The sequence below is a fragment of the Micromonospora sp. NPDC050795 genome (genome assembly GCF_044456785.1).
Classification (GTDB): Bacteria; Actinomycetota; Actinomycetes; order Mycobacteriales; family Micromonosporaceae; genus Micromonospora.
On record NZ_JBITGE010000010.1, the window covers coordinates 1 to 57,111 of the forward strand.

General features: G+C 71.8%; 52 protein-coding genes (1 of these 52 only partly in view). 35 read left to right on the forward strand and 17 right to left on the reverse strand.

The genetic code is table 11. From position 1 onward, the window contains the following. Positions 1-338: 338 nt before the first annotated feature. From ACIBEF_RS11050 to ACIBEF_RS11065, 4 genes are read left to right on the forward strand one after another with little or no spacing between them, the layout of a single operon-like run. Positions 339-1,574 carry a cytochrome P450 gene (locus tag ACIBEF_RS11050; RefSeq protein ID WP_396793122.1) on the forward strand — a complete coding sequence of 412 codons (1,236 nt, stop codon included), beginning with the start codon at positions 339-341 and terminating at the stop codon, positions 1,572-1,574. A 28-nt stretch (positions 1,575-1,602) separates the two neighbouring features. After that, a complete protein-coding gene (locus ACIBEF_RS11055; RefSeq protein ID WP_396793124.1) occupies positions 1,603-2,787 on the forward strand; it encodes an acyl-CoA dehydrogenase family protein in 1,185 nt (394 codons plus the stop codon). Between the two features lie 22 nt (positions 2,788-2,809). After that, on the forward strand, positions 2,810-3,220 hold the full coding sequence (locus tag ACIBEF_RS11060) for an SgcJ/EcaC family oxidoreductase (RefSeq protein ID WP_396793126.1): 411 nt from the start codon (positions 2,810-2,812) through the stop codon (positions 3,218-3,220). A gap of 25 nt (positions 3,221-3,245) precedes the next feature. After that, the gene (locus ACIBEF_RS11065; protein ID WP_396793128.1) at positions 3,246-4,628 is read left to right on the forward strand and encodes an FAD-dependent oxidoreductase; all 1,383 of its coding nucleotides are present in this window, start codon (positions 3,246-3,248) and stop codon (positions 4,626-4,628) included. Between the two features lie 61 nt (positions 4,629-4,689). Here the strand turns inward: ACIBEF_RS11065 and ACIBEF_RS11070 are convergent, their stop codons facing one another. Genes ACIBEF_RS11070 through ACIBEF_RS11080 form a run of 3 tightly spaced genes read right to left on the reverse strand, consistent with a single transcriptional unit; the run spans position 4,690 to position 7,982 of the window. Then, positions 4,690-5,778 carry an LLM class flavin-dependent oxidoreductase gene (locus ACIBEF_RS11070; protein WP_355008673.1) on the reverse strand — a complete coding sequence of 363 codons (1,089 nt, stop codon included), beginning with the start codon at positions 5,776-5,778 and terminating at the stop codon, positions 4,690-4,692. 36 nt (positions 5,779-5,814) lie between these two features. After that, positions 5,815-6,819, reverse strand: coding sequence for an acyl-CoA dehydrogenase family protein (locus tag ACIBEF_RS11075; RefSeq protein WP_396793130.1), 1,005 nt, complete (start codon positions 6,817-6,819; stop codon positions 5,815-5,817). 11 nt (positions 6,820-6,830) lie between these two features. Then, positions 6,831-7,982 carry an acyl-CoA dehydrogenase family protein gene (locus tag ACIBEF_RS11080; RefSeq protein ID WP_396793132.1) on the reverse strand — a complete coding sequence of 384 codons (1,152 nt, stop codon included), beginning with the start codon at positions 7,980-7,982 and terminating at the stop codon, positions 6,831-6,833. A 164-nt stretch (positions 7,983-8,146) separates the two neighbouring features. On the opposite strand from ACIBEF_RS11080, the gene ACIBEF_RS11085 reads away from it, so the two are divergent. From ACIBEF_RS11085 to ACIBEF_RS11170, 18 genes are all read left to right on the forward strand, one after another. Beyond that, a complete protein-coding gene (locus tag ACIBEF_RS11085; RefSeq protein ID WP_355008676.1) occupies positions 8,147-8,344 on the forward strand; it encodes a ferredoxin in 198 nt (65 codons plus the stop codon). Positions 8,345-8,370: 26 nt separating this feature from the next. After that, positions 8,371-9,525, forward strand: a complete 1,155-nt coding sequence (locus tag ACIBEF_RS11090) for a steroid 3-ketoacyl-CoA thiolase (protein WP_396793396.1) — start codon at positions 8,371-8,373, stop codon at positions 9,523-9,525. Between the two features lies 1 nt (position 9,526). Beyond that, a complete protein-coding gene (locus ACIBEF_RS11095; protein WP_396793134.1) occupies positions 9,527-10,717 on the forward strand; it encodes a CaiB/BaiF CoA transferase family protein in 1,191 nt (396 codons plus the stop codon). Between the two features lie 117 nt (positions 10,718-10,834). Continuing rightward, positions 10,835-11,575 (forward strand): 3-oxoacyl-[acyl-carrier-protein] reductase, encoded by a 741-nt coding sequence (gene fabG, locus ACIBEF_RS11100; RefSeq protein ID WP_355008678.1) that lies wholly within the window; start codon positions 10,835-10,837, stop codon positions 11,573-11,575. Further along, positions 11,572-11,967 (forward strand): 3-hydroxyacyl-ACP dehydratase FabZ family protein, encoded by a 396-nt coding sequence (locus ACIBEF_RS11105; RefSeq protein ID WP_396793136.1) that lies wholly within the window; start codon positions 11,572-11,574, stop codon positions 11,965-11,967. The genes fabG and ACIBEF_RS11105 overlap by 4 nt, the downstream gene beginning before the upstream one ends. Then, positions 11,960-12,484 (forward strand): 3-hydroxyacyl-ACP dehydratase FabZ family protein, encoded by a 525-nt coding sequence (locus ACIBEF_RS11110; RefSeq protein ID WP_396793138.1) that lies wholly within the window; start codon positions 11,960-11,962, stop codon positions 12,482-12,484. The genes ACIBEF_RS11105 and ACIBEF_RS11110 overlap by 8 nt, the downstream gene beginning before the upstream one ends. Beyond that, the gene (locus ACIBEF_RS11115) at positions 12,481-12,735 is read left to right on the forward strand and encodes an acyl carrier protein (protein ID WP_355008681.1); all 255 of its coding nucleotides are present in this window, start codon (positions 12,481-12,483) and stop codon (positions 12,733-12,735) included. Before ACIBEF_RS11110 ends, ACIBEF_RS11115 begins: the two co-directional genes overlap by 4 nt. A 3-nt stretch (positions 12,736-12,738) precedes the next feature. After that, positions 12,739-13,944, forward strand: a complete 1,206-nt coding sequence (locus ACIBEF_RS11120) for a beta-ketoacyl-[acyl-carrier-protein] synthase family protein (RefSeq protein WP_355008682.1) — start codon at positions 12,739-12,741, stop codon at positions 13,942-13,944. Beyond that, positions 13,941-15,023 carry a beta-ketoacyl synthase N-terminal-like domain-containing protein gene (locus tag ACIBEF_RS11125; protein WP_396793140.1) on the forward strand — a complete coding sequence of 361 codons (1,083 nt, stop codon included), beginning with the start codon at positions 13,941-13,943 and terminating at the stop codon, positions 15,021-15,023. Before ACIBEF_RS11120 ends, ACIBEF_RS11125 begins: the two co-directional genes overlap by 4 nt. After that, entirely contained in the window at positions 15,001-16,113 is a 1,113-nt protein-coding gene (locus ACIBEF_RS11130; RefSeq protein WP_396793142.1) for a beta-ketoacyl synthase N-terminal-like domain-containing protein, read from the forward strand. The genes ACIBEF_RS11125 and ACIBEF_RS11130 overlap by 23 nt, the downstream gene beginning before the upstream one ends. Further along, a complete protein-coding gene (locus tag ACIBEF_RS11135) occupies positions 16,110-16,922 on the forward strand; it encodes a beta-ketoacyl synthase N-terminal-like domain-containing protein (protein ID WP_396793144.1) in 813 nt (270 codons plus the stop codon). The genes ACIBEF_RS11130 and ACIBEF_RS11135 overlap by 4 nt, the downstream gene beginning before the upstream one ends. Next, positions 16,919-17,701 carry an alpha/beta fold hydrolase gene (locus tag ACIBEF_RS11140; protein ID WP_396793145.1) on the forward strand — a complete coding sequence of 261 codons (783 nt, stop codon included), beginning with the start codon at positions 16,919-16,921 and terminating at the stop codon, positions 17,699-17,701. The genes ACIBEF_RS11135 and ACIBEF_RS11140 overlap by 4 nt, the downstream gene beginning before the upstream one ends. 3 nt (positions 17,702-17,704) lie before the next feature. Continuing rightward, positions 17,705-18,640 (forward strand): thioesterase, encoded by a 936-nt coding sequence (locus ACIBEF_RS11145; protein ID WP_396793147.1) that lies wholly within the window; start codon positions 17,705-17,707, stop codon positions 18,638-18,640. Continuing rightward, positions 18,637-19,323 (forward strand): 2-hydroxychromene-2-carboxylate isomerase, encoded by a 687-nt coding sequence (locus tag ACIBEF_RS11150; RefSeq protein WP_396793149.1) that lies wholly within the window; start codon positions 18,637-18,639, stop codon positions 19,321-19,323. Before ACIBEF_RS11145 ends, ACIBEF_RS11150 begins: the two co-directional genes overlap by 4 nt. Next, on the forward strand, positions 19,320-20,060 hold the full coding sequence (locus ACIBEF_RS11155; protein WP_357194112.1) for a class II aldolase/adducin family protein: 741 nt from the start codon (positions 19,320-19,322) through the stop codon (positions 20,058-20,060). Before ACIBEF_RS11150 ends, ACIBEF_RS11155 begins: the two co-directional genes overlap by 4 nt. Positions 20,061-20,068: 8 nt before the next feature. Then, a complete protein-coding gene (locus ACIBEF_RS11160; protein ID WP_396793151.1) occupies positions 20,069-21,664 on the forward strand; it encodes an AMP-binding protein in 1,596 nt (531 codons plus the stop codon). Continuing rightward, positions 21,661-22,917 (forward strand): cytochrome P450, encoded by a 1,257-nt coding sequence (locus ACIBEF_RS11165; RefSeq protein WP_396793153.1) that lies wholly within the window; start codon positions 21,661-21,663, stop codon positions 22,915-22,917. The genes ACIBEF_RS11160 and ACIBEF_RS11165 overlap by 4 nt, the downstream gene beginning before the upstream one ends. Positions 22,918-22,951: 34 nt before the next feature. After that, entirely contained in the window at positions 22,952-24,103 is a 1,152-nt protein-coding gene (locus tag ACIBEF_RS11170; RefSeq protein ID WP_396793155.1) for an epoxide hydrolase family protein, read from the forward strand. Positions 24,104-24,153: 50 nt separating this feature from the next. Here the strand turns inward: ACIBEF_RS11170 and ACIBEF_RS11175 are convergent, their stop codons facing one another. From ACIBEF_RS11175 to ACIBEF_RS11195, 5 genes are read right to left on the reverse strand one after another with little or no spacing between them, the layout of a single operon-like run. Next, the gene (locus tag ACIBEF_RS11175) at positions 24,154-25,533 is read right to left on the reverse strand and encodes an NDP-hexose 2,3-dehydratase family protein (protein ID WP_396793157.1); all 1,380 of its coding nucleotides are present in this window, start codon (positions 25,531-25,533) and stop codon (positions 24,154-24,156) included. Continuing rightward, complete coding sequence (locus ACIBEF_RS11180) at positions 25,530-26,591, reverse strand: glucose-1-phosphate thymidylyltransferase (protein WP_396793159.1); 1,062 nt, start codon at positions 26,589-26,591, stop codon at positions 25,530-25,532. The genes ACIBEF_RS11175 and ACIBEF_RS11180 overlap by 4 nt, the downstream gene beginning before the upstream one ends. Before the next feature lie 40 nt (positions 26,592-26,631). After that, positions 26,632-27,942: a lipopolysaccharide biosynthesis protein RfbH gene (gene rfbH, locus ACIBEF_RS11185; RefSeq protein WP_396793160.1), complete on the reverse strand. Its 1,311-nt coding sequence runs from the start codon at positions 27,940-27,942 to the stop codon at positions 26,632-26,634. Then, positions 27,939-28,868 (reverse strand): NAD-dependent epimerase/dehydratase family protein, encoded by a 930-nt coding sequence (locus tag ACIBEF_RS11190; RefSeq protein ID WP_396793162.1) that lies wholly within the window; start codon positions 28,866-28,868, stop codon positions 27,939-27,941. The genes rfbH and ACIBEF_RS11190 overlap by 4 nt, the downstream gene beginning before the upstream one ends. Continuing rightward, positions 28,865-29,851: a Gfo/Idh/MocA family protein gene (locus ACIBEF_RS11195; protein ID WP_396793164.1), complete on the reverse strand. Its 987-nt coding sequence runs from the start codon at positions 29,849-29,851 to the stop codon at positions 28,865-28,867. The genes ACIBEF_RS11190 and ACIBEF_RS11195 overlap by 4 nt, the downstream gene beginning before the upstream one ends. Positions 29,852-30,163: 312 nt before the next feature. Here ACIBEF_RS11195 and ACIBEF_RS11200 point away from each other — a divergent pair, with 312 nt between their 5' ends. Beyond that, complete coding sequence (locus tag ACIBEF_RS11200; protein ID WP_396793166.1) at positions 30,164-31,765, forward strand: FAD-binding oxidoreductase; 1,602 nt, start codon at positions 30,164-30,166, stop codon at positions 31,763-31,765. 204 nt (positions 31,766-31,969) lie between these two features. Then, the gene (locus ACIBEF_RS11205) at positions 31,970-34,039 is read left to right on the forward strand and encodes a KedN5 family methylcobalamin-dependent radical SAM C-methyltransferase (RefSeq protein ID WP_396793168.1); all 2,070 of its coding nucleotides are present in this window, start codon (positions 31,970-31,972) and stop codon (positions 34,037-34,039) included. A 231-nt stretch (positions 34,040-34,270) separates the two neighbouring features. On the opposite strand, the gene ACIBEF_RS11210 is transcribed toward ACIBEF_RS11205, so the two are convergent. Beyond that, positions 34,271-35,812, reverse strand: coding sequence for a 4-hydroxyphenylacetate 3-hydroxylase family protein (locus tag ACIBEF_RS11210; RefSeq protein WP_396793169.1), 1,542 nt, complete (start codon positions 35,810-35,812; stop codon positions 34,271-34,273). A gap of 174 nt (positions 35,813-35,986) precedes the next feature. Between ACIBEF_RS11210 and ACIBEF_RS11215 the strand changes: the two genes are divergently transcribed. The 11 genes from ACIBEF_RS11215 (at position 35,987) to ACIBEF_RS11265 (ending at position 48,571) form a co-directional block, all read left to right on the forward strand. Then, the gene (locus ACIBEF_RS11215) at positions 35,987-36,988 is read left to right on the forward strand and encodes a methyltransferase (RefSeq protein ID WP_396793171.1); all 1,002 of its coding nucleotides are present in this window, start codon (positions 35,987-35,989) and stop codon (positions 36,986-36,988) included. Positions 36,989-37,040: 52 nt separating this feature from the next. Continuing rightward, a complete protein-coding gene (locus tag ACIBEF_RS11220; RefSeq protein WP_396793173.1) occupies positions 37,041-40,289 on the forward strand; it encodes a BTAD domain-containing putative transcriptional regulator in 3,249 nt (1,082 codons plus the stop codon). 92 nt (positions 40,290-40,381) lie between these two features. After that, entirely contained in the window at positions 40,382-40,630 is a 249-nt protein-coding gene (locus ACIBEF_RS11225; protein WP_396793175.1) for a phosphopantetheine-binding protein, read from the forward strand. A gap of 40 nt (positions 40,631-40,670) precedes the next feature. Continuing rightward, positions 40,671-42,050 carry a condensation domain-containing protein gene (locus tag ACIBEF_RS11230; protein WP_396793177.1) on the forward strand — a complete coding sequence of 460 codons (1,380 nt, stop codon included), beginning with the start codon at positions 40,671-40,673 and terminating at the stop codon, positions 42,048-42,050. Beyond that, positions 42,047-43,312, forward strand: coding sequence for a GNAT family N-acetyltransferase (locus ACIBEF_RS11235; RefSeq protein ID WP_387350500.1), 1,266 nt, complete (start codon positions 42,047-42,049; stop codon positions 43,310-43,312). Before ACIBEF_RS11230 ends, ACIBEF_RS11235 begins: the two co-directional genes overlap by 4 nt. A 10-nt stretch (positions 43,313-43,322) precedes the next feature. Continuing rightward, complete coding sequence (locus ACIBEF_RS11240) at positions 43,323-43,955, forward strand: dTDP-4-dehydrorhamnose 3,5-epimerase family protein (RefSeq protein ID WP_396793179.1); 633 nt, start codon at positions 43,323-43,325, stop codon at positions 43,953-43,955. 34 nt (positions 43,956-43,989) lie between these two features. Further along, positions 43,990-45,237 (forward strand): activator-dependent family glycosyltransferase, encoded by a 1,248-nt coding sequence (locus tag ACIBEF_RS11245; RefSeq protein ID WP_396793181.1) that lies wholly within the window; start codon positions 43,990-43,992, stop codon positions 45,235-45,237. Positions 45,238-45,347: 110 nt separating this feature from the next. After that, a complete protein-coding gene (locus ACIBEF_RS11250; protein ID WP_357206418.1) occupies positions 45,348-45,944 on the forward strand; it encodes an NAD(P)H-dependent oxidoreductase in 597 nt (198 codons plus the stop codon). Beyond that, entirely contained in the window at positions 45,941-47,572 is a 1,632-nt protein-coding gene (locus ACIBEF_RS11255; RefSeq protein ID WP_396793184.1) for an MFS transporter, read from the forward strand. Before ACIBEF_RS11250 ends, ACIBEF_RS11255 begins: the two co-directional genes overlap by 4 nt. Before the next feature lie 50 nt (positions 47,573-47,622). Further along, positions 47,623-48,141 (forward strand): SRPBCC domain-containing protein, encoded by a 519-nt coding sequence (locus ACIBEF_RS11260; RefSeq protein WP_396793186.1) that lies wholly within the window; start codon positions 47,623-47,625, stop codon positions 48,139-48,141. Beyond that, positions 48,134-48,571, forward strand: a complete 438-nt coding sequence (locus ACIBEF_RS11265) for a nitroreductase family deazaflavin-dependent oxidoreductase (protein ID WP_357222115.1) — start codon at positions 48,134-48,136, stop codon at positions 48,569-48,571. Before ACIBEF_RS11260 ends, ACIBEF_RS11265 begins: the two co-directional genes overlap by 8 nt. A 65-nt stretch (positions 48,572-48,636) precedes the next feature. On the opposite strand, the gene ACIBEF_RS11270 is transcribed toward ACIBEF_RS11265, so the two are convergent. The 8 genes in view from ACIBEF_RS11270 to ACIBEF_RS11305 are tightly spaced (at most 27 nt apart) and all read right to left on the reverse strand, a layout consistent with a single transcriptional unit that may run on beyond the window. Further along, positions 48,637-49,911 carry an activator-dependent family glycosyltransferase gene (locus ACIBEF_RS11270; protein ID WP_396793188.1) on the reverse strand — a complete coding sequence of 425 codons (1,275 nt, stop codon included), beginning with the start codon at positions 49,909-49,911 and terminating at the stop codon, positions 48,637-48,639. A 27-nt stretch (positions 49,912-49,938) separates the two neighbouring features. Next, positions 49,939-50,916: an aldo/keto reductase gene (locus ACIBEF_RS11275; RefSeq protein ID WP_396793190.1), complete on the reverse strand. Its 978-nt coding sequence runs from the start codon at positions 50,914-50,916 to the stop codon at positions 49,939-49,941. A gap of 17 nt (positions 50,917-50,933) precedes the next feature. Continuing rightward, the gene (locus tag ACIBEF_RS11280) at positions 50,934-51,647 is read right to left on the reverse strand and encodes a class I SAM-dependent methyltransferase (RefSeq protein WP_396793192.1); all 714 of its coding nucleotides are present in this window, start codon (positions 51,645-51,647) and stop codon (positions 50,934-50,936) included. Continuing rightward, positions 51,644-52,390, reverse strand: a complete 747-nt coding sequence (locus tag ACIBEF_RS11285; protein ID WP_396793194.1) for a class I SAM-dependent methyltransferase — start codon at positions 52,388-52,390, stop codon at positions 51,644-51,646. The genes ACIBEF_RS11280 and ACIBEF_RS11285 overlap by 4 nt, the downstream gene beginning before the upstream one ends. Next, on the reverse strand, positions 52,387-53,556 hold the full coding sequence (locus ACIBEF_RS11290) for a DegT/DnrJ/EryC1/StrS family aminotransferase (protein ID WP_396793195.1): 1,170 nt from the start codon (positions 53,554-53,556) through the stop codon (positions 52,387-52,389). The genes ACIBEF_RS11285 and ACIBEF_RS11290 overlap by 4 nt, the downstream gene beginning before the upstream one ends. A gap of 7 nt (positions 53,557-53,563) precedes the next feature. Continuing rightward, positions 53,564-54,271, reverse strand: a complete 708-nt coding sequence (locus ACIBEF_RS11295) for a DUF899 domain-containing protein (RefSeq protein WP_396793197.1) — start codon at positions 54,269-54,271, stop codon at positions 53,564-53,566. Then, a complete protein-coding gene (cmdF, locus tag ACIBEF_RS11300; RefSeq protein ID WP_357222101.1) occupies positions 54,255-55,862 on the reverse strand; it encodes a tyrosine 2,3-aminomutase in 1,608 nt (535 codons plus the stop codon). Before cmdF ends, ACIBEF_RS11295 begins: the two co-directional genes overlap by 17 nt. Then, positions 55,859-57,111, reverse strand: the 3' portion of a protein-coding gene (locus ACIBEF_RS11305) for an AMP-binding protein (protein WP_396793199.1). Its footprint extends 319 nt past the window's final position; the window shows 1,253 of its 1,572 coding nt (coding positions 320-1,572); its start codon lies beyond the right edge, outside the window; it ends in the stop codon at positions 55,859-55,861. The genes cmdF and ACIBEF_RS11305 overlap by 4 nt, the downstream gene beginning before the upstream one ends.

Genomic DNA, 57,111 nt, shown 5'->3' on the forward strand with positions numbered 1-57,111 from the left:
GCGGCGCCAGCACAGCCCACTCATGGTTCGTCAGATCGCCTCGTGCCACACAGGCCTAACGAGCGAGATTCATGATCCGCGAGACAGAACCTAGGCGGGCTCACCGTCGCCGGCCTGGTTTTCGCGCCCCGACCTCGGCTGCCCTCGCCGAACCTGACATGGCGTTCCCGCTGGCCGCCACCGAGTGCGCACACCGAGAGATGCATCGCCGGATCGGCTGATGACACGCTCGTGCAACGCCACCGGTCGATCCGCTGCGCCCCACGGAACGGGCACATCGGCTTCGCCGGGCGGACCGGCGCGTGGCCGAAACACTCCGCCGAAACTGGGAGTCATCCATGGACAGTTGCCCGTTCTCTCTGGACACCACCGGAAAAGATATCCACGGTGAGGCCGCGAAGCTGCGTTCGCAGGGCGCCGCCACTCAGGTGGTTCTGCCCGGCGGCGTGGTGGCGTGGTCGATCAACAGCTATGCGGTGATCAAGCAACTGCTCACCGATCCGCGGGTGACGAAGAGCGCCCGCAACCACTGGCCGGCGTTCATCAACGGCGAGATCCCGCCGGACTGGGAAATGATCAGCTGGATCGCGATGGACAACATGGTCACCGCGTACGGCAAGGACCATGTGCGGCTGCGCAAGCTGGTCGGCAAGGCCTTCACCCCGCGGCGTACGGAGGCGATCCAGCCGTGGATCGCCAAGATCACTGAGGAGCTTCTCGACGGTCTGGCCGCCGCCGCCCCCGGTGAGGTGGTGGACCTGCGGGAGCGGTTCGCGTACCCGTTGCCGGCCCGCCTGGTGGCCGACCTCATCGGCATGTCCGAGGAGGCTCGCGCCAAGACGGCGAAGGTCATCGACATGATGGTCGACACCACCGTCACCCCGGAGCAGGCGCAGGCCGTGTTGGCCGGGTGGCGCGGCGCGATGGCCGATCTCATCGCCACCAAGCGGGAGAACCCGGGTGAGGACATCACCAGCGACCTCATCGCCGCGCGGGACGAGGACGGTTCCCGGCTCAGCGAGGAGGAGTTGACGGACACCATCTTCGCCATCCTGGGCGCTGGCTCCGAGACCACCATCAACTTCTTCGACAACGCCATCACGGCCCTGCTCAGCAACCCGGAGCAGCGGGATCTCGTGCTGTCCGGCGAGGCCACCTGGAACGACGTCATCGACGAGACGCTGCGGGTCGAGTCCCCGCTGGCGCACCTGCCGCTGCGGTACGCCGTCGAGGACATCGAGCTGGACGGCGTGACGATCCCGCAGGGCGATCCCATCCTGATCAACTACAGCGCGGTGGGTCGCGACCCCGCCCTGCACGGCGACGACTCCGACCGCTTCGACCTGAAGCGCGCCGACAAGGAGCACCTCTCCTTCGGCCACGGACCGCACTACTGCCTGGGCGCCGGGGTGGCCCGGGCGGTCGCGACCACCGGCCTCTCCTCGCTGTTCGAGCGCTTTCCCGACATCGCGCTGGCGGTGCCGGTCGCCGACCTGCAGCCGTTGCCCACCTTCATCATGAACGGCCACCGGACGCTGCCGGTCCGGCTGACCGCCCCCGTGCCCGCCGCCTGACATCCACCGACGACCTCAGGGAGCCGCCGTGCTGACCACCACCGACACACCCAGGCGCGAGGACATCGTCGCGCGCGTCACGGACCTCGCCCCGCTGCTGCGCAGGAACGGCGTACAGGCCGAGCGGGACCGCCGACTGCCCGACGAAACGATCGAGGCCCTGGCCGACGCCGGGGTCTTCAAGCTGCGGGTGCCGAAGCGGTTCGGCGGCTACGAGGCCGACACCCGCACGCTCGCCGACGTCGCGACCGCGCTCGGCCGGGCCGACGGTGCCACCGCGTGGACCGCCTCCGTCTACTGGATCCCGACGTGGATGGCCGGCCTGTTCCCCGAGGCGGTGCAGGAGGAGGTCTTCTCCACGCCGAACGTGCGGATCTGCGGCACCCTGAGCCCGTCCGCCATGGCGGTCCCGGCCGATGGCGGCATCGTCGTCAACGGCAAGTGGGGCTTCATCAGCGGCGCGTTGCACAGCCACTGGCAGGAGATCATCGCGGTGCTGGTCGGCGGCGATGGTCCGCCGATGCCGGTGATGGCGCTGGTGCCGACCTCCGAGTTGCAGATCGTCGACGACTGGCACACGTCCGGCCTGCGCGGCACGGGCAGCGTCAGCACGGTCGCCCAGGACCTGTTCGTGCCGGCGGAGCGGTTCCTGCCGCTGCCGGTGGTGCTCCAGGGCCGGGCCGGACCGGACGCGGCCGGCGCGCCCGCCATGTACCGGGCGCCGCTGCTGCCGGTCGCCTCCGCGTCGTCGGTGGGCACCGTGCTGGGCCTGGCCCGCGCGGCCGGTGAGACGTTCCTCGAGCGGCTGCCCGAGCGCAAGATCACCTACACGGGGTACGAAAAGCAGGCCGAGGCACCGCTGACCCATCGCCAGGTGGCCGAGGCGGAGCTGAAGACCGACGAGGCCGAGTTCCACGTGCACCGCCTCACCGCGCAGGTCGACGACAAGTCGGCCGGCGGCCAGCCGTGGAGCCTGGCGGAGCGCGCCCGTGCCCGGGCCGACCTGGGAGCCGCGTGCCGCCTGGCGAGGGAGGCGGTCGGCATTCTCGCCGGCGCCAGCGGCGGCTCCTCGCTCTACGACGACGTGCCCATCCAGCGCATCGCCCGCGACGTGCAGGCGGTCAACCTGCACGCGCTGATGAACCCGGACACCAACACCGAGCTGTACGGCCGGATCCTGTGCGGCCTCGAACCCGACACCCTCTATCTCTGAGCCGCCGAGAAAGGACACCAGAATGACCACGAGCACCTTCAACGCCGAGGCTCAGGCCGCCGTGGCCGCGGTACCGCGGCACATCGTCACCGCGTGGGCGGAGCACGACGCCGACGCGTTCGCCCGCACGTTCACCGAGGACGCGACCATGATCCTGCCCGGGGTCTTCTGCCGTGGCCGGGACACGATCCGCGGATACATGGAGCAGGCGTTCCAGGGCCAGCTCAAGGGCACCCGGGTCACCGGCACGCCGGTCGACGCCCGCCTCATCGCGCCCGGCGTCGCGGTGCTGACGACCGAGGGTGGTGTTCTGGAGCCCGGCGCCGAGAACGTGTCGCCGGCCCGGGCCATCCGGGCGTCCTGGATCCTCGTCGAGCGCGACGGCGAGTGGCTGCTGGCGGCTTACCAGAACAGCCCGCGCGGCGAGTCGTGAGCAACCAGGCCAGGAAGGGACAGCCGTGAGCGCACAGGTGGGAGAGCGTGCCGTCGTTCTCGGCGGCAGCATGGCGGGCCTGCTCGCGGCGCGGGTGCTGGCCGACGCGTACGCCGAGGTGGTCATCGTCGACCGCGACCGGCTCACCGGCGTCTCCACCGCCCGACGTGGCGTGTCACAGGGCCGGCACGTGCACGGTCTGCTCGCCCGGGGCCAGCAGATCCTCGACGAGCTGTTTCCCGGTTTCACAGCGGAGGCGGTGGCCGCCGGGGTGCCGACCGGCGACCTGGGCGAGCTGCGGTGGTTCTTCAACGGGCGTCCGCTGGCGCCGGCAAGCACCGGGCTGACCTGCGTGTCGGCCGCCCGTCCCGTGTTGGAGCAGCTGGTGCGCCAACGGGTGGCCGAGCTTCCGGCCGTACGCTTCGCCGAAGAGCGTGACATCGTCGGGCTGACCACGACCCCGGACCGCGGGCGGGTCACCGGGGCGCGGGTGCAGGGGCGTGACGGCGCGGCCGAGGAGACGATCACCGCGGATCTGGTGGTCGACGCCACCGGCCGCGGGTCGCGCACCCCGGTCTGGCTGGAGGAACTGGGGTACAGCCGGCCGGACGAGGACCGGATCCGGATCGACCTGACCTACACGACGCGCCTGTATCGCCTGGCCTCGGACGATGTTCTGAAAGGCGACCTGTCGATCAACCCGGTGTCGTCGCCGTCGCACCCCCGTGGCGCGTTCCTGTCCCGTATCGACGGCGGCCGGTGCATCGTCTCGCTGACCGGGGTGCTCGGCGACAGCGCGCCGGCCGACCCGGCCGGATTCCTGGAGTTCGTCAAGTCGCTGCCGGTTCCGGACATCTACCAGGCCATCCAGGACGCCGAGCCGCTGGACGAACCCGTGTCCCTGCGGTACCCGGCCAGCGTCCGTCGCCACTACGAGCGGTTGTCCCGGCTGCCGGACGGCTTCCTGGTCCTCGGCGACGCGGCGTGCAGCTTCAACCCGGTCTACGGCCAGGGCATGACGGTGGCGGCGTTGGAGGCGCTGACCCTGCGCGACCACCTGGCCGGCGGCACGGCACCCCGGCCGACCGACTTCCAACAGGCCGTGTCCGCGGTCACCGACGTGCCCTGGGAGATCTCGGCGGGTGGTGACCTGAGCTTCCCGCAGGTGCAGGGCCCGCGACCGTTGAAGGTGCGGATGGCGAACGCGTACATGGCCAAGATGCAGGCGGCCGCGACCCGCGACCCGCAGGTGACGCGGACCTTCATGCGGGTAGCGGGGCTCGTCGAGCCGCCACAGGCCCTGATGCGGCCCGCGATGATGCTCCGGGTGCTGACCCGCAGCCGCCGTCCGGCACCGGAGGTGCCAGCGTGGCAGCCCGACGCCGTCGGCACCGCCTCGGAGGTCTGATCCAAGAAATTCGGTGCCCCGGCCCTTATGGGCCGGGGCACCGACGGGTCCGGGGCCGGCATCAGCCGGCGAGCACGCCGCGCTTGCGCAGCAGCGGGAGCACGCCCTCCCCGACCACGTAGGCCTCTTCGAGGTGCGGCTGCGCCGACAGGATCAGGTGGTCCAGGCCGAGCCGGTGGTATTCCTCGATCCGGTCCGCCACGTCCTCGTGGCTGCCCACCAGCGCGGTGCCCACGCCCGGACGGACCAGGCCGTACCCGGCCCAGACGTTCGGGTATACCTCCAGATCGTCGGTACGCCCACCGTGCAGCGCCGCCATCCGCTGCTGCCCCTGCGACTCGGTGGACCGGAAGCGCTGCTGCGCCTGCCGGATCCGCGCCGGGTCCATGCCGTCGACCAGTTGTCGCGCCACCTGCCAGGCCTGCGCGGAGGTGTCCCGGGCGATGACGTGGAAGCGGGTGCCGAAGCTCAGCGTGCGTCCGTGCGCGTCGGCGAGTTCGCGGGCCCGGCCCATCGCCTCCGCCATGGCCGCCGGTGGCTCGCCCCAGGCCAGCAGCACGTCGGCGTGCGCGGCGGCCACCTCCCGGGCCGCGTCGGAGGAGCCGCCGACGAAGATCTCCGGAGCGACCGGGTACGGCCGGGTGAGCAGGCCCGCGCGGATGCGGTAGTGCGTGCCGGTGTGGTCGAACCGCTCACCGGTCCAGGCTCGGCGGAACACGTCGAGGAACTCGCCGGTGCGGGCGTACCGTTCGTCGTGCGACAACCAGTCGCCGTAGCGCCGCTGCTCGTCGGCGTCGCCGCCGGTGACCACGTTGAGCTGGAGGCGGCCGCCGGAGAGACGTTGAAGGGTCGCCGCCGACTGCGCGGCCAGCACCGGCGAGATGAGCCCGGGGCGCATCGCCACCATGAAGCGGATCCGCCGGGTGTCCGCGGCGAGCGCGGCCGACACCAGCCACGGGTCCTCGCAGAACATGCCGAACGGCACGAGCATTCCGGTGAACCCGAATCGGTCCGCCGCCAGGGCGACCTGACGCAGGTAGTCCGGGTCGACGTCGCGGCGCGCGCCGGGCGGTGGCGGGCCGGAGGAGGGCTGGGCCACCTCGCGTCCGTCCCCGTGCGTGGGCAGGAACCAGTGCAGCTGCAACGACATGTGTCGTCCTCTCGATTCGGCGGTGAGCGCCGGCGGTCAGCTCAGCAGCAGGGCCGCGAGCACGTCGTGCGGTGGCACGGAGGTGACCCGGTGGGCGTCCAGCCACAGCGCCCGCCGGTAGCGCAAGTGCAGGCCGAACTCCCAGGTCATGGCGATGCCACCGCAGACCTGCAGGGCCACCTCGCAGGCCAGCACGGCCGCGCGCGGACCGGCCACGGCGGCACAGGCCACCGCCTCGACGGCGTCTTCGCCGTTCAACGTCACCGCCGCCCGGTAGGCCAGCGACCGTGCGGTCTCGATCTCCGCGTACGCCTCGGCCAGCTGGTGTGCCACCGCCTGGAACGACCCGATCGGCTGGCCGAACTGGGTCCGGGTCCCGGCGTACCGCACGGCTTCGGCCAGGGCGCCGTCCGCGACACCCACCGCCTCGCAGGCCAGCAGCATGGCGCTTCGCAACCGCAGCGCGGGCAGCAGGTCGGCGGTGCGGGCGGGGTCGGCGAGCAGTCGGGCGGGCGCGTGCAGCAACCGGACGGTGGCGTACCGGCGCAGTGGATCGATGTCGTCCCGCTCGGCGATGGAGACCTCCGAGGGCGCGACGCCGAACAGCGCCACCCCCTGGCGGGTCGTGGCGGCCACCACCAGTTCCGTGGCCAGGTGCGCGTCGACAACGCCGGGTGCGCTCCCGCTGATCCGCCAGTCCGGCGTGTCGTGGGCGGCGCACGTGTCCGAGGAATCGACCAGCGCGGCCGGTCCGGGTAGCGGCATCCCCGCCGACTGGTACACCGGCAGAGCCGATCCGGCCGTGCCGACCCAGGGTTGGGGAAGCAGCGCCCGCCCGCTCTCCTCGGCGAGCAGGGCGAGGTCCACCGGTCCGAGTTCCGCGTCCAGCCAGCCCTGTCGGTCCAGCGCGGCCCAGTCCTCCGGATCGAGGAGGCCGTGATCCGCCGTCGCGGCGAGCCGGGACGGCGGGAAGCGCTCGCTCAGGTGGCGTCGGGCCGCGTCGGCCAGGTCCCGCTGTGTGGTGGTGGTGGCGAAGTCCATGGTGCGCTCTCCTAACGGTGGCGAGGCAGGCCGAGAACACGTTCGGCGACGATCCCGCGCAGGATCTCGGAGGTGCCGCCCTCGACGGTGTTCGCGCGGCTGCGCAGCTGCGCCCGTCGCCAGTACGCCGCCCACTGCCCGGAGTGTCCGACGGTGTCGCCCTGCACCAGCCGCAGTCCCAGCCGGCACATCTGCTGGTGGGTCTGCGACCAGCGCAGCTTGAGCACCGAGCTCTCCGGGCCGGGCTCCCCGCCCCGTTCCAGCTGCGCGAGCGCGCGGTAACCGGTGAAGCGCAACCCCTGGAGCCGCACGTGCAGATCGGCGATCTCCCGGCGCACGGCCTGGTCGGCGGTGGCACCGACGGCGTGCGCGGTGCGGATCAGCCGGTCCAGTTGCACCGCCAGGCGAGCGGTGAGCGTGATGCCGAACGTGCCGCGTTCGTGCGAGAGAGTCGTGAGCGCCACCTTCCAGCCTTCGCCGCGCGCACCCACCACGCTGTCCTCGGGCAGTTCCACGCCGGTCAGCACGATCTCGCTGAAGTCGGTGTCACCGGAGATCTGGCGCAGCGGGCGCACCTCGACGCCGGGGGCGCGCATGTCGAGCAGGAAACAGGTCAGGCCGCGGTGCTTGGGCGCGTCGGGTTCGGTGCGGGCCAGCAGGAGACAGCGGTCGGCGAGATGGGCGTACGAGGACCACACCTTCTCGCCGGTGATCGTCCAGCCGTGCGCGGTCCGCTCCGCCCGGGTGCGCACCGAGGCCAGGTCCGAGCCAGCCTCCGGCTCCGAGAAACCCTGGCAGAAGATGATGTCGCCGGACAGGATCCCCGGGAGGTTGACGGCCTTCTGGGCCGCGGTGCCGTACCGGATCAGCGTGGGACCGACCATGTGCAGGCCGATGACGTTGAGGTGGTCCGGGGCGCCGGCCAGCGTGCTCTCCTCGGCGTGGATCGCCTGGTACAGCGGGGGCAGGCCCCGCCCGCCGTGCTCCCGCGGCCACGTCAGGCCGGCGTACCCGGCCTTGCCGAGGGTGGCGCTCCACTGCCGCATCTCCGGCTCCGGCCACGGCTGTGGCGGACCCGCGGAGGGGGCCGGCACATGCGCGCGCAACCAGGCGCGCAGCTCGGCCCGGAATTCGCCTTCTTCGTCGCTGTCGTCCAGCCGCATAGAGGCACGCTAATGCTCGCGGGGGCCGGCATCGCTATTTGTCGGCGCATTCCGCAACGTGCGAGAAGAAGGGGCACCGGAAATGCGAGGCGGCAATTTTGAAGATGCGCCCGTACGGGCCGGGCGGCGACGATGGCGTCGGACACGGACCCGGGGAGGCACTCGTGCACGTCATCGTCGATTTCGACCAGTGTGACGGCAACGGCCTGTGCGCCGACGCCGCCCCGGAGGTGTTCGAGTTGGGCGAGGACGACGTGCTCCGGGTCCGCGCGGAGCACCCGGCGCCCGCACTGTGGCCGGCGACGGAGATCGCGGCCCGGGGCTGCCCCAAGCTCGCCATCACCCTGCGGACCGACGCGTGACGGCGTCCGGTGAGCGGCTGCCGGTCATGGTCGCGGCCACCCGTACGCCGATCGGGCGGCGGGGCGGCGCGCTGGCCGGTCTCAAGGCGGTGGAGCTGCTGCGGCACGTGCTGCTGGCGGTGTTGGACGAGACCGGCACCGACCCGTCCGACGTGGAACAGATCATCGGCGGGTGCGTCACGCAGTCCGGCGAGCAGAGCCTCAACGTCACCCGCAACGCCTGGCTCAGCACCGGGCACGACCCGGCTGTCGGCTGCACCACCGTGGACGTGTCGTGCGGGTCAGCCCACCAGGCCAATCACCTGGTGGCCGCGCTGATCGCGGCCGGGGAGATCGACGTCGGCATCGCCTGCGGCGTCGAGTCGATGAGCCGGGTGCCGGTCGGCACGAACCTCTACCAGGGCCCCGGGCACTACAAGACAGCCGACTATCCGTGGGACGACCCGCCCCAGGCGCAGTTCGGTGGCGCGGAGCGGATCGCCCGGCGCGAGGGCATCACCCGCGCCGACGCCGACGCGTACGGGTTGGCGTCCCAGCGGCGGGCCGCCGCGGCCTGGGCCGATGGCCGGTTCACCGAGGAGGTGACGCCGGTGCGCGCGCCGGTGCTCAACGGCGACGGCAGCCCCACCGGTGCGTTCCGCCTGGTCGAGCGCGACGAGGGGCTGCGCCCCACGACCGCCGCAGGGCTGGCCGCGCTGACGCCGACCATCGAGGGAGGGGTGCACACCGCCGGGACCACGTCGCAGATCTCCGACGGCGCCTCGGCGGTGTTGTGGATGTCCCAGGGGCGGGCCCGTGCCGCCGGCCTGCGTCCGCGGGCGCGGATCAGCCACCAGGTGGTCACCGGCGCTGACCCGTACTACCTGCTGGACGGTCCGGTCGCCGCCACCGGTCGGCTGCTCGCCCGGGCCGGGCGCAAGATCAACGACATCGACCTGTACGAGGTCAACGAGGCGTTCGCCGGCGTCGTGCTCACCTGGCAGGCGGCGTACGGTGCGGACCCGGAACGCGTCAACCCGAACGGCGGCGCGATAGCCCTCGGCCACCCGCTCGGTTCCACCGGCACCCGGCTGCTGGTGACCGCACTGCACGAACTGGAGCGCTCCGGCCGGGAGTCGGCGCTGATCACCATGTGCTGCGGGGGCTCCCTCGGCACCGCCTCACTGCTGCAGCGGCTCTGACATGCGGGCCGAGGACTTCTACGCCGAAGCGCGGACCGACCTGTCCGGGCCGCTGCACGGCGTCCGCGTGCTCGACGTGACGAAGGTGTGGTCCGGGCCGATGGCCACCTGCGTCCTGGCCGACCTGGGCGCGGACGTGATCCGGGTGGAACTGGCGCACGGCCGCGACGGTGAGGTGCCCCCGGTGATCCCGGGCACCTCGCTGTCCTGGTTCCGCCAGACGGTGCACCGCAACAAGCGCAGCCTCGGCCTCGACCTGCGTACGCCCGAAGGTCGCGCCGAGTTCCTGCGGCTGGTCCAGGTGGCCGACGTGGTGGTCGAGAACTACCGACCGGGCACGCTCGCCAGGTGGGGCGCCGGATACGCCGACTGCCGTGCCGTCCGCCCGGACGTGGTGTTCGTGTCCGTCTCCGGGTGGGGCCAGTACGGTCCCGGCCGGGACCGACCCGCGTACGACCCGGTGGTGCAGGCGGCCGGCGGCTGGATGGCCCTCAACGGGCCGGTCGACGGCGATCCGGTGCGTGCGCCCACCTTCATCGCCGACGAGCTGGCCGGGCTGCACGCCGCGATCGGGGCTCTGGCCGCGCTCGCCCATCGGGACCGGTCCGGCGAGGGTCAGCACGTCGACGTGTCCATGCTGGATGCTCTCCTGTTCGGTAGCAGCGGCCTGCCGACCCTCGCCGCCGCCGGAGCCCCACCCGGCAGGCACGGCAACGAGACCCCGTTCGCGGTGCCGTCGAACGTCTACGCGTGCGCCGACGGGCATCTCTACCTCGCCGTCGCGCTGAACAAGCACTGGCGGGTACTGGCCCGCACGATCGGCCGCCCCGAACTGGCCGACGCCGACGGGTTCCGGACCGGCGACCAGCGGATCGCCAACCGCGACGCGGTCAACCTCGTCGTGGCCGGCTGGTGCGCGGGACGCCCGGTCACCGAGGCGGTCGACGTGCTGACCGGCGCCGGGCTGGTGGCCGCTCCGGTCCGGACGCTGAGCGAGTCGGTCGCCGACCCGCACGTACGGGCCCGCGGGATGCTCCAGGACACCGTGCTGAGCGACGGAACCACCGCGCCGCTCGTCGGCCCGGCGGTGAAATTCTCGCGTACCCCGACCCGGATCCGCCGGTCCGCACCGGCGCCCGGCGCCGACTCGGAGGAGATCCGCAACGAGCTGAAAAGCGATGTCGCAACGTGAGAGAAGGGACCCCGGCCGGTCGGCCGATAAAGTAGGCGAGTAGCGATCTCCACCATTTAAGGCCAATTCATCAATGCGGCTGTTAATGGTTCGCGCGCAAATGACGACGGAGGCGAAATGGCCGAACAGCACCGGGCTCTGATCACCGGGGCGTCGCGCGGCATCGGCCGGGCGGTGGCCTTGCGACTGGCCCGCGAGGGGTACGCCGTCGCCGGCTGTCACCACTCCGGTGACGACGCCGCCCGGCGTACCGAGGAGGACGTCCGGGTGCTCGGCGTGCCGTGCTACTTCGCGCGCTGCGACGTGGCCGACCCCGCCGCCGTCGAGGACTTCGTGCGCGCCGCCGAAGACCAGCTCGGCACGTTCGACCTCGTCGTCAACAACGCCGGCATCACCCGCGACGCGCCCCTGGTGCTGGCCCCCGCGGACGACTGGGACGCCGTGCTGGCCACCAACCTCACCGGAACCCGCAACGTCTGCCGGGCCATGGCTTTCCGCTTCATGAAGCAGCGCAGCGGCGCCATCGTCAACATGTCGTCCGTGGCCGGGGTCTACGGCAACGTCGGCCAGACGGCCTACGCCGCGAGCAAGGCCGGCATCATCGGGTTCAGCAAGTCGCTGGCCAAGGAGGTGGCCCGGCACGGCGTACGGGTCAACGTGGTGGCGCCCGGCTTCATCGAGACCGAGATGACCGACGCGCTCCCGGACCGGCTCCGGGAGCAGGCGCTGGGCCAGATTCCCGTACGGCGGTTCGGCCGGGCCGACGAGGTCGCCGAAATGGTCGCCTTCCTGCTCAGCGAGCGCGCCTCCTACGTCACCGGCCAGGTGTTCCAGGTGGACGGGGGGATCACGCTGTGACCCGGGCGGTGGCATCCCCGTTGTGCGACGCCGACCTGGTGCGCCTGGACTCCTCCGGGGCGGCCTTCACCGTGCGGGTCCCCGTGCGCGGCGACGATCCGTACCTGCGGGGCCACTTTCCCGACCTGGCGGTGTTCCCCGGGGTCTTCGTCGTGGAGGCGCTGTGCCGGGCGATGGCCGGCGCCGCCGGAAACCGCCCGCCCGAGCTGGTCGAGCTGCGCTCGGTGCGGTTTCTCGCGCCGCTGCTCGACGGTGACACGCTCACGCTCACGGTGCGGGCCGAGGAGTCGCCCGGTGGTTGGGACGTGCGCGCGGTGGCGTACCGCGCCGACGGCACCACCACGGCGAACCTGCGCGCCCTCTTCGCCGCCACCGGAGCCGGCGATGGGTGAGCACAACGAGATCCGGGCGGTGCTCCCGCAACGTCATCCGATGCTCCTGGTGGACCGGGTGCTCGCGCTGGAGCCGGGACGCTCCATCCGGACGGTCAAGCTGGTCAGCGCGACCGAGCCCTGCTACGCCGACCTGCCGGAGAGCGCCGAGCCGTGGCAGTTCGCGTACCCGCGGTCGCTGTTGATCGAGTCGTTCGGCCAGAGCGCCGCCCTGCTCTGGCTGGGGGACAGCCCACCGCCGGACGACGACGGCGTGCTGATGTTCGCCGGCGCCCGGGACTGGCACTTCGCCGGCTCGGCGTACCCCGGTGACGTTCTCCGGCACGAGGTCCACCTCGACTCCGTGGTCGCCGACACCGCGTTCGCCCACGGCGAGACCTGGATCGGCGATCGCCGGGTGGCCACCGTGGGCACCCTCATCGCCACCCGCCGCCCCGTCGCCCGGCCGGCGGTCCCGCCGTCCGGCGTCGCACACCCTCATCCAATGGTTTCGGTCAGCACGGAAGGACAGCGATGACGATCAAGGAACAGCAGCTGGAGGAGCTTCGCGAGATCGTCGCGGAGGTGCTGGAGGTCGAGCCGGAGGAGCTCACCGACACCGGCGACTTCATGGACGAGTACGAGGCGGACTCGCTGCGTGCCATCGAGATCCTGGCCCGTATCGACAAGCAGTTCAAGGTGGAGATTCCGCAGGCGGAGCTTCCCGAACTGCGCAACCTGAAGGCCGTGCACGCCGCCCTGACCCGGCACGCCACCGGCCGGGACTGAACCGTGGTCCGCGTCGCGGTGACCGGGCTCGGTCCGGTATCGAGCATCGGGGTCGGCGTGTCGGCGTTCGCCGACTCGCTGCGCTCCGGGCGATCCGGCATATCCCGGATCACCAGCTTCGACACCTCCGGGTTTCCGTTCGTCAAGGCAGGTGAGGTGCACGGGTTCCGGCCCGGTGAGCACCTGTCCAGGCTGGACCCGTCCCGGTGGGGCCGGTCCAGCCTGTTCGCGGCCACCGCGGCGCGGCTCGCGGCCGCCGACGGCGGTCTCGACCCGGACCTGATCGACGCCGGACGCGCGCACGCGGTGATCGGCACCACCAGTGGCGAGTCACAGGTGCTGGAGGCGCTGACCGCCCAGATCCTCGCCGACGGGTTCGCCGGCCAGGACCCGACCCTGCTGGCGCAGCTACCGGCGAACCGGCTCGCGCACGCGGTCAGCGAGGAACTCGGCCTCGCCGGTGAGTCGCTCACCCTGGCCACGGCGTGCTCCGCCAGCAACTACGCGATCGGGTACGGCTACGACCTGCTCGTCGCCGGTGAGGCCGACGTGGTGTTCGCCGGCGGTGCCGACGCGGTGTGCCGGTGGGCGCACGCCGGCTTCTTCAGGCTGGGCGCGCTCACCGAGCACGCGTGCGCGCCGTTCGACCGGGACCGCTCCGGCATTCTCACCGGCGAGGGCGGGGCCGTGCTGATGCTGGAGACGTTCGAGCACGCCCGCGCCCGCGGCGCGCGGATCTATGCCGAGCTGCTGGGGTACGGGCGCAACTGCGACGCACACCATCCGGTGGCACCGCACACACCCAGCATCGCGGACTGCATCCGGCTGGCACACCGCAACGCCGGGGTGAAACCCGAGGACGTCGACTACATCTGCGCGCACGGCACCGGCACACCCGCCAACGACCTGGTGGAGGGCGCGGCGATCCTGGAGGTCTTCGGGCCCGAGCCGCCGCCGGTGAGCTCGATCAAGTCGATGATCGGGCACACGATGGGCGCGGCGAGCGGGTTCGGCGCCATCGCCGGGGTGCTGGCGATCGACCGGGGTTTCCTGCCGCCCACGGTGAACTGGGAGCACCCCGACGAGGGGCTGCCGGGTCTCGACCCCGTGCCGAACGTGGCCCGCGACGCCACCGTGCGTGTGGTGCAGAACGACGGGTTCGCCTTCGGCGGCAACAACGCCATCGTGATGCTGGGAGCGGTGGCATGACCGGCGTGAGCGTGTTCGGCTGGTCGGCGCTCACCTCGGCCGGCATGGCCACGTCCACGGCCACCGCGTCGCTGCCGCGCTCCGACGCCCCGGTCGCCCCCGGCACCGGTGGCCTGTTCACCGAGTCGCTTCCCTCGCCGCGTGGACACGTCGTGCCGGGCTTCGACATCCGGGCCCGGCTCGGCCGCAAGGGGACCAGCACGTACGACCGGGCCACCGGGCTGGCGGTGGTCTGTTGCGAGGACGCCCTCGGCGCGGCCGAACTGTCCGCCGACGCCGACCGCGGCCGCGTCGGTGTGGTGCTCGGCACGACGATCGGCAGTTTCCGGTCCACCAGCGACTTCAGTCGCGAGACGCTGGTGCAGGAGAAGCCGTACCTGGTGAACCCGATGCTGTTCCCGAACACCGTGATGAACGGCGCCGCCGGCCAGGTCGCCATCCGGCACGGCCTGCGCGGTGTCAACGCCACCGTCGCGGGCGGCGCGCTCGGTTTCCTCAACGCCGTCCGGTACGCCGAGATGGTGCTCGCCGGCGGATACGCCGACGTGATGCTCGCCGGTGCCGTCGAGGAGTTCTCCGCACACCGGGCGTGGGCCGCACACCTCACCGGTACGACGGCCGAGGTGCCGCTCGGCGAGGCGGCCGCCGTGTTCGTCCTGTCCGCGCCCCGGCCACCGGCCTGGGTCGGGGCCGCACCGGTCGCCGACCTCGTCACCGCCACCGGGTTCGGTCCCGGCGGCACCGGGGCGCGCGCACTCCTGGCCTGCGCCCGGCGCGCCCTGGACCGGGCCGGCGTCGCACCCTCCGACGTCACCGCGGTCCTCACCGGCGAGGCCGACGAGGACGGTCAGGACGAGTACCTCGCGGTCGCCGGGCTGCTCCGCCACCGACCTCGCCGGGTAGCGGCGAAGAGGCTGCTGGGTGAGTGCGACGCGGCCTCGTCCGCCGCCGCGCTCGCGGTCTGGCTGGCCGACCCGGAGCCGGCCGGGCCGGCCCTGCTCACCGCCCGCAACGCCGACGGCGCGGTGGCCGTAGCTGTCGTGAGGAGGTGCGCCGATGCCGGCACTGGTGACCGGTAGCGCCGTCCGTACCTGCCTGGGCGACGGCCAGCGGACCTTCGCGGCGCTGCTCAGCGGCGCCTGCGGCGCGGCACCGTTGCGGCACCCCGGCCGGGCGCTTCTGAACGTCTCGCACGGCTACCACGCCGCCGGCGCGGCACCGTTCGGCGCCGCCCGGATGTTGTCGGCGTGCGTGGCCGAGGCGGTGGCCGCGTCCGGGCTGGACGCCGGCCGTCGCCGGGTCACCGCCCTGGTGGGTACCGGGCTGCGGGAACTCGGCGCGGTCGAGGAGTTCGCCCTCAGCGGGGTCCGTCCGCCGCGGTCGAAGCTGCACTTCGCCGAGGCGGTGCGCCGCGTGCTGCCGGGCGTCACCGACGTCATCACGGTGTCCAACGCGTGCAGCGCGGGTGGGCACGTCCTCGCACTGGCCGAGGACATGCTGGCCCTGGGCGACGCCGACGCCGTCGTGGTCGCCGCCGCCGACACCATGACACGCTCCATGCTGGCGATGATCGGGCGGGTCAGCGATCCGCCCACCACGCGGGTCCGCCCGTTCGACCGGGACCGCACCGGTGTGCTGCTCGGCGACGGCGCGGCGGCGCTGGTCGTGGAACCGGCGGACGCCTCCCGACCGGCGCTCGCGCGGGTCGCCGGCACCGGCCTGTCCTGCGACGCCCGGCACGAGACCGCGCCCGACGTGGACGGCATCTGCCGCGCCATGCGCGACGCGTACGCCCGTGCGGGGCGGGAGCCGTCGGAGACCGATCTGGTGATCGCGCACGGCACCGGCACCGCGCTCAACGATCCGGCCGAGTGCCGGGCACTGCGAGCTGTGGTCGACGCCGCGGGCGGCTCGCCGCTGATCACCGCGGTCAAGGGCGCGGTGGGGCACACCTCCGGTGCCGCGGCGCTCGTCAACGTCGACGTGGCTATCCGCTGCCTGGAGACCGGGCTGGTGCCACCGGTGGCCGGCCTGCGCACGGTCCTGGACGAGGGCGCCGGACTGCGCTTCGTCGTGGGCGACTTCGTCGGGTCGCGGCCCCGGCTGGTGCAGGTGAACGCCTTCGGGTTCGGCGGCGTCAACGCGGTCTCCCTGCTGGAGGCGTCGTGACCACCGCCATCTACGCGACCGGTTGGAGCCTCCACCTGCCCGGTGCCGACCTGAGCGCCGTGGGAACGGGGGAGTGGGCGCGCGCGGAGGCCGCCACCGCCGACCGGGCGGCCACGCTGCTGGGTCGCAAGGGCCTGCTCTCCAAGGACCCCGCGACGCGGCTCGCGCTCTGCGCCGTGCACCGCGCGCTGGGATTGACACCGGGCCGTCACCCGCTGCCGACGCCGCTGCCCGCAACCGCGGTGGTGGCCTGCAGCAATCTGGGCAACGTCGAGACCGTGGCCCGGGTGGCCCGGACAGTCACCGAGGAGGGCGGGCGCGCGGTCAGTGTGCTCGACGCGCCGGGCGTGTCCAGCAACGTGGTGTCCAGCGCGGTGGCGCTGTGGTTCGGCTTCGGCGGCCCGAATCTGATGATCTGCTCCGGCGCCCGGTCCGGGCGGGCCGGCCTGCACACCGCCGCGCTGCTGCTGGCGGCGGGCCGCGCCGACCGGGTGGTCCTGGTCGGCGTGGAGCCGGCCGACGAGATCGCGTCGGCGCTGCACGCCGGTGCCCCGCCGTTGCGCGCGGGTGCCGCCTGCGTCGTGCTCACGGCGCGCCCGGGCCCCCTCGCCGTCCACTCGCGACCGCCGCTGCCCGTGGCGGAGCCGTTGCCGTCGGGCCCGGTGGACGACTGGGGTGACTCCTACGGCGCACGCGACATCGTCGCCCTCGCCCTGGCCGCGCACCTGGTGGCCGACGAGGGACACGGCGCACTGGCCGTGGGCGATCCCGGCGACACGCCGTTCGCCGTTCTCGGCGGTGCGTCGTGACCGTCCCCGTGCACGTGCTCAACGAGGGTGATCCGGGTGCCCCGCTCGTGGCGTTCGCGCACGGGCTGGAGGACACCTGGCAGAGCTGGCGACCTCTCGCCGAGTGGCTCGGCCCGCGCCGGCGCCTGGTCGCCCTGGACCTTCCGTGGCGTGCCGGCAACGACTACCGGTGGCGGCACCGGTCGCCCGCGGACTGGCTGCGCTCGGGCCTGGCCGTGTTGCCCCGAACCCCGGACGTGCTGGTGGCGCACTCGTTCGGCGGTAACGCCGCACTCCAGCTGCTCTGCGCCGACGAACCCCTCGCCGGGCGGACCGTCGCGCTGATCTGCCCCCTGTACCGACCTCCCGGAGGGCCGGTCACCTGGGCGCTGTTCGACCGTTCCCGGGAGACGTTCGTGCAGCACATCCACGACGGCCTGCGCGCCCGGATGGGCAGCCGGGCGGCCCGCATCGACGCCGGGCTGCTGGCGGCGATGACGGACCTGGCGATCGAGCGGGTGGGCCCGGCCGGGTTCCTCACCGTCTTCGAGCAGTACCTGGCGACCGCCGATCTGTCGCTCGAGACGGTGGACAGGCCGGTCGCGGTGCTCGCCGGCGGCGCGGATCCCACGCTCACCCCGAAGGCGGCGGAGGTGCTCGCCGCCGGCATGCCGGGCGGCCTCCTGCACCTGCGCGACGACTACGACCACTTCTGCCATGTACGGCACGCCCAAGGAATCGCCGACCAGGTCGCCGACCTGGCCCGGCTGGCCCGGGCGACGATGGGAACGGCGGGATGAGCAATGACCGTGACGATCACACCAAGACCCACAGTGGTGCACACCGAACCGGGGTACGAGGGCGCCAACATCCGTACCTGGATCGGTTTCAAGCACTTCCTCTACCTGGTCGAGCAGGGCGTGCTGCGCTGGCTCCGCGACCAGGGCGCCGGTGCCGGTGAGCTGTACCTGCGGCACGGTCTCGGCCTGGAGATCGTGGAGAGCTCCGTACAACTGCCCGCCGTGCTGGAACTGGACGACGAGGTGCGGGCCGAGGTCACCGCGGCCAGGGACAACCTGCTGAGCGTCCGGCTCGTGTCGACCCGGGACGGACAGGAGGTGACCGCGCTGCGGGGCCGGGTGCGGGTCGCGCTCGTGCGCGAGCGCACCGCCGAGACCTACCGCCGCGCGCCCGGCGGGCTCGACGCCCTGGAGGTCCCCGAGCTGGCTGCGGCGACAACGGTGCGACACCCGGACCACCGGTCGCTGGCACCCGGTGAGACCGCCGAGGACGTGCTGGGCGCGGAACCAGGCGCACACCTGTGGTCCTGGCGAGCGCCGTACTTCTACTGCCACTACTCCGACCGGGTCCAGCACTCCGGGTTCGTGCGCGCTCTGGAGGAGGTGGTGGACCGCTTCCTCGCCGACCGCGGCATCTCCGTCGGCCGCCTGCTGACCGAGCGGTCCTGGATCCCGGTGGTGTCGCGCAGCCACCTGCAGCTCGTCGAGGCCGCGCGGATGGAGGAGACCGTGCACACCGTCGTCACCGTCACCGACATCCTGCGCGGCGTGCTGTTCGACGGACGGATGCGCTGCCACGTCCAACGCGGCGACCGCCTGGTGCAGGTCGCGCAGGCGCGGATCCTGCACGGCTACGCCATCGCCGCCGGACCCGGCGCGGGCGGCATGGCCGAGCTCGACGACGAGGTGGTCGCGGCGCTGCGGGGAGACCGACGATGAGCGCCCGGCCGCGGCTGTACTTCTCGTTCCGCAGCCCGTACAGCTGGCTCGCGGTGCGGCGGTTGCGCGAGGCCGTACCGGATCTGTTCACCAGGCTGGACCTGCAGCCGTACTGGGACCCGGACGAGCGGTCGACGGCGGCACTGGCGGCGCGCGGCGGCGAGTTCCACTACGTGCAGATGAGCCGGGCCAAGCACCTGTACATGCTGCTCGACACCAAACGCCTGGCCCAGCGCCAGAACCTGACCATGGCCTGGCCGATCGACCGGGACCCGTGGTGGGAACTGCCGCATCTGGCCTGGCTGGCCGCACGACGCGAGGGCCTGGCCGAGGCGTTCTACGACGCGCTGGCGCAGGCCCGCTGGGGACGGGGTGAGGACATCTGCCAGCCCGTCACGGTGCGCCGTGCGGCCAAGGAGGCCGGGTTCGCCCCGGAGACGGCGGTGCTGGCCGCTGAGTCGGCGAGCATCCGGGAGGAGGGCGTGGACTGCCTGTACCGCGCGTACCTCGACGACATCTTCGGCATCCCCTACCTGAAGCTGGGACGCCACCGGTTCTGGGGACTGGAACGGGTCGACGCCTTCCTGGAGATGTGGCAGGCGGGTGACGACCGACCGGTGGTCACCGAGTCGGCCCGGCTGACCCCGCCGTACGACCTCGACACCCCGGGCGGATGCGGATGACCACGCGCCGCGAACCGCTCGCCGAACGGCGCTACCGCAAGCAGCGGCTCGCCGCGACACTGCGGCTGTTCGCCCGCTTCGGCTTCGACCACGGCGCCGGCGGCCACGTCACCGCCCGTGACCCGATCGAGCCGGACCACTTCTGGATCAACCCGTTCGGCATGCACTTCGGACACGTGCGGGTCGCCGACCTGCTGCTGGTCGACGAGTCCGGCACGGTGGTCGCGGGCAAGGGCAGCGTGAACCCGGCCGGGTACGCGATCCACTCCCACGTGCACGCCGCCCGGCCGGACGTGGTGGCGGCCGCGCACACGCACTCCACGTACGGGCGGGCCTGGTCCACCCTCGGCCGGCCGCTCGACCCGCTCACCCAGGACGCCTGCGCCTTCTACGAGGACCACTCGGTCTACGACGGCTTCGAGGGCGTGGTCCTGGAGTCGCAGGAGGCGAAGCACATCGCCGACCGGCTCGGCGACGCCAAGGCGGTGATCCTGCGCAACCACGGCCTGCTCACCGTCGGCGGGAGCGTGCAGGAGGCGGCGTGGTGGTTCATCACCATGGATCGCAGCTGCCAGGTGCAACTGCTCGCCGAGGCGGCCGGCCGGCCGGTGCCGATCCGCCCGGACGCCGCGCGGGCCACGGCGGCCCTGATGGGCACGCCGGGCATGGGTCGGCTCAACTTCTCCCCGCTGTACGACGACATCATCCGCGCCCAACCCGACCTGATCGAGGAGTAGACGCGCCCATGCCGACGTTGATCAACGACCTCATCGCCGCGAACGGACACCGCCCGGCCCTGGTCGACAAGCGCGGCCGTTCCAGCTGGCCGGAACTCGGTTCGCGGGTGCATCGCTGGATGGGCGTCCTGGCCGCCGAAGGGCTGGGCCGCGGCGACCAGGTGGCCTGCGTGCTCGGCAATCGCCGGGAGACGTTCGAGATCCTGCTCGCCTGCCTGCACCGGGGGATCACCGTGGTGCCGGTGAACTGGCACCTGACCGAGCCGGAGATCGCCTACCTGATCACCGACTCGGAGTGTCGAGGGCTGATCGTCGAGGAGCCCTACGCGCAGGTGAGTGGCCGGGCCGCCGCCCGCGCGCCGGGGGAGGTCCCGACGCGACTGGTGCTCGGCGACCGTGACGTGCCCGGCTTCCGGGCGGTGGAGCCTCTGCTCGCCGCCGCGGATCCGGCGGAACCGGCAGAGCAGTTCTGCGGCTCCACCATGCTCTACACGTCCGGGACCACCGGCGCACCCAAGGGCGTGCTCAACGGCATGTTCGTGGTGGGAGCGCCGTTCACCCGGGTGGCCAAACTGCTGGAGTACGCCCGCGTGGTCCTCGACGTCCCGGCGAACGAGCGGTTCCTGCTCGACGGGCCCTGGTACCACTCGTCGCAGCTGTTCCTCGCGCTGCTCGCCCTGCTGCGCGGCTGCACGCTGCACATCCAGGAGCGGTTCGACCCGGAGGCCACGCTCGCGGTCATCGACGCGGAGCAGATTTCCGCGGCGCATCTGGTGCCGACCCAGCTGGTGCGGTTGCTCCGGCTGCCGGAGCACGTCCGCCGCGGCTTCTCCGGCGCATCGCTACGGCGGGTCTGGCACGGCGGCGGGCCGTGCCCGCCGGACGTCAAACGGGCCATGATCGAGTGGTGGGGGCCGGTGTTCCTGGAGTACTACGGCGCCACCGAGGGCGGCGTCGTGAGCCTCATCAACTCGCACGACTGGCTGCGCCGGCCGGGCAGCGTGGGCCGCGCCGTGCCGCCGTACGAACTCGTGGTGGTCGACGAGGAGGGCGCCCCGGTGCCCGCCGGCGTGTCCGGGCGGGTGTTCGTCCGGCGCCTCACCGGGCGCACGTTCCAGTACCACAAGGCGCCCGAGAAGACCCGGGCCGTGCATCTGGCCGCGGACAAGTTCACCTACGGCGAACTGGGACACCTGGACGAGGCCGGCTTCCTGTATCTCGACGGCCGTGCCCAGGACCTGATCGTCACCGGGGGCGTGAACGTCTATCCCACGGAGGTCGAGGCGGTGCTGCTGGCCCATCCGGCGGTACGGGACGCGGCCGTCATCGGCGTGCCGGACCACGAGTTCGGAGAGCACGTGGTCGCGGTGATCGAGCCGGCTCTGCCCGAGCCGGCCGACCTGTTCGCGCTGCTCGATCCGCACTGCCGCCGCTCGCTCGCGGGTTTCAAGACGCCTCGGGCGTACCACGTGGTGGCCTCCCTGCCCCGGGACACCTCCGGCAAGTTGCGGAAGGACGCGCTGCGCCGCGCCATCGCGCCGCCCGCGCCGGACGACCCGGATGCGGTGCTGGAGCGGACGTCGTCGGCGGAGCCGGTGCTGTGACCGCCGTGTCGGGCGTCACCCGGCCGGACATCGCCCATCCGGCCACCTACGCGCACGGGGTGCCGCACGCCGAGTTCGCCCGTCGGCGGCGCGACGAACCGGTGGCCTGGGTCGACGAGCCGCTCCTGACCCGGCACAGCGCGAGCGGCCGGATCACCGAGCGGGGCCGTGGGTACTGGGCGGTCACCACGCACGCGGCGGTGCAGGAGGCGTCGCGGCGCACCGGCGACTTCTCGTCCGGGCGGGCCGGCGCCTTCCTCGTCGACCCACGGACACCGGCGGACCTGCGGCAGACCAGGCAGCTGCTGATCAGCATGGACGCACCGCAGCACGTCCAGATCCGCCGCCTGGTGACGTCGGTCTTCACGCCCCGGGCGGTCGGCGGACTCGCCGACGGGGTCGCGGCACACGCCACCGAGCTGGTCCGGCGCGTCGTGCGTGCCGGCGAGCTGGACGTGGTCACCGACCTGGCGGCCGAGTTGCCGTTGCTGGTGCTCTGCGACCTGCTCGGTGTCCCGCGCGCCGATCGCCACCTGCTGTACGGCTGGAGCAACCATCTCGTCGGCTTCGACGATCCGGAGTTCGGCGGCGGGGACGTGGACGCGTACCGGCGGACGTTCGCCGAGGCGTTCACCTACGCGCTGGAGCTGGCGGCCGAGCGCCGCGCGCGCCCGCAGCCCGACCTGATCAGCCGGCTCGCCGTCGCCGAGGTGGACGGCCGGCGGCTGTCCGACCGCGAATTCTGCATGTTCTGGCTGCTGCTGGTGGTGGCCGGCAACGAGACCACCCGACACCTCATCGCCGGCTCGCTGTCGGCCCTGGTCGACGACCACGAGCAGCGCGACCGACTGGTGGCCGGCACGGTGCCCATCGCCGCGGCGGTCGACGAGCTGATCCGCCACGTCACGCCGATCATGCAGTTCCGACGTACCGCCACTCGCGACACCGAGCTGGCCGGGCAGGCCATCGCGGCCGACGACAAGGTGGTTCTTTACTACACCTCGGCGAACCGCGACCCTGCCGTCTTCACCGAGCCGGACCGGCTCGACCTCGGCCGCAGTCCCAATCCGCACCTGGCGTTCGGCATCGGGCCTCACTTCTGCCTGGGCGCGCACCTGGCCCGGCACGAGTTGACCGCCCTGCTCCGGGCGATCCTCCCGCACCTGCCGTCGCTGGTACGTACCGGACCGGAGATCCGGTTGGAGTCGAACTTCGTGAACGGTTTGAAGTCTTTTCCCGCACAGATCCGATAAGCGCGTGCTTCAGCCAATGGAAGGGAATTGCGCGATGGAAGAGTTCCGGATCGACATCCCACAATCCGACGTCGACGACCTGCGTCGACGACTGGCGGCCACCCGGTGGCCCGGCGAGCTCGCCAGCGTCGGCTGGGATCGCGGCGTGCCGCTGACCTACCTGCAGGAGCTCACCGACTACTGGGCCACCACCTTCGACTGGCGGGCCGCGGAGGCTCGGCTCAACCAGATGCCCCAGTTCCGGACCGAGATCGACGGCGCGAGCATCCACTTCGTGCACGTGCGCAGCCCGGAACCCGACGCGGTGCCGCTGATCCTCACCCACGGCTGGCCCGGCTCGTTCGCGGAGTTCACCGAGATCGTCGGCCCGCTCACCGACCCGCGCGCACACGGTGGCGACCCGGCTGACGCGTGCCACGTGGTGATCCCGTCGCTGCCCGGGTACGGCTTCTCCAGCCTGCCGGACACCGGCTGGGACGTGGTGCGGATCGCCTCCGCGTGGTCGGAGCTGATGAGCCGGCTCGGCTACGACAGGTACGTGGCGCAGGGCGGTGACGCCGGATCGGTGATCTCCCAGGCGCTCGGCGTCATCGACCCGACGCACTGCGCGGGGGTGCACGTGAACATGCTGATGACCTTCCCGTCCGGCGACCCGGCCGACCTGGACGGCCTGAGCGAGCGGGACATGGCGCGGCTGGGCCGGCTGCGCGAGTTCGACGAGCACCTGTCCGGTTACATGAAGATCCAGCAGACCCGCCCCCAGACGCTGGCGTACGCGCTCACCGACTCACCGGTCGGGCAGCTCGCCTGGATCGTGGAGAAGTTCCGGGAGTGGACCGACAGCGAGAAGGTGCCGGAGGACGCGGTGTCGCGCGACGACATCCTGACGCTGGTGTCGCTGTACTGGTTCACCGCCACCGCCGGGCCCTCGGCGCAGTTCTACTACGAGGGCGCGGCCGCGGTGAAGGCGGCGGCCGCCGGGGCGGCACCCCCTCCGATCACCGTGCCGGTCGGCGTGGCCGTGTTCCCGAAGGACATCTTCCTGCCGGTACGCCGATTCGCCGAGGCGCACATCCCCACCATCGCCCGGTGGACCGAGTTTGACCAGGGTGGACACTTCGCCGCCCTGGAGCAGCCCGGCCCCCTGGTCGACGACGTCCGGGAGTTCGTGCGTCTGGTGCGATGATCGACCACCGCCGCGGCCGGCCGGGTGATCCCGGCCGGCCGTGGTGTGCGTCAGAGAACGACCGCGCCGGTGGTGATGGCGGACAGCAACGTCCTGGCCTGGACGTTGACATAGTGCCCGTGCCGGAGCAGCGCGGTCAGCTGGCCCGGTGTCAGCCAGCGGTATCCCGGCGGCGGATCGGCGGGCGCCGCGTCGGACTCCAGGACGACGCAGCGGTTCTCCGCGTGGTAGAAACGCCCGCCCTCCTCGGCGTGCACCACGTCGTATCGGATCTGGCCGGGCGCCGCCGACCTGATCAGGTCCAGGAATGCCGGCCCGGTGCCCGAGCCGTGGTGCCCGGGTGTGCACTGCACGGTCGGCCCGAGCTCCACCGTGTTGTGGAAGCCGGCCTCCACCCGGGCGTGCGTGAGCAGATGCGGCACGCCGCCGAACCGGCGGGTCAGGAACGCGATCAACCCTCGTTCCAGCGGTTCGAAGAGTGGCTGGGTCCAGCCGCGTACCTCGCGGTTGTCGGCTTCGACCGAGACCGCCATCACCCGGAAGTAGCGCGGCGGGACGTGTTCGATGGTCCGGTCGCCGATGGTCCAGCCGGGCAGCCCGCGCAGCGGCACCAGCCGGCCGTGGAGGTCGTGGCGTGTGCGTTCCGCGGTGAACCAGGAGCGCACCTCGGTGTCGTCGTGCCGGGCCACCGCATCGCCGAAGGCCACCGGCGCGCAGGCCAGAACCGTACGGGTGTCCATGTTGATCAGATTGTCGACCTGCATCAGACGGCCGATCTGGCCGAGGGTGAGCCAGCAGAAGTCCGCGCCGGCGTCGACCGTGGCGCCAGTCTCGACGATCATGTTCCGGTTCGTCTTGTGGTGGAACCAGGACCCGTGCTCCGACTGCAGCACGTCGGTGAGCGGCCGGCCGCGATGCGGATCGGTGAAGAGCTCCAGGTGGCGCACCGGCGCCCCGCGGTGCGCCCCGGTGTAGTTGCTGCGGGTGGCCTGAACCGTCGGCGAGAGCTGCACCGGTGTCGGGTTTCCGGGCTCGGCCTTGGCCTGCAGGAGGAAGTGCAGAACGCCGTCGAACTCGGTGGCGACGATGCCCAGGATGCCCACCTCGGGCTGGTTGATGATCGGCTGCCACCACTCCAGGTGCGGCGACCCACCGGTGCGTACGTGCAGGCCCTCCACCGTGAAGAACCGGCCGCTGTGGTGCACCAGGTTGCCGGTGCCCGGAGCGAACCCCCAACCGTCCAAATCCTGGAACGGGATCGGCGTCACCCGGAACCGCTGGGCGCGCGCCCGCTCCGCCAGCCAACCCGGCACGTCCGCCGTACGGATGGCCGCGCCGGCCTCGGTCTCGGCCGCCGAGCGAGCCAGGCGTTGCGCCAGCCCGTCGTCCTCACGCGGGCGCAGCCGGAGCGCCGCCCCCGGCGCGCTCATGCGGCCAGCTCGATCCGGGTGTCGTCACCGATCACCAGCCGGTGCGCGAGGCCGTCGCCCGCACTGACCGTCGCGGCGCGCCCGATCAGCGACCGGGCCAGTGGCGGCACCGCCGAGATGGTGGCACCAGCGAGCACCACCGAGTCGGCCACGGTGCACCGACGCAGGACGCAGTCCGGGCCGACGGCGGTGAACGGCCCCACCGTGCTGTCCTCCACGAGGGTTCCCGCACCGATGACGGCCGGGCCGTCGATGCGGGAGCGCACCACCCGGGTGCCGGGCTCGACGACGACCTGCCCGGTCAGGATGCTGGCCGGGTCGACGTCGCCGGCGACGCCGGGCGTCAGGTCGGCCAGCATGCGTCGGTTGCAGTCGAGCAGGTCGTCGACCTGCCCGGTGTCCTTCCAGTAGCCGTCGTAGACGCTGGCACGGACGTCCGCGCCGGACGCGAGGAGCCACTGGACCGCGTCGGTGATCTCCAGCTCGCCGCGGGTACTCGCGTCGATCGCGGCCACCGCCTCGTGCACCGCCGCCGTGAAGAAGTAGACGCCGATCATCGCCAGATCGCTGCGCGGCCGGGCCGGCTTCTCCACCACCCGCAGCACGGTGCCGTGCGGGTCGAGCTCGGCGACGCCGAACTCCTGCGGGTCGCTGACCTTGTGCACCACGATCTGGGCGGCCGGGCGGTGCGCGCGGAAGTCGGCGGCGATGTCGGCGACACCGTCGGGCAGCACGTTGTCGCCCAGGTACATGACGAAGTCGTCGTCGCCGAGGAAGGAACGTGCCAGCCGGACGCAGTCCGCGAGCCCACGCGGCTGGTCCTGGTGCAGGTACGTGATCGGTACGCCGAAACGCCGGCCGTCGCCCAGCGCCGTCCTGATGTCGGGTCCCCACCGACCGACCACCACCCCGATCTCGGTGACGCCGAGGCCGCTGACGGTTTCCAGCACCAGTTCCAGTACCGGTCGATTGGCCACGGGGAGCAGTTGTTTCGGCATGGAATGACTGAGCGGGCGGAATCGCGTGCCGGAACCGCCCGACAGGACCAGAGCCTTCACCGTGGAAATTCCTTTCCTTGCAGGAAGTGTGGACGCTCGTTCAGTGGCGTCCGGCGACGAATTCCCGGATGGTCCGCCCGACGTGGAGGATCATGTCGTCGGTGATGCCGGGATAGACGCCGATCCAGAAGGTGCCGTGCACCACCGCGTCGCTGTTGGACAGGTCACCGGCGACCCGGAACTCGACATTCCGGTAGGCCGGGTGCCGGGTCAGGTTGCCGCTGAACAGCAGCCGGGTACGGATCTGCCGCTCCTCCAGGTGTTGCTGCAGCTCACCGCGGCCAAACGGTGCGTCAGGCGTGACGGTGAGCGCGAATCCGAACCAGCTCGGATCCGAGCTCGGTGTGGGACGCGGCAGCAGCAGTCCCGGCACGCCGTCGAGCTCCTCGCGCAGCCGCTGCCAGTTCTTGCGCCGGGCCTCGCCGAACGCCTGGATCCGCTCCAGCTGGCTCAGCCCGAGCGCCGCCTGCAGGTCGGTCGCCTTCAGGTTGTAGCCGACCTGCGAGAACGTGTACTTGTGGTCGTATCCGGCCGGGAGAGTGCCGAGCTGCCAGTCGAACCGCTTCTTGCAGCGGTTGTCCTCCCCGGGCTCGCACCAGCAGTCGCGCCCCCAGTCCCGGAAGGACTCCACGAGGTGGGCCAGTTCCACGCTGTCGGTGAGCACGCAGCCGCCCTCGCCCGTGGTGATGTGGTGGGCCGGATAGAAGCTGACAGTGCTGAGGTGGCCGAACGTGCCGGTGAGCCGCCCACCGTACAGCGACCCGACCGCGTCGCAGTTGTCCTCGATGAACCACAGCCCGTGCCGCTCGGCCAGGTCGGCGATCTCGGCCGCCTCGAACGGGTTGCCGAGCGCGTGGGCGATCATGACGGCGCGGGTGCGTGGCCCGATCGCTGCGGCCACCCGCTCCGCTGTGGTGTTGTACGTGCCGAGTTCCACGTCGACGAACACCGGTATCAGGCCGTTCTGCACGATCGGGTTCACGGTGGTGGGAAAGCCCGCGGCCACCGTGATGACCTCGTCGCCGGGCCGCAGACGCCGGTCTCCCAGCTCGGACGCGCGTAGCGAGGACAGGGCGAGCAGGTTGGCCGACGATCCCGAGTTGACCAGGTGGGCCTTGCGGAGGCCGAAGTACCGCGCGAAGGAACGCTCGAAGCGCAGCGCGTGGAACCCCGCGGCGATCCGCATGTCCAACGCCGCCTCGACCAGCGCCAGCCGGTCTTCGGCTTCGAGCACCGCGCCGGACGACAGCACCGGCGTGACGCCCGGAACGAACTCCTGGTCGTCCGGTGTGCGTTCGGTGTGATAAGCCCGGACCAGGTCCAGGATCATTGCCTTGAGGTCCGGGGTCATGGTGTGCTCGCCTCCTGCGCGGGATGGCCGGGGAACGGGTGGGACCGGGCGGCCTGCCAGATCCCGAGCAGCGTCTCGGGCAGCTTCCGGCGCGCCGACCAGCCGAGCACCGTGTACGCCCGGCGGGTGTCGGCCCGCTGCCAGTCGCCGTCGGCGGAGCGCGCGCCGGTCGTCGGTGACGGCCGCAGCTCCAGTCGGTAGGGGACACCGCTGACCTCGGCGAGCGCCCGAACCAGTTCCTCTGCGGTCCGGGTGACACCCGACCCGATGTTGAACAGCCCGGGAGCGATCTGCTGTGCCGTGCCGGCGGCCAGGACGGCGTCGGCGGCGTCGCGTGCGTCCACGTAGTCGCGGTACTGCGCCAGGTCCGTCAGCTCCAGGTGTGCTGTCTTACCGGTCCGGTGCGCCGCCACCAGGCGGTTCACCGTCCGGCCCAGCACGCTGACCGGTGACATGCCGGCGCCGATGACGTTGAACAGCCGCAGCACCACCGCCTCGACGCCGTGCCGGGCAGCGAGGCGGCGTACCAGCTCGGTGCCGGCCAGCTTCGACCGCCCGTACGCGCTGCGCGGTGCGGCCGGGGAGTCCTCGGTCAGGGCTGTCGGCGGTGGCTGCGGCGCGTACTCCAGCGACGAGCCCAGATGCACCAGCCGGGCGTCGGCACCGGCCTCGGCCACGGCCCGCACCACGAGTCCGGCGAGTTCGACGTTGGCGGCGGTGAGCCGGTCGGGCTCCGGCCGCCAGATCTCACCGGCGGCGTTGACCACCACGCCGGGTCGCGTCGCGCGGATCGCCTCGGTCAGCGACCGGGTCGCGACCTCGGGCCGGCGCCCGGCCACGACCACGTCCCAGCCGGCCGAGGTCAGTCGGTCACGGACGTGCCGGCCCAGCAGACCCGTGCCGACCACCAGGGCGCGCCCGGTCACGGCTCGCCCAGGCCGGCCGCCCGGCGGATGGTGTCGACCAGCCGCGCGTGCCCCAGCATCTCGGCGTGGTGCCCGGACAGGTCGTGCTCGCCGCGCATCGCCGCCACGAAGGTGTGGACCAGAGCGGCGAACTGGTCCTCGGCGGCCAGCGTCCGCGACTCGCGGCGGTCCTGCTGGCGCAACCCGAGCACCGGGCGGTGTTCCGGCGGCGGCGTGAACGCGCGCTCCAGCCGCAGCTCACCGGTGCTGCCCCACAGCTCGTACCCGCTGCGGTAGAAGTGCTCGAAGCCGAACCCGACCTGCACCGCGACCTGGTTCGGCCCGCTCAGCAGCACGGTGCCCGCCACGTCGACGCCGGACGGTCCGGTGCGCAGGTCCGCGCCCACCACCCGCAGGTTCGGGCCGACGAAGTGACGTGCCGCGCGCAGAGGGTAGAACCCGACGTCGAGCAGCGCCCCGCCCCCCAGGTCCGGGCGGTACCGGATGTCACCGTTGTGCAGCGGCGGGATCCCGAACACGCTGCTGAAGGCGCGTAGCTCCCCGATCTCGCCGGCCTCGTACGCGCGGCGTACCGCGGCGTGCTGGCCGTGCAGGAGGAACGCGGAGTTCTCCATCAGGGTGAGGCCGCGCTCGGCCGCCTGGGCGACCAGATCGGCGGTCTGCTTCTCGGTGCCCACCATCGGCTTCTCGGCCAGCACATGCTTGCCGGCGGCCAACGCCGCGCCCGCCCACCGGTGCCTCAGGCCGATCGGCAGCGGCAGGTAGACCGCTTCCACGTCGGAACGCTCGAGTAGCTCCTCGTACCGGTTCACCGCGGCGCAGCCGAACCGGGCCGCGAAACGGTCGGTGCGTGCCGGGTCACGTCCGGCGATCGCGACGGTACGCAGACCCGGTTCGGCCGCAGCCGCAGGCAGCAGCTTGCGCCACGCGATGTCCGCGCAGCCGAGCACGCCCAGGCGAACGGGGACCGGCACGTGGTTCATCGGCGTCGCCCCAGAACGAGAGCGACCCGCAACCGCACGTACAGCATGGGAATCACCTGATCACCATCGCGGAGCACCGCCCGGGACGGCATCTCACACGTTGCGCAGCCGGGTCGTCCGTCCGCTGAGCGCAACTTGCGAGATGCCCGGGATGTCGCCGCTGCGGCACAGTGGTGCCATCGCAGGCAGCGTCGCCTGTCGATGTTCGGTCCGGGCGCCGGGCGGCACCGCAATCTGGAAGAAGATCGCGCGTGGCCAGAGCAAGCAGACTGAGCCGGATCAGTCGACTTATTCCGATGGGTAGGTGCTCACATGGTTGCATCGCGCCGGCAGTTCCTCGGCTCGGCCGCTGCTGTCTCCGGCGCTGCTGTCACCGGCTTGGTCCTGCAGCCCGGCGCTGCGCAGGCCGTCGGTCACAGCGGTGGGGCGGCCTTGCCGAATGTGGTGGTGCGTCCGGACGACCCGCGTTACCCCGAACTGCTGACGCGCGGGTTCAACGCGCGTTTCGTCTTCTCCCCGGATTCGATCGTGCTGGCCTACTCGGCCGGCCAGGTTCAGGAGGCGGTGCAGCGGGCGGTCAAGGAGGGCCGCAAGTTCACCGTCCGCAGCGGCGGGCACTGCCTCGAGGCGTTGGTCGCCGACCCGCGCTTCGACATGCTCATCGACGTGTCCCCGATGCATCAGGTTTCCTGGGACTCCAAGATGAACGCCTTCTCGGTCGGCGCGGGCAGCACGCTCGCGCAGGCGTACAAAGCGCTCTACCTGGGTTGGGGCGTGACCATCCCCGGTGGGGTGTGCCCACCGGTGGGCATTGGCGGACACACCGCCGGCGGGGGATACGGGCCGCTGTCCCGGCGGTACGGTCTCATCTCCGATCACCTGTACGCGGTCGAGGTGGTGACCGTCGACGCCAAGGGCAAGGCCCGCATCGTCGTCGCCACGCGCCGCCGCGACGACCCGAACCGCGACCTGTGGTGGGCGCACACCGGTGGTGGCGGCGGCAACTTCGGCGTCGTCACCCGGTACTGGTTCCGCGACCCGCGGGCCACCGGAAACAACCCGACCAAGGCGCTGCCGCGGCCGCCGGCCCGGCTCCTGATGACCTGGGTGACCTGGCCATGGGAGTCGCTGAGCCAGGCGGACTTCAAGCGGCTGGTGCAGAACCACGGTGCCTGGCACGCGGCCAACAGCGGGCCGGACTCGCCGTACGTCGTCATGCACAGCGCCCTGCATCTCAACATGAAGAGGGACTACGCGCTCTACCTGGAGTGCCGGATGGACGCCACGGCGCCCAATGGCCGCCAGATGGTTGAGGACTACATCGCCGCTGTCTCCGAGGGCGTGTCAGTGCAGGGCTACGTCGAGATGAACGAGGAGCTCTGGCTCGCCAACGCGTTGTTCGAGTACCCCCGTTCGCTCGGCGCCCGGACGAAGTCGGCGGGCAGCAATCTGCGCAAGCCACTCACCGACGACCAGATCGACATCGTCTACGGGGCACTGACGGACCCTGATGCCAAGAACTCCTGCCTGGTCTATCTCGGTGCCTACGGTGGGCAGGTCAACGCGGTTGCGTCGGACGCCACCGCGGTGCCCCAGCGCGACTCCATCCTGCGCTTCTGGATCGACTCCACCTGGGCCGATCCGAACGCCGACGCGGAGGCCGTGGAGTGGACCCGCCGTCTCTACCGGGACGTGCACGCCGCCACCGGCGGGGTGCCGGTCCCGAACGACCAGTACGACGGTTGCTACATCAACTACCCGAGCAAGGACACCAAGGACCCGGCGTGGAACACGTCCGGGGTGCCCTGGCACGACCTCTACTACAAGGACAGCTACCCCAAGCTTCAGCGGATCAAGAAGAAGTACGACCCGCTGAACACCTTCCAGCACGCGATGTCCATCGAGCCCGCCTGACCGGGCGGTTCGTCCAGGTCTTGCCCGCAGACCGCTGACACAGCCGGTCGCGAAGCGGCCCCACGCCCATCGACATGACGGGTGTGGGGCCGGTTGCGTACTGCCCTGACGACGGTGTGACGGAAGAGGTGGCGGTCCTTGCCGGACAGCCGGGACGACCCGAGTCCCGGCCGACCCGATCCGATCAGCAAACGGAGGACCGACATGACGAGCCCGGACGGCAATGCGAACGCCACGACCAAGGTGTTCCTGGTGCAACAGGGTGTCTGGGAGATGCCGCTGGAGTCGATGCCGCTGGCGTCGGGCTACCTGAAGTCGACGGCCCTGGCCGACGACCGGATCCGCGACGCCTGCGACATCAGCATTCACAACTTCCGAGGCGGCACCACCAACGCCACCATGGCCAACGCCCTGTTCAGCGACGGGCAGCCGGACGTTCTCGCGTTCAGCGTGCTGGGCTGGAACTACCGGTCCTTCGGATCGCTGGCCGCGACGTTCAAACAGCTCAACCCGGACGGCTGGGTCGTCTTCGGCGGCACCCACGTGGCCGAGCAGGCCGACCGGGTGTTCCGGATGTTCCCCGAGGTCGACGTCGTGGTCAACGGGGAGGGCGAGCTGACGTTCCGCGATCTGCTCAACTGCTACCTCGACGGAGTGGACAAGCACGCGCTGCACGCGGTGGCCGGTGTCTCGTTCCGCGAAACCGACGGCGCCACCTGCCACAACGTCGCCCGGGACCGGATCGAGGACCTCGAGATCATACCGTCGCCCTTCCTGACCGGGGCGCTGGAGATGACCGACGCCGACGGCAACTTCCGGTACGACGTGGCGCTGATGGAGACCAACCGGGGCTGCCCGTACAAGTGCGCGTTCTGCTACTGGGGCGGCGCCGTCGGGCAGAAGGTCCGGGCGTTCTCGCCGGAGCGGATGCGCGCCGAGCTGGAGATGTTCGGCCGGCTCAAGGTGCACACCGTGGTCGCCTGCGACGCCAACTTCGGGCTCCTGCCCGGTGACGTGGAGTTCGTCGAGACACTCATCGAGACCCGGGACCGGCTCGGCTTCCCGCGCGCGCTGGAGACGTCCTGGGCGAAGAACAAGTCGAAGACGTTCTTCCGCATCGTCAAGATGATGAAGGAGGCCGGCATGCGGAGCTCCTTCACGCTCGCGCTGCAGACGCTCAGCGACACCGCACTGGACACCATGAATCGGCGCAACATGAAGGTCAACGAATGGGAGGACCTCGCCGCCTGGCTGGACGAGGAGGGGCTCGACTGTTACGCCGAGCTGATCTGGGGCGCGCCGGGCGAGACGGTGCAGTCCTTCATGGAAGGCTACGACCGGCTGTCACGGCGGGTGTCGCGGATCGCGGTCTACCCGATCCTGCTGTTGCCCAACACCGACTACATGGAGAAGAAGGAGCAGTACGGCATCAAGGCCGTCCGCGGTGACAACGACGACTTCGAGTACGTGCTCGCCCACAACACCATGACCTTCGCCGAGAACCAACAGATGCAGCGGTTCCTCTTCATGGCGCGGGTCGTGGCGGAGAACGCGGTCCTGCGCTGGATCTGGCCGGCGCTGCGGCACCTCGCCGGCATCACCCAGTCCCAGGTGCTGCGCCACCTGGACACCTGGATCAGCACCACGGACGACCCGGCGGCCGCGCCACTGCGGGGGTACGCCGCGACCGCCGTCGGCGGAACCGGCGCGTTCGGGGCGGCGATCACCTACCTCTACACCGACCCGGACGCGGAGCGGATGCTGCACCGCTGGTGGGACGAGGCGATCCGGCCGCTGGTGCCCGCCGAGGCGGCACCCGTGCTGGACGAGGTGTTCCGCTACGACCTGCTCACCCAGCCGGTCTACCGCCCCGCCGACCACCCGGTCGGTGAGGACCTGCCGGTGGTGCTGGTCCGCGATGAGGAGTACTACCTGCGCAGCGGGGTGCAGCTCCGCTACGACGTGCCGGCCATCGTCGCGGCCATCCGGCGCGGCGAGGAGCCGGACCTGTCGCCGGTGGACTTCACTGTCGACCTGTACTACCGCACCGGCTCGGAGTCGGCGGTGACGTCGACCAACCACGAGATCGTCGTGCACTTCATGGGGATGACCGCCGAGGAGGTCCACGACAACGCGCGGGGGAGTGCCGAGGGCCTGAGCGAGGCGGAGTTCGAGGCCTCCTCGGCGTCGCGGTCCGCGGAGGCCGGCTCCCCGGCTCCGGACGGACGGACCACGCTCGGCATGCTCAAGGCGGACAAGGGCGGCTGTTGCTGAGACATGCCGCGGGCCCGGTGCCTCAGTGGGAGGCGCCGGGCCCTGGCGTGCGCGCCGGCGTGCCGGTCACGAACATACTGAGGCGTGCACGCCGGTCACGAACAGACTGAGGCGTGCACGCCGGTCACGAACAGACTGAGGCGTGCACGCCGCTCGCGAACAGACTGAGGCGTGGACGCTCGACGAGCGCCCACGCCAGCTCAGGGGTCCGCGGCGAATCGCCGCCGGCGACTACGTCGCCAGGTGCGGTGCCGTCCAGCCGTTCAGGTCGTACTCGGACAGGCACTGCTCGACCAGGGCGATCATGTCGTCGGTGACGCCGGCCTGGCTGCCGCGGCGCAGCACCTGGGCCCGGTTGTCGTCCGGGTTGCCGGCGTGGTTGCGCTCGTACAGCTCCTGACGCCCGCCGAACTCCGTGCCCACCGCGTCCCAGAGCAGCTTCATCACCTTCACCCGCTGCTCAGCGTCGGTGCCGTGCGAGCCGCGCAGGTACCGGTCCAGGTACGGGCGGATCTCCGGGTTGTGGAAGTCGGCGACACCCGAGTTCAGGTAGATCAGCCCACTGCCCGCGGTGTGCTGGACGATCTCGCGCATCTTGCCGTACGCCATCGGGGCGAGGGTCCGGTACGTCAGCGCGTACTCCTCGTTGGGCTGCACGTAGCCGTCAGCCCACGGCCGGCACCGCTCGATCATGGCGTCGGACAGCGCCCACATCAGATGCCGCCAGACCATCAGCTCGCCGATGTTGCCCTGTACCTGCCGGAACTCGTCGGTGCCGTTGATCTCCACGGCCTTCATCAGCAGGCCGCAGATGAAGTCGAACTTGACCGCCAGCCGGGTGGCGCCGTGCATGGAGAACCGCGGCATGAAGCCGGAGTCGTGGAAGAACGTGTTCGCCTTCTCCAGGTCGCCGTAGACGAAGACGTTCTCCCACGGGATCAGGGCCTGGTCGAACACGATGACCGCGTCGTTCTCGTCCATCCGGCTCGACAGGGGATAGTCGAACGGGCTGGCGGTGCGGGCCGCGGTCATCTCGTACGAGGTGCGGCAGAGCAGCTTCACCCCGGGGACGTTCATCGGCGCCATGAACACGACACCGAACTGCTTCTCCTTGATCCGGAGCCCGTGGTGGGCGATGAAGTTGTAGTTGGTCAGCGCGGACCCGGTCGCCACCACCTTCGCCCCGCTCACCACGAGGCCCGCGTCGGTCTCCCGGTCCACGTGCACGTACACGTCGGCGACCTGCTCGGGGCGCAGGTGGCGGTCCACCGGCGGGTGCACGAGCGCGTGGTTGACGTGCAGCACGCGCTCCTGGCACTCCTTGTACCAGCGCCGGGCGTTGTCGCCGAACGGGGCGTAGAAGTCGGCCTTGGCGCCCAGGGTGGCGAGGAACGACGCCTTGTAGTCGGGCGAGCGGCCGAGCCAGCCGTAGCACCGTCGCTGCCATGCCGCGATGGCGTCGCGCGAGCGGCGCAGGTCGGCCGCGTCGACCGGGGCGCGGAAGAACGGATGGGTGAAGCCACCGTTGCCGGTGTCGGTCGGGACGGTCAGGACGTCGCGGTCCGGCGACTCCCAGAGCGCGTCGTACATGTTCGCGATGGTCCGGGCATTGTTGCGAAAGGCCGGATGCTCGGTGACGTCCTTGATTCGCTCGCCGTACAGCCAGATCTCCCGACCGTCGCGCAGGCTTTCCAGATATTCGGCACCGGTAAATGGCCGTAGCCCGGACGGTTGCGCCTCCGGCGTCTCCGTCGTGGATTCTGCGCTCGGCATCGGCAATCAGCTCCTCGGCGTGGCGGTGCGGATATTCATGGAGCCTGCCAGCCGGTTCGGTGGCACGACAAGGCAATGGAAGCGGAACGGCAATTCAGGAGATGCCGCTGCTACGCAAGGAATGCGAGCGTGAGCGGGCGACGATCAGATTCTCACGACCCACGAGGGGGCACGGTGGCACGCGACGAGATGAGCGCCAGGATCTGGTCCATGGCGGGGCTCGGTACGCCGATGGCGATCCGGACGGCGGCGACGCTGCGCCTGGCCGACCACATCGACGCCGGGACCGACACCGCCGAGGCGATCGCGGGGGCCGAAGGGGTGAACGCCGACGCGCTGGAGCGGGTCATGCGGTACCTGGCCGTCCGGGGCCTGCTGACCCGGGAGAGCGGCGGGCGGTACGCACTGACCCCGCTCGGCGCCGTGCTGCGGGAGGACCACCCGTCGAAGGCCCGCGCCCGACTGGACATCGAGGGTTCCGTCGGCCGGGCCGAACTGTCGTTCGTGCAGTTGCTGCACAGCGTACGGACGGGAGAGGCCGGCTTTCCGGTCCAGTTCGGCCGTTCCTTCTGGGAGGACTGGGCCGCCGACCCGGAGCGGGCCGCGAACTTCAACCGGCTCACCAGCGACCTGGAGTCACGGTCGCCGGAGATCGTCGAAGGCATGGACTGGGGCCCGCTGGGCTGGGTCGTCGACGTCGGTGGCGGCAACGGCGCGCTGCTGATCGGGCTGCTCAACGCCTACCCGACGCTGCGTGGCACGGTGCTCGAAATGCCGGACAACTGCGAGGCCGCCCGCAAGTCGGTCGCGGAGTCGGACCTGGGGGAGCGCCTGGACGTGGTGGCCGGCAGCTTCTTCGACCCGCTGCCGGCCGGCGCCGGCGGGTACGTGCTGTCGTTCGTGCTGCACAACTGGGCCGACGACCCTGCGCGGGAGATCCTGCGCCGGTGCGCGGAGGCGGCCGGGCAGACCGGCGCGGTGCTGGTGGTCGAGCAGACCGGGCCCGGTGGGGAGGCCACCCACACGGGAATGGACCTGCGCATGCTGACGGCCTGCGGTGGTCGGGAGCGGACCGCCGCCGATTTGACCGCTCTCGCGGCATCCGTCGGGCTCCACGCTGTGGCCGTCCATCCGGCTGGCTCGTTCTCCATCGTGGAGCTGCGCGCGGCAGGCTGACCTGCCATTCCGTTGCCGGTGCACCGCCATCGGGTGGGATACCCTATGCCGCATGCGCTTCGGGATGCTCGGTCCGCTCGAGGTCTGGACCGCTGACGGCAAGCCGGTGCGCATCCCAGAGCTCAAGGTCCGCGCGCTGCTGGCCGACCTGCTGGTCCACGGCGGTCGGCCGGTGGCGGCGCACCGGCTCATCGACGACCTTTGGGGCGACCGACTGCCCGCCAACCCGGCCAGCGTGCTCCGCAGCAAGATGTCGCAGCTCAGGCGCGCACTGGACGACGCCGAGCCGGGTGCGCGCGATCTGGTCACGCATTCCCCGGCCGGGTATGCCCTCACCGCCGGCGACGACGCGGTGGACGTCGGCCTGTTCACCGAGATGGTGGGCCGAGCCCGCCGCGCCGTCCACCCCCGGGACAGGATGGCGCTGCTGACCGACGCCCTGGCGCTGTGGCGCGGCCCCGCGCTCGCCGATTTCCCGGACGAGGCGTTCGTCCGCCCGGCTGTCACGCGCTGGTCGGAGGCCCGGCTGATCGCTCAGGAGGAGTGGGCCGAGACAGCGCTCGACCTGGGTCGACACGCCGACGTGCTGGCCGATCTCGGCGACCTTGTGGAACGCCATCCGTTGCGCGAGCGTTTCCGCGCGGCGCGGATGCGGGCGCTGTACCAGTGCGGCCGGCAGGCCGAGGCGCTCGACGAGTTCCGGGTCTTCGGCGACCGCATGCGCGACGAGCTGGGGCTCGACCCGGGGCCCGAACTGGTCGCCCTGCACCGCGCCCTGCTCCGCCAGGACCCGGCGCTCACCGGCGTGGCCCCGAAGCCGGCGCCGATCGAACCCGAACGGGGGAACCTGCCGGCCCCGCTGACCGGGCTGATCGGCCGGGACGCCGCGGTCGCCGACGCGGCTCGACTGCTGGACGCCGGCCGCCTGGTCACCCTGACCGGTCCGGGCGGTGTCGGCAAGACCCGGCTGGCGGTGGCCGTCGCCGCGCGGATCGCACCCGCTGTGTCGGCCGGCGCGTGGATGGTCGAGTTCAGCACCGTGCCGCGCCCGGCCGGCGGCGGACGGACGCCATCCGCCGTGATCGACGCCGTCGCCGGCACGCTCGGGCTCCGGGACGACGGCCGCTCGGGCAGCGCCGGCGGTGTCGACCGACTGGTGGCGGCGCTGCGGGGTCGGCGTCTGCTGCTGGTGCTGGACAACTGCGAGCACGTCGTCGAAGATGTCGCGGAGCTCGGCCGCGAACTGCTGGATGCCTGCCCCGACCTGCGCATTCTTGCCACCAGCCGGGAGTCGCTCGGTGTGCCCGGCGAGGTTCTGGTGCCGGTGCCGCCCCTGGCGCCGCCGGAGGCGGGTACGACGACGGTCGCGCAACTGCGCCGGTCCAGCGCCGGGGAGCTCTTCCTGGCGCGGGCGGCCGCCTCCGAGCCCGGCTTCGCCCCCGACGACGAGAACGCGGCAGCGGTGGCCACCGTCTGCCGGCGGCTCGACGGCATACCGCTGGCCCTGGAACTGGCCGCCACCCGGGTGCGCACGATGGGGATCACCGAACTGGCCGCCCGCCTCGACGACCGGTTCCGACTGCTGGCTGCCCATCGGCGCGGCGGCCCGGCCCACCACGCCACCCTCCGCACCATGATCGACTGGAGCTGGGACCTGATCGGCGCGGACGAGCGGGCCGTGCTGCGACGGCTGTCGGTGTTCACCGACGGCTGCGCGCTGTCATCCGCCGAGGAGGTGTGCGCCGATCCGCCTGCCGCCGGGGGAGTGTCCCGTGCCGACGTGGCGTACCTGCTCGGGCGCCTGGTGGACTGCTCGCTGGTCACGCTGGTGGAGAACGCCGACGGGGTGCGGTACAGGATGCTGGAGTCGGTGGGGGCGTACTGCGCCGAGCGGCTGCGCGAGTCCGGCGAGGACGAGGCGGTGCGGCTGCGGCACGGCACCTGCCAGGCCGCCCTCGCCGAGGAGGCGGACCAGAATCTGCGCGGTCCCATCCAGCGCCGCTGGCTGCGCCGGCTGGACGCCGAACAGGCCAACCTGCGGGCGGCCCTGGCCGCGGCGATCGAGCGTGGCGACGCGGTGCTCGCCCTCCGGCTGGCCTGCGCCTGCGCCTGGTACTGGGTACTGCGCGGCCAATTGGGCGAGGGCCGCCGTGCGCTGGCGGCGGCGGCCGCGGTGCCGGGCGAGGCACCGGCCGGGCGGCGTGCCCTGGCGCTGCTCTGGGAGGCGGGCATGGCCGCGCTCGGCGGCGATGACCCACACGACCTGCTGTGCCGGGCGGAGGCCGAGGGTGAGGCCGGTGCCGACCCGCACGCCGTGGCGCGGGCCCGCTGGTTGCTCGCCTCGGCGCTGCCCGAGGATGTCACCGCCCGGCCCGGCGACGGCCGGTTGGACGGAGTGCTGTCGGACTTCCGTAGCCTCGGCGACCGCTGGGGGGCGGCGGCCGCGCTGAGTAGCCTGGCCTGGACGGCGCTGCTGCGCGGAGATGTCGCCGCGCTGCGCCGCGACGCGGAACGGAGTCTGGATGAGTTCCGTGATCTCGGCGACCACTGGGGAGTGTTGCAGGCCACCAACCCGTTGGCCGCGCTGGCCCGGATGACCGGGGACAGCAACCGCGCCGCGCGGCTGCACCGCGATGCCCTCCGCATCGCCCGCGAGCTGGGCCTGTGGCCGGAGGTGTCGTACCAGCTCAACGAACTGGGACGGATCGCGTTGGATGCCGGCGACCACGCCGCCGCCGGCGACCTGCACGCCCAGGCCCGGCACCTTGCCAAGGAACAGTCCAATCTGGCCCTGGAGCAGTTCGCCGACCTGGGGTTGGCGATCACGGCACGCCGGCAGGGCAGATGGGACGCCGCCGAGCGACTGCTGCACCCGTGGCTGGAGTGGAACAGGCAGGCCGGTTGGCATGCCGGCGTGGCCGCGGTCGGCGCGGAGCTCGGCTTCGTCGCCGAGCAGCGCGGTGCGGCCGACGACGCGCTGCACCGGCACCGGGAGGGCTTCGCCGCGGCTCGGGACAGCGGTGACCCGCGAGCGGTGGCGGTCGCCCTGGAAGGGCTCGCCGGGGCGTACCGGCTGGCCGGTGACCCGGTGCGGGCGGCCCGACTGCTGGGCGCGGCGGACGCCGCCCGCGACGCGGCGGGACTGCCGTCACCGGACGCCGACCGGCACGACTCGCGACGCGTCGCCGGGCTCCTGGCCGCCGACCTGGGGCCGGCCCAACTGGTCGCGGAGCGCGCCGCAGGGGCCGACGCGCCGCTCGACGACCTGCTGCGCGACGACCGGTCGATGGCCCGGCGCTGACGAGCCTGCGCAACGCAGGAGATGAACCTCGGGTCGAACACGTGTGATGCTTCAGCTCGCGAGACAGTGAATTCCCGGCCGAGGGGATCCGGATGTCAGAACAATCGCGCGCCGATCTAGAGAACCACGTCACAGCAATCTGGGAGGACGTTCTCGACACCGCGGCCGGTCCGCCCGACGCGACATTCTTCGAATTGAACGGGCAGTCGATAGCGGCTTTCCGCATCGTCGCGCGGATAAATGACCGGACCGGCATCGACGTGCCCGTCGAGGAATTGTTCAAGGATCCGACGCGAGCCGCCTTCGCCCGGGCGGTTCTCGCGCGTGCGGAACGGCGCTGACCCGAGCGGGCTCGACCACGTGGAAAGGCACGGTGGAATGGTGTACGCAGAGAACCGCTTCCCGTTCTCCATCGAGCAGGAGTTCCTGCGCGGGCAGCATCAGGAGGACGGCTCCACGGCGGGGTTCGGCCCGCGCCCCATCTCCAGCGGTGGCTGGCGGCTCACCGGGCCGGTCGACGTCGACCTGCTGCGCGGGGCTCTGGACGACGTCATCGCCCGGCACGAACCACTGCGGACCATGGTGATCAGGGGCGCCGACGGCTGGGAACAGGAGGTGCGGGACCCGTGCCCGGCCCGGCTGCAGGTGCATGACCTGGGCGACGACCCGGACGGCCGGGGCGTACGGGCCGAGCGGTTCCTCGACGAGGCCGAGTCCGGTCACTTCGACGCGGACGAGCTTCCCCTGCTCTGGGCGTACCTGGGCCGTTTCGACGACCGGGACGCGGTGCTGGTGCTGGTCGCGTACCTCCCGCTGATCGATGTGTGGTCACTGGGCATCGTCATGGACGACCTGGCCGCGTGTTACGCCGCCCGCCTGGCCGGCGGCAAGCCCGACCTGCCGGACCCGCCGCGGTATCGCGACTACGTGCGACGCACCGAGGGAGATGCCGCTGCCGGCGGCTCCGACCGGTCCTTCGAGTACTGGCGTGAGCGGCTGGCCGGAGCGCGCCCCGTCGTCATCGCCGCGGACCGGCCGGCGAACCCCGACCATCCGGGCGTCACCCGCGTCGACCGTTTCCAGATCGACGCCCGGCTCGGCTCGGCCGCCCTGCGCCTGGGCCGTGCGACGGGAAGCTCACCGTTCATGGTGATCTTCGCGGCGCAGCTCATCCATCTCCAGCGGATGACCGGTATCTCGGACGGGGTGGTGTGGACGCTCACCCCCGGGCCCGGCCGCCGGCACGAGTGGGCCGAGGCCACGGTCGGCTACTTCGTCAACATGTCACCGCTGCGAACCGACATCTCGGGCTGTGTCACCTACCGCGACGTCCTCGCCCGGGTACGCGCCACCTGCCTGGAGGCGTTCCCGCACGAGGTGCCGTTCGTCGGGCTGGCGCAGCGGGCCCCGGACGTCATCGCGGGGCTGGAACAGGGCGGCATGGTCGTGCCGGGCTTCGCGGTGTTCCAGAACCCCGCGGCGTCGAAGACCCGGTCCGCCGGTGCGGTCGAGTACGCGCCGGTGCGCCGGCGGTTGTCCCAGGCACAGGGCCCGGGCATCCCCGACGACGCGATCCTGTGGACCATCGACATCGACCCGGACGGTGAGATCTTCTGCGCCGTCAGCTCGAGCACGGACCGGTTCGAGCAGGCCACCGTGGACCGCATGCTGGCCGAGTTCCGCGACCTGTTCGGCAGGGTCCTGGCCGACCCGGACGCGCCGCTGGCCGGCGCCCGTACCCACGAAGGGGCGCACTCGTGAGCACGCTGCCTCCCGGCTATCAGCTGGTCACCGACCTCCCGGACGACCGGTACGGGGAATGGCTGGACTGCTGGCTCGGTGCCTTCGGCAACCCGGTCAGCGCCGATCCCGAAATCCTCGACTTCTACCGGCGCACGCACCCGCCGGATCGGGCCGTGGCGGTCGCCGACGACGAACGGTACGTCGCCACCAACACCGCGCTCGACCGTGACCTTGTGCTCCCCGGCGGCAACACGGTGCCGGCCGCCGCGTGCACCGGTGGTTCCGCGCACCCGGTGGTGGCCCGGCGCGGGTTGCTGCGCGCCACGGTCGCGCACCTGAACCGGCGGGCCGTCGACGAGGGCAAGGCGATCGTCGTCGGGGGCGCGTCCGAGTGGCCGATCTACGGCCGGTTCGGTTCCGGCCCGGCGACCTGGTCCGACGCGGTCGAGTTCGACGTCCGGGCGGTCGGCCTGCGCGACGACGTGCCGGGCCGCGACCTGCGTCCGCGTCGGATCGACGGTACGCAGGCCCGGGACCTCGGGTACAAGCTGTACTCCCAGCAGGCGGCGCAGACGCCCGGGGAGGTGCTCACCCCCTCATGCTACTGGGACCGGCTTGCCGGCGACCCCGCGTCCGGCGCGCTGGAGGAGGCTCTCGCCCTGGGCGCCCCGGGGTACGGGCCCCGGCACTGCGCCGCGATCGACGACCGTGGGCTGGTGACATACCGGATCATGCCGGACTGGACGGCGGAGTCCGCGCCGCAGAGCAAGCTGCACGTCATCGACTTCCTCGCGGCCGACCAGGAGGCGGAGGGCGCGCTCTGGCGGCACCTGTTCTCCGTCGACCTGGTCCGCGAGATCGACGTGTGGCGGATGCCGGTGGACAGCCCGCTGCGCTGGTGGGTCGACGACGCGCGACGGATGCGTGTCCGCCGCCAGGACGCCCTCTGGATCCGCCCGCTGGATGTGCCACGGCTCCTGCGCACCCGCGGCTGGGCCTGCGACGGCGTCCTCACGCTCACGGTGCACGACCCGGAGGGCCTGGCGGCCGGCACGTTCCGGCTGGAGGTGACCGACGGGCACGCCACGTGCGAGCCGGTCACCGCCGCGGCCGACCTGGAGATGGGCGTCGGCGCGCTGGCCGTCATCCTGCTCGGTGGCACCCCGGCGGCCGCGCTCACCCGGGCCGGCCGGATCAGCGCCCCGGACGCGCGCAAGGTGCGACTGTGGGACGCCATGGCGGTGCCGGAGCGCAGCCCGTACATCAGCTACTGGTTCTGACGGGGTCACCGTGACAGTGAGCCCGCTCGCCGTGACCGGGGCCCTGCACTTCACCGCGCCGGTGTTCCCCGACGACCGGGGTTTCTTCGGCACCCCGTTGCAGGCTGGCCTGTTCGCCGAGACCACCGGCCGTCCGCTGTTCCCACTCGCGCAGGCCAGCTACAGCCGGTCCCGGCGGGGGGTGGTTCGGGGGGTGCACTACACAGCGGCACCCCCCGGCGCCGAGAAGTACGTCTACTGCGCGCACGGCGCCCTGCTCGACATCGTGGTGGACATCCGGGTGGGGTCGCCCACGTACGGCCAGTGGGACGCGGTGCGGCTCACCGGCGACCGGATGGACGCCCTGTACCTGCCGGTCGGCGTCGGCCACGCCTTCGTCGCGCTGACCGACGACGCGGTCATGCAGTACCTGCTCTCGCGGGAGTACGAGCCCGCTGACGAGCGCGCCGTCGCCGTCCTCGATCCACGGCTGGGTCTGCCGGTGGGAAACCCCGCCGGGAACGATCTGTCCGAGCGCGACCGGGCCGCGCCGACCCTGGAGCAGGCGCGGGAGGCGGGGTTGCTGCCGGACTACGCCCGCTGCCTGGCGATCGAGGTGCGCAATCTGCGAGATGCCCCGGCCAGGGCGGCTGGTGGACGGTAGGCGGGCACACGACGACCCGACCGAAAGGGCACCGATGCGCGTTCTGTTCGCCACCTATGCGGAAACCACCCATTACTACAACATGGTCCCGCTGGCCTGGGCCCTGCGCACCGCCGGCCACGAGGTCCGGGTCGCCACCCAACCGGCCCTCATGGACGCGGTCGTGCAGTCCGGCCTGACCGCCGTGCAGGTCGGGGAGGACCACGACTTCATGTCGGTCATCGCGGCCAAGGCCGACGACCCGACCTGGGGCGAGCGGATCACCACGGCGCTGCGGACCGGCGGCGCCGACATGGACTATCCAGCCCTGCTGGCGTTCTTCGACGAGGCCGTGGAGACCTCGGCCAAGGTGTTCAACGACCCGATGGTCGACGCCCTCGTGGCGTACGCGCGGGAGTGGCAGCCGGACCTGATCATCTGGGAGAACTTCACCCTCGCCGGTGCCATCGCGGCCCGGGTCACCGGCGCCGCGCACGCCCGCCTGCTCTGGGGGGCCGACGCGCAGACCCGCATCTACAACCGGTTCCAGGCGTTGCTCGCCGAGCAGCCCGAGGATCAGCGGCGCGACCCGATGCAGGACTGGGCCGCCGCGCACCTGGAGCGGTTCGGTGTCACCTACGACGCCGACGTGCTGACCGGGCAGTACACCCTGGACCAGGCGCCGGAGAGCATGCGGCTGGACGTCGGGCTGCGGACCGTGCCGTTCCGGTATGTGCCGTACAACGGTCCGGCTCGGGTCCCCGGCTGGCTGCGCGAGCACCCGGAGCGCCCGAGGATCTGCGTGACCGCCGGCATCTCGATGCGTTACATGCTGGGCTACGACCCGATCCCGGTCTCGACGCTCAAGCTCTTCGCCGACGCCGACGTCGAGGTGGTCGCGACGCTGGCCGTCGACGAGAGCGAACTGGCCGACGTGCCGCCCAACGTCCGGGTGGTGAACTTCGTGCCGATGCACGCGCTGCTGCCCAGCTGCTCGGCCGTCGTGCACATCGGCAGCGCCGGCGTGGTGTCGACCGCGATGGCGTACGGCGTGCCGCAGCTGACTCTCGTCCCCGACCTGTGGGACGCCGTCGTGCGCGCCGACATGTTGCGCGAGCAGGGCGCCGGCCTGGATCTGACGCTCGACCGGGCGACGCCCGAGGCGATCCGCGACAACGTCCTGCGGCTGGTGCACGAGCCGGAGTTCCGGGCGGCCGCGGACCGGATCCGGGGCGAGATGCTCGCCGAGCCGGCACCGAGCGAGATCGTGCCGGTTCTCGAGAAGATCGCCGCCCAGCGGTGACCCGGGGGTTCCGGCCGGCGCACGTCCGGCCGGAACCGAACCGGAACCCCGGCACGGAAGGCTGACCACTGCTGCGGGAAGCCGGCGAGCCGGGGAGAGGTGACGCCAGGATGAGCGAGAACCATCTGCGGTTGGTGATCGTCATCGCCAGCATCCGCCGAGGCCGGTTCGGTCCGGTCCCGGCGCGCTGGCTGTGCGACGAGACCAACCGTGGTGGGCGCATCGAGGCGGACGTGATCGACCTCGCCGAGGCCCGCCTGCCCGAGGTCGCCGGCGACCCGGCTCCGCCCGCCGTTCGCGACCTCGCACCATGGCTGGCCGCCGCGGACGCGTTCGTCGTCGTCACACCGGAGTACAACGGCAGCTTCCCCGGTTCGTTGAAGACGGCCATCGACTGGTTCCGCGACGAATGGCGGCGCAAGCCCGTGGGCTTTGTCTGCTACGGCGGTCCGGCCGCGGGGCTGCGGGCGGTGGACCACCTGCGCCAGGTGTTCACCGACCTGGACGCGATGACGGTGCGCGACCCGGTGACCATCCCTCACCACCGGTCCGCCTTCGACCTCGCCGGCCGGCCGGTCGATCCCGGTCTGACGGTCGCGGCTGGTCGCATGCTCGAACAGCTCATCTGGTGGGCCGACACGTTGCGGCGCGGACGCGTGGCGCCGACCGACACCCGACTCGGGAAACTTCAGGAAGGAATTCGATGACAACCGAAGGCACCACTGCGGCCGTGCCGCGGGCGGGCCGCCGGGAATGGATCGGGTTGGCTGTTCTCTGCCTGCCCACCCTGCTGGCCTCGGTGGACCTCACGGTCCTGTATCTCGCACTACCGCATCTCAGCGCCGACCTCGGCGCCACCACGACCCAGCAGTTGTGGATCGTGGACATCTTCGGGTTCCTCACCTCCGGCCTGCTGGTCACCATGGGCACGCTCGGTGACCGTTTCGGCAACCGCAGAATGCTGTTGATCAGCTCCGCCGCGTTCGCCGCGGCGTCGCTGCTGGCGGCGTACGCCACGACGCCGGAGATGCTCATCGGCGCCCGAGCCCTGCTCGGCGTGGCCGGCGCGGCAGGCATGCCCGCCGCCCTGGCCCTCATCACACACATGTTCCGGGACCCGGCGCAGCGCGGCATGGCGATCGCGTCGTGGATGAGCTGTTTCATGGGCGGCCTGATGCTCGGGCCCCTGGTCGGCGGCATCATGCTCGAATACTTCTGGTGGGGCTCGGCATTCCTGCTCGCGGTCCCGATCATGGTCCTCGTCCTGGTGGTGGCGCCGGTGCTGTTGCCGGAGCGCCGCAACCCGGGCGCTGGCAAGCTCGACCTGCTCAGTGTCGCCATGTCCCTGGTCGCGATGATCTCGCTGGTGTACGGGCTGAAGAAGCTCGCCCAGGACGGCTTCACGGCACCGGCGCTGCTCGCCATGGTGTTCGGCGTCCTGGTCGGCGTGCTCTTCGTGCGGCGGCAGCGGAGCCTCACCGACCCGCTGCTCGACCTGCGCCTGTTCGGCATAGCGACGCTGCGCGCCGCGCTCATCCTCGGCCTGCTGGTCAGCGCGCTCAACGGCGGCGCGTCTCTGCTGGTGACCCAGTTCCTCCAGGTGATCGAGGGGCTGTCACCGCTGCGGGCGGGCCTGTGGCTGCTGCCGCCGTCCCTGGCCATGATCATCGCCTTGTTCCTGGCACCGGGCCTCACCGCCAAGCTGAAGGCGGGCCGGGTGATCGCGCTCGGGCTCGGCATCGGGGTGGTGGGCTATCTGATCCTGGCCCAGGTGGACAGCGTCGACGGTCTCGGGCTTCTCGTCGCGGGCTTCGCGGTGCTGCTGTTCGGTATGGGCCTGCCCTCGTCGCTGGGCACCATGCTGGTGATGGGCGCCGCGCCGCCGGACAGGATCGGCTCCGCGTCGTCGTTGCAGCAGACCAGCAACGAGTTCGGCATCTCGATCGGCATCGCCACGCTCGGCAGCATCGGCATGGCGACCTACCGCAGCGAGTTGGCGGACACGGTGCCCGACACGGTGCCGCCGGACGTGGTGGAGGCCGCCCGCGAGGGCATCGCCCCCGCCAGCGTGCTGTCCGCGCAGTTCCCCGACCTGCTGGCGCCGGCGCGGGCCGCGTTCACCGTCGGTCTGAACAACGTCGCCTGGGTCAGCGCGGCGCTGATGATCGGCCTGGCCATCTTCGCGTACTTCGCACTGCGGCACACCGAGCTGAGCGAGATGACGCCGCCGACCGACATTCCGCCGCTTGCCGAGCAGGCTACGGCCGAGGACGCCGCCGGCGTCGAGGCCGGCCGCACCGACGACGCCCCGCAGACCGTTCCGCCTCATCGCTGACGCCGATGCCCGGCGGGCCTGGCCCGCCGGGCATCGCGGAAGGAGTAACCATGTCACTCGACGTGGATGGCACCCAGGTGACGCTGTGCCGGGACAGCGCACGGCCCAGCGTGCGGCTGCGGCGCCGCTGTCCGGCACCGGTCGCCGCGGTGTGGCGGTGTCTCGTCGAACCGGATCAGGTCAACGCCTGGTGGACGCCGATGACCGTCGAGCTGGTGCCGGAGGCTGGCGCCGCGATGACGTTCACCTGGCCCGGTGGCGACACGGAGCCGGGCCAGGTCCTCGCCGTCGACCCGCCCCACCTCTTCGCGTACACCTGGGGTCCGGACACCCTGCGCTGGGAGCTGTCCGCCGCCGGGGACGGGACCGACCTCACGTTGCTGACCACGGTGGCCGACCCGGGTCACATCGCCTACAGCGCGGCTGGCTGGCACGCCGGCCTCGATCTGCTCGACGATCACCTGGCCGGCCGGGAGGTCGTGCCACCCGGCCCCGATCCGGCACCTCCGGCGCTGGTCGAACGCTATCGTCGGCTGCTCGACGGAGAACAGGGGATGACACATGGCTGACGAAGAGATCCACGACAGTCCCACCAAGTGGGTGGCCGACCACGTGCGCTCCTACGTGGAGACCGACGGCGCCAAGGGACACGACTTCCAGGGCAAGCTGCCCACTCTGCTCCTGACGACGCGGGGCCGCCGGACGGGCAAGCTGCGACGCACCGCACTGATCTACGGGCGGGACGGCGACCGGTACGTGGTGGTGGCCTCGGCGGGCGGGCAGGAGGCGAATCCCGCCTGGTACCTGAACCTCTGCGCCGAACCGGAGGTGTCCGTGCAGGTGTACGGCGAGACCTTCCAGGCCAAGGCGTCGGTCGCCGCTGAGGCGGAGCGGCCCGCGCTGTGGGAGAAGATGGCGGGGATCTTCTCCACCTACCGCCGCTACCAGAAGAAGGCATCTCGGGAGATCCCGGTGGTGCTGTTGGAACCGCTGCGTTAACCCCCGAACAGGCTGTGCGCCTCCGCCGGCCCGCCCCCGTCCGCGCGGAGGCGCACAGCCCTGCCTCAGCCCGCCCGCCGGTAGGCCGCAGTCAACTTCTCCACGGCGGGCACCACCTCGTTGGGCGTGGGCAGACCCATCATCTCGGTGCGCAGGCGGACCGCGTTCTCCTTGAACGACGGGTCCTTGAGCACCCGCATCAGGTCCTCGCGGAGCCCTGCGGCGGTGAGGTGGTCGGAGTCGTAGGCCAGCCACACCCCGGCGCCACGCTCCTGCAGCCCGTTCGCCTGCGCGACCGGGCCGAACCACTTCTCGCTCCAGTACGCGCTCGGCACGATGAGCTGCGGTACGGCGTGCTCGAAGGCTGAGGCCATCGTCGAGGATCCGCCGTGGTGCACGATGGCGCTGCACGTCGGCAGCAGGACGTTCATCGGCACGAAGTCGACCACCCGCACGTTGTCCGGTATCCGCGGCACCGAGGCGAGCTGCTCCGCGCTCATCGTGGCGACCACCTCGATGTCGAGGTCGCCCACCGCCTCGAGCAGGTCCGTGGCCGAGGCCTCGGCGACGTCCGCCTCACGGTGGGTCATGCCCAGCGTGACGCAGACCCGCGGCCGGACCGGCGGCTCGTAGAGCCACCGCGGCACCACCGAGGGGCCGTTGAAGGCGAGGTGACGCATCCGGACGTAGTGCGGTGAGCTGGGGCGCCAGGTCCACGGCGGCATGGTGTCGATCGTCCACTGACCGTGCACGACGTCGTCGGCGAACGCGCCGCCGCCGTGCGTGCGCAGCAGCGGCTCCAGCCAGGCGCGCATCGGGTCCGGCCGGGACCCGCCGGCCGCCCGGACCGCCTCCCAGAGCTGCACGAAGGCGTCCGTGCCGAACAGGATGCGCGCGTGTGCCGCGCCGCAGGCCCGGGCCACCACCGGTCCGGCGTAGGTCATCGCGTCCCAGAGCACCAGGTCCGGCCGCCAGGCGCGGGCGAAACCGATCAGGTCGGTGAGCATCTCGTCGGTGTGCAGGAACGGGAGGAGGTTCGTGGTGAGGTACTCAAGCTCGGCGTACGGGTCGTCCCGGGCATAGTCGGTCTGCACCGGCAGCGTGGCCGGCGCGGCCTGGCGTTTCGGCGGCTCGGACATCTCGTCGACCTCGGCCAGAGTCTCGGCCATGGGCTCACCGGCCAGGACGGCGGTGAGCCCCGCCTGCGCCAGCGCCTCGGTCGAGCCCGGCTGGCAGGCGACGCGCACGTCATGACCGGCGGTGCGCAGCGCCCAGGCCAGCGGCGTCATGATGTAAAGGTGTGACTTCAGGTCCGGGGGAGCGACGAACAGGACACGCATGGCGGGTCTCTCCTTCGGGTTCGTGATTCACCAGCCCGCCGGCGGGCTGGCGCCGGCGACCGGGGGGAACAGCTCGTCCAGGCGCCGGATCACCGCGGGGTCGAGCGGGCTGTCGAGGGCGGCGAGGGCACCGCGCAGGTGCGCCACGGTGCGTGGACCGATCACCGCGCCGGTCAGGCCGGGACGGCCCAGCACCCAGGCGAGCGCCACCTCGGCCGGGTCCAGCCCGAGACCGGCACAGTACTTCTCGTAGTCGGCGACGGCCTCGTACCGGTCCTCCAGGGCCCGCATCGCGCGCCCCTGCGCCGTCTTCACCGCGGTGCCGTCGGCCAGCTTCCGGAGCGCGCCGCCGAGCAGCCCGCCGTGCAGCGGGGACCAGGCGAACACCCCGACGCCGTACGCCTGGGCCGCCGGGATCACCTCCGCCTCGGCCTGCCGGGCCACCAGGTTGTAGGCACACTGCTCGACGACGAGCCCGAGGTGACCCCGGCGGGTCGCCGTCTCCCGCGCCGCGGCGATGTGCCACCCGGCGAAGTTCGAGGAGCCGACGTACCGGATCTTGCCCTGTCCGGTCAGCATCTCCATCGCCTGCCAGATCTCGTCCCAGCCGGCGTGTGGATCGAAGTGGTGCATGTGGTACAGATCGATCCAGTCGGTGCGCAGTCGCCGCAGGGAGTCCTCGCAGGAGGCGACGATGTGCCGGGCGGACAACCCACGGTCGTTGGGCCAGTCACTCATCGGGTTGAACACCTTGGTCCCCAGCACCACCTTCTCCCGCCGGCGGTCGCCCTGGTCGAACCATGCGCCGATGAGTTCCTCGGTCAGCCCTCGATGCACCTGCCAGCCGTAGTGGTTCGCCGTGTCGAAGAAGTTGATGCCGTGGTCCAGCGCCTCGTCCATGAGGCGGAACGCCTCTTCGCGCGTGGTGCGCACACCGAGATTGAGCGTGCCCAGGCACAGCGGGCTGACCTCCAGGGCGGTACGGCCGAGTCGGGTGTAGCGCATCGTCGCTCTCCTTGGTCTCAGCCGCGCTGCCCGACGAACAGGCCGCGCCCGGTAAGCCCGTCATCCAGGAACTCGGCCGGGCAGCCGGCGTCCGCGAACGCACCCAGGTACTCGTCGCGGCTGAACAGCATGAGGTGCGACGTCTGGGTGAACTCCCGGATACCGCCCGCGTCCCCCACCAGGAAGCGCACCTCCAGGTGCGACATCCGCCCGGTGCGGGTGGTGTGTGACATCCGGGCCACCGCCCGCGTCCCGTCGATGTCGGAGTCGACGGCCAGATGACCGTCGAGGAACCGCTCGGGAAACCACCACGGTTCCACCACCAGCACGCCACCCGGCTCCAGGTGCTGCGCCATGGACCACACGGCCTGACGCAACTCGGCCACCGAGCCCAGGTAGCCGATGGCGTTGAACATGCAGGTGACCGCGTCGAAGCGGCGGCCCAGGCGAAAGTCGCGCATGTCGCCGTCGTGCACGGGCACGCCGGGTAGGCGCGTCCGGGCCGTCGCACGCATCGGCTCGGACAGCTCCACGCCGGCCACCTCGTCGAAGGTGCCGGCGAAGGTGGCCAGGTGTGCGCCCGTCCCGCAGGCCACGTCGAGCAGGCTGGCGGCCTCCGGACGCCGGTCACGGATCAACCGGGTCAGGGTCTCCGCCTCGGCGGCCCAGTCCTTGCCCCGGCTGCGGTAGATGAACTCGTAGATCTCGGCGAACTCGGCGGTATAGGTCATCGGCGGACCCCGGCGAACAGGCCACGGCCGGGCAGACCGCCGGCATCGGTGAGATGCTCGGCGGTACAGCCCGCCGACCGCAGGGCCTCGAGATAGTCCTCCCGGGTGAACAGGGTCAGCATCTGCACGTGGGAGAAGTGCCGGATACCGCCGTCGTCGGCGACGACGTAGTGCGCCTCGTGCCGGGCCGCCTGCCCCTGCCGCGCCGAGTGCGAGACCCGCACGACGGTACGGGTGTCGTCGTGGACCACGTCGTGGGCGACGTGCCCGTCGAGGAAGGTGTCCGGGGACCACCACGGGTCGATCACCAGTACGCCACCGGGAACGAGGTGCGCCGCCATCGTCCGGACCGTCGCACAGAGCTCGTCGACGTCCTGGGCGTAGCCGATGGTGCCGGTCAGGATGCACACGGCATCGAATTCGCGGCCCAGCGCGAACGACCGCATGTCGCCGACGTGGACGGCGCCGGACGGCAGCTTGGCCTGCGCCACAGCGCACATCGCCGGAGACAGTTCGAGTCCGGCCACCTCCAGGAAGGTCGCCGCCAGCCGCCGCAGGTGCTCGCCGGTCCCGCAGGCCACGTCCAGCACCGACCGGGCCTGTGGCCGGCGCTCGCGGACCACGCGCGCCACGGCGTCCGCCTCCGCGGCGAAGTCCTTGCCCCGTCCCGCGTACAGCAGGTCGTAGATCTCGGCCACGTCGGCGTCGTAGGCGGCCGAGGCCACCGTGTGTCGGCCGGTCACCGGGTGTCTCCCGCCGCGACGGTGTGCCGGCCGAGCCGACGGGCGAGGGATGCGCGCAGCGCCGCGACGACCGCGTCCACGTCGTCGTCGGTGAGCGCCTGGTGCATCGGCAGGCACAGGGTGCGTTCGGCGGCCCGCTCGGCCCGGGGCAGTCGCGCTGTCGACCCGTACGCGGCCACCCGGTGCAGGATGGGGTAGCGGAACGTCGTGTAGATGCCCTGGGCGTACAGATCGCTGGCCACGTCGTCCCGGATTCCCTCGTCCATCTGCACCCAGTACAGGTAGTGCGAGCTGCGCTGGCCGGGAGGCAGCGGCGGGGGCAGGGTCAGACCGGGCACGTCGGCGAGGCCGCTGTCGTAGCGAGCCTCGACCTTTCTCCGCCGGTCGGCGAAGTCCGGAAGTCGGCCCAGTTGCACCAGGCCGACGGCGGCCTGCATGTCGTTCATGATCGAACGCCTGGAGAACGACGAGATGTCGAAGTCCCACCATCGGTGCGCCGAGCGCCGGGCCTGAGAGAAGCCGCTGAACTGCTCCAGACCGAAGTACGCGAGCTTTGCGGCCCGCGCCACCAGGTCGGGATCGCGGGCGGTGAGCATGCCGCCGTCCCCGGCCACGACGATCTTCTGTGCGTCGAAGCTCCACACGCCGATGTCGCCGAGCGTGCCGCAGGGCACGCCGTCCACGCTGGAGTCCACCGCACAGGCGGCGTCCTCGATGAGGAGGATCCCACGCTCCCGGCACAGCTCGGCGATGCCCGCGATGTCACCGGGTCGGCCACCGTAGTGCAGCGCCAGCACTGCGCGGGTGCGTGGAGTGAGTGCCGCCGCCACGTCGTCGACGGTGGGGTTGAGAGTGTGCGGATCCACGTCGCAGAAGACCGGACGTGCACCGTGCGCCGCAATGGCGTTGCCCGCACCGACGAAGCTCACGGTCGGCAGCACCACCTCGGTGCCGGGCCCCACACCGGCGAGCTGCATCGCGATGAACGTCGCCTCGGTGCACGAGTTCACCGCTGTGACCCTGCTCGTGTCCACGCCGAGGTGGCCGGCGAAGGCCGCCTCGAACGCCGCGGTGCGCGGTCCCTTGCCGACCCAGTTGCTGCCGAACACCTCTGCGATGGCGTTCAGCTCCGCCTCGCCGAGGGACGGCTGAAACACGTTGATCATGATCCGCTCACCACCTCTCGTAGTCGTCGTGGTGGCGGACCCAGTCCATCTTGTCCTCCAGGTGATCTTCCTGGCGACCCAGCGGGGTGAGGTCGAGGTAGTTGTAGGTGTTGTTGAGCAGGTCGCTACCGCGCCGGTAGGTGGAGTAGGCGTAGCGCACCACGTCGCCCTCGCGCAGGAACGTGCTGACGCCGGGCATCTCCGGCTCGGGTTCGTCGTCGTCGAGGCGCACGTGGAAGTCCTCGTAGAACGTGGTGCCGTGGCAGGAGACGAACGGCACGGTCCAGCCCATCCGCTTGACGAACTGCTCCGTCTCCGCTGGCGGCTCCGGTGACACCACCACCAGCGTGGTGTCCCGTGCGTGCAGGTGTGCCAGGTGACCGATGTTGTCCACCCAGAACGAGCAGATCGGACACCAGCCGTACCCTTCCAACGAACCCATGAAGTGGTACGTGATGAGCTGGCGCCGGCCCTCGAACAGGCCGAGCAGGCTCAGCCGGCGCCCGCCCGGGGCGATGAACGTGTAGTCCGTGTCGACTGTCAGCAGGGGCAGCGCCTGCCGCTGCCGGGTCACCGCGTCGCGGGCCCGGGTCAGTTCCTTCTCCCGCTCCAGCAGCGCCCTGCGGGCGGCCAGCCACTGCGCCCGGTCGGCCGGGGCCGGCGTGCTGGTGGTGGTGGTGGCCCCGGCCGTAGCCCCGTCAGCGCAGCACGACATCGGCGCGCTCCAGCTCCGTCAGGAACACCCCGCGCGACAGCGCCTCGGCGGTCCGCTCGATGTCGTCGGACATGTACCGGTCCTCGCTCAGCGTGGACACGAGGCCGCGGACGGTGTCATAGGTGGCCCGGGCGGCCGGGCTCAGCCCGTCGGGCCCACCCCGCAGGTCCACCGCCTGCGCCGCGGCCAGGAATTCCACCGCGAGGATGCGGTCGTTGTTCTCCAGCACCCGCCGGGCGTTGCGGGCGGCGATCAGGCCCATGCTGACCACGTCCTGGTTGTCGCCGTTGGACGGCACGCTCTGGGTGCTGGCCGGCCCGATGGTGCGGTTCTCCGCGACCAGCGCGGTGGCCGGGTACTGCGCGCCGGCGAACCCGCTGTTCAGGCCGGGGTCGCCGGCCACGAGGAACTCCGGCAGCCCGTCGCTGAGATGCCGGTTCAGCAGCCGGTTGGTGCGCCGCTCGGAGAACACCCCGAGCTGGGTGAGCGCGATGGTCAGGAAGTCCATCACGAAGGCGATCGGCTGGCCGTGGAAGTTGGCGCCGTGGAAGACCTCCTTGCCGACGAAGAACAGGGGGTTGTCGTTGGCCGAGTTGACCTCTGTCTCCAGCTTCTCCATCGCGTGGTACACGGTGTCCCGGACGGCGCCCACCACCTGCGGGATGGCCCGCAGCGTGTACGCCTTCTGCATGTAGATCTCCGTACGGGAGACGCCGTTCGCGGCCCGCTCGGTCGCCTGCAGCTGCCGGCGCAGGTCCTCGTGCTCCAGCGCCAACCCGCTGCCCCGCATCAGGGCCCGCATGTTCGCCGCAGTGTCGATCTGGCCGCGGTGCGGACGCGCGATGTCGTGGCCCTCGGCGAGGAACGGACTGGTCGACGCCCGCATGGTCTCCAACACCAGCGCGGTGACGACCTCCGCCTGGCGTACCTGGTCGAGCGCGCGCTTGGCCACCAGGCAGCCCAGGCCGGTCATGCCCGAGGTGCCGTTGATCAGTGAGAGGCCCTCCTTGAAGCGGAGCTCCAGCGGCTCGATGCCGAGCTTGCGCAACACCGGGCCGGTCGGCACGCGGCTACCACCACGCAGCAGATAACCCTCGCCGATGAGGGTCGAGGCGATGTGTGCCAGCGGAGCCAGGTCACCGCTCGCTCCCAGCGAGCCGATCTGCGGGATGGCCGGCGTCAGGCCCTCGTTCAGATACAGCGCCAACCGCTCCAGCACCTCGGGGCGGACCGCGGAGTAACCCTTGGCGAGGGCGTTGAGCCGGGCCGCCACGATCGCCCGGGCCTCGTCCTCGGCGAAGTCCGGCCCCACGCCGGCGCTGTGACTGCGCACGAGGTTGGTCTGCAGCTCCACCTCCTTCGAGGTGTCGACAAGCATGTAGACCATCTCGCCGTAACCGGTGGTGACGCCGTACACCGGCTCACCGCGTCGTACGGTGTCCTCGAACATGGCCCGGCTGCTGGCCGCACGGCCCAGCGCGTCCCGGTTCACGCCGCAGCGGACGCGGTCCACCGCGACCTTCCACACATCGGGCACGCCGACGGTCTCGCCGTCGAAGTCGACGGTCGTCTGGGTCTCGACAAGGGTCACAGTGCACACTCCATCGGATCGCGGTGTTTCGTTCTTCCGGTACGGAGGCCGGCCAGGGCGCGCCGGTCGACCTTGCCGCCGGTGTTGCGCGGCAGGGAATCCACGGTGGTGAAGGTGACCGGCAGGACGGGATCGCCGAACCGGCGGCGCAGTGCCGAGCGCCAGTGGTCCGGGGTCCCGCCTGGGCCGGGTACGACGTAGGCGTCGAGGCGGACGACCAGGCCGTCGTAGCCGGTCACGGGCACCACGGCGCAGGCGGCCACGGCTTCGTCCGCGGACAGGGCGGCCTCGACGTCGGCGAGCTCGATGCGGACGCCGTACATCTTGATCTGCAAGTCCCGGCGGCCGTGGAACTCCAGCACACCGTCCGGGCGCCACCGGCCGAGGTCACCGGTCCGGTAGTGCGGGGTGACGCCGTCGACGCCGGCCGGCGGGTGGAACACCCCGTTGTCCGCGGCCGCCGCCCCCACGTACCCGGTGGTGACGTACCGGCTGCGGATCACCAGGTGCCCGATCTCGCCCGGCGGGCACGGGCCGTCGCGGTCGTCGAGCACGAGCAGGTCGCGTCCGGGGATGGGCCGGCCGATCGCGACGGTGCCGGGACCGGTGTCCGCGACGGACACCTCGTGCCAGGTGGCGAGAATGGTCTCGGTCGGGCCGTACAGGTTGACCAGCCTGGTCCGCGGCAGCCGCGCCCGGAGCCGGCGGGCGAGCGGGCAAGGCAGCGCCTCACCGGCGAGCAGCAGGGCGGCCAGCCGGGTCGACGCCGGATCGCCGGCGAGCAGCGGCTCCAGCTCACGGGCGAAGCTCGGCACGGTCTGGAGCACCGTCACGCGCTCGCGGGACAGCCACGGCACCAGGCGATCGGGGTCCGCGCGTATTCGCCACGGCACCGGGCACAGCGTGGCGCCCCCGCGCAGGGCCGCGAACACCTCGACGAGGCAGGCGTCGTAGCCGGGTGCCGCCCACTGCGCCAGCCGGGTGCCGGCACCGATGCCGAACTCGGCGGCGAACCATCCGGTGAACTGGGCCAGCGCGGCGTGGGTCTGCCGGATGCCCTTGGGTCGTCCGGTGGTGCCGGACGTGTACGCCACGTAGGCGGTCGCGTCCGGAGCGACGGCGGACACCGTGGCGTCGGTGGCGTCGGGGATGCCGGCGAGGTCCAGCACCGGCACGCCGGTCGCGTCGACCGCCCGGCGTACCGGATCGTCCGGGTCCGAGTCGGTGAGTACGCACGCCGGCCCCAGAT

Bases quoted from the DNA above. Each gene is read 5' to 3' on its own strand.
- ACIBEF_RS11150 (WP_396793149.1), top strand. From the start codon at position 18,637: ATGAGCGCCCGGCCGCGGCTGTACTTCTCGTTCCGCAGCCCGTACAGC.
- ACIBEF_RS11125 (WP_396793140.1), top strand. From the start codon at position 13,941: ATGACCGGCGTGAGCGTGTTCGGCTGGTCGGCGCTCACCTCGGCCGGC.
- ACIBEF_RS11155 (WP_357194112.1), top strand. From the start codon at position 19,320: ATGACCACGCGCCGCGAACCGCTCGCCGAACGGCGCTACCGCAAGCAG.
- ACIBEF_RS11295 (WP_396793197.1), bottom strand. From the start codon at position 54,271: ATGTCGTGCTGCGCTGACGGGGCTACGGCCGGGGCCACCACCACCACC.
- ACIBEF_RS11160 (WP_396793151.1), top strand. From the start codon at position 20,069: ATGCCGACGTTGATCAACGACCTCATCGCCGCGAACGGACACCGCCCG.
- ACIBEF_RS11205 (WP_396793168.1), top strand. From the start codon at position 31,970: ATGACGAGCCCGGACGGCAATGCGAACGCCACGACCAAGGTGTTCCTG.
- ACIBEF_RS11290 (WP_396793195.1), bottom strand. From the start codon at position 53,556: ATGATCAACGTGTTTCAGCCGTCCCTCGGCGAGGCGGAGCTGAACGCC.
- ACIBEF_RS11255 (WP_396793184.1), top strand. From the start codon at position 45,941: ATGACAACCGAAGGCACCACTGCGGCCGTGCCGCGGGCGGGCCGCCGG.
- fabG (WP_355008678.1), top strand. From the start codon at position 10,835: ATGGCCGAACAGCACCGGGCTCTGATCACCGGGGCGTCGCGCGGCATC.
- ACIBEF_RS11080 (WP_396793132.1), bottom strand. From the start codon at position 7,982: ATGCGGCTGGACGACAGCGACGAAGAAGGCGAATTCCGGGCCGAGCTG.
- ACIBEF_RS11275 (WP_396793190.1), bottom strand. From the start codon at position 50,916: ATGCGCTACACCCGACTCGGCCGTACCGCCCTGGAGGTCAGCCCGCTG.
- ACIBEF_RS11110 (WP_396793138.1), top strand. From the start codon at position 11,960: ATGGGTGAGCACAACGAGATCCGGGCGGTGCTCCCGCAACGTCATCCG.
- ACIBEF_RS11175 (WP_396793157.1), bottom strand. From the start codon at position 25,533: ATGAGCGCGCCGGGGGCGGCGCTCCGGCTGCGCCCGCGTGAGGACGAC.
- ACIBEF_RS11280 (WP_396793192.1), bottom strand. From the start codon at position 51,647: ATGACCTATACCGCCGAGTTCGCCGAGATCTACGAGTTCATCTACCGC.
- ACIBEF_RS11075 (WP_396793130.1), bottom strand. From the start codon at position 6,819: ATGGACTTCGCCACCACCACCACACAGCGGGACCTGGCCGACGCGGCC.
- ACIBEF_RS11225 (WP_396793175.1), top strand. From the start codon at position 40,382: ATGTCAGAACAATCGCGCGCCGATCTAGAGAACCACGTCACAGCAATC.
- ACIBEF_RS11195 (WP_396793164.1), bottom strand. From the start codon at position 29,851: ATGAACCACGTGCCGGTCCCCGTTCGCCTGGGCGTGCTCGGCTGCGCG.
- ACIBEF_RS11200 (WP_396793166.1), top strand. From the start codon at position 30,164: ATGGTTGCATCGCGCCGGCAGTTCCTCGGCTCGGCCGCTGCTGTCTCC.
- ACIBEF_RS11050 (WP_396793122.1), top strand. From the start codon at position 339: ATGGACAGTTGCCCGTTCTCTCTGGACACCACCGGAAAAGATATCCAC.
- ACIBEF_RS11270 (WP_396793188.1), bottom strand. From the start codon at position 49,911: ATGCGTGTCCTGTTCGTCGCTCCCCCGGACCTGAAGTCACACCTTTAC.
- ACIBEF_RS11250 (WP_357206418.1), top strand. From the start codon at position 45,348: ATGAGCGAGAACCATCTGCGGTTGGTGATCGTCATCGCCAGCATCCGC.
- ACIBEF_RS11115 (WP_355008681.1), top strand. From the start codon at position 12,481: ATGACGATCAAGGAACAGCAGCTGGAGGAGCTTCGCGAGATCGTCGCG.
- ACIBEF_RS11260 (WP_396793186.1), top strand. From the start codon at position 47,623: ATGTCACTCGACGTGGATGGCACCCAGGTGACGCTGTGCCGGGACAGC.
- rfbH (WP_396793160.1), bottom strand. From the start codon at position 27,942: ATGACCCCGGACCTCAAGGCAATGATCCTGGACCTGGTCCGGGCTTAT.
- ACIBEF_RS11265 (WP_357222115.1), top strand. From the start codon at position 48,134: ATGGCTGACGAAGAGATCCACGACAGTCCCACCAAGTGGGTGGCCGAC.
- ACIBEF_RS11130 (WP_396793142.1), top strand. From the start codon at position 15,001: ATGCCGGCACTGGTGACCGGTAGCGCCGTCCGTACCTGCCTGGGCGAC.
- ACIBEF_RS11090 (WP_396793396.1), top strand. From the start codon at position 8,371: ATGGTCGCGGCCACCCGTACGCCGATCGGGCGGCGGGGCGGCGCGCTG.
- ACIBEF_RS11245 (WP_396793181.1), top strand. From the start codon at position 43,990: ATGCGCGTTCTGTTCGCCACCTATGCGGAAACCACCCATTACTACAAC.
- ACIBEF_RS11145 (WP_396793147.1), top strand. From the start codon at position 17,705: ATGACCGTGACGATCACACCAAGACCCACAGTGGTGCACACCGAACCG.
- ACIBEF_RS11170 (WP_396793155.1), top strand. From the start codon at position 22,952: ATGGAAGAGTTCCGGATCGACATCCCACAATCCGACGTCGACGACCTG.
- ACIBEF_RS11060 (WP_396793126.1), top strand. From the start codon at position 2,810: ATGACCACGAGCACCTTCAACGCCGAGGCTCAGGCCGCCGTGGCCGCG.
- ACIBEF_RS11220 (WP_396793173.1), top strand. From the start codon at position 37,041: ATGCGCTTCGGGATGCTCGGTCCGCTCGAGGTCTGGACCGCTGACGGC.
- ACIBEF_RS11210 (WP_396793169.1), bottom strand. From the start codon at position 35,812: ATGCCGAGCGCAGAATCCACGACGGAGACGCCGGAGGCGCAACCGTCC.
- ACIBEF_RS11070 (WP_355008673.1), bottom strand. From the start codon at position 5,778: ATGTCGTTGCAGCTGCACTGGTTCCTGCCCACGCACGGGGACGGACGC.
- ACIBEF_RS11095 (WP_396793134.1), top strand. From the start codon at position 9,527: ATGCGGGCCGAGGACTTCTACGCCGAAGCGCGGACCGACCTGTCCGGG.